The following is a 56678-nucleotide window of genomic DNA, read 5'->3' on the forward strand; positions in this document are numbered from 1 at the left end:
TCGTGCTCACCCTCGGCACCAGCCTCTTCGCCGCCGGTGCCTGGATGGTCCGCCGAATCGACGACAGGATCGACGCGGTCGACGAGAAGCTCAGCGCACGCATCGATGCCGTCGACGAGAAGCTGACTGCTCGCATCGACGCCGTGTCCGAGAAGCTGAGCGCCCGTATCGACGCGGTCGCCACTGACGTCACCGACCTCAAGATCTCCGTCGCACGCCTCGAAGGGCCACCGCGACATCTGCTCGCGGCGCGCGGCTGATCAGCGCGTGCGGGCGGACCTACCTACCTACCGCAGCACGAGGGCAGCGGCGCCGATGAGCGGCCCCTCGTCACCGAGCCCCGAGCGCACGACCCGGGTGCGACGCGAGTACTCGTGCGCCGCGCTCGCGGTCAGAGCCTGCTGCACGAGGTCGATGTAGTCCGCCGACACCCGCGAGAATCCGCCGCCGATGGCGACCACGTCGAGGTCGACGAGGGTGGCGGCATCTGCGAGAGCCTCTCCCACCTCGCGCGCCGAGCGTTCGATCGCCGCCCGCGCGACGGGGTCACCGGCAGCCGCGTCCCGGGCGAGGTCCTCGCCGGTGGCGCCAGTCCACCCCTGCTGCTGCGCCCAGGCCGCGCTCGCCGGCCCCGACGCGATCTCCTCGAGCGTCAGACCGCCTTCGCGGCGCACCTGACCGAGATGACCGGCGTTGCCGGTGGCACCGGGGATATAGGCGCCGCTCGCGACGAACCCGCCGCCGACACCGGTCGAGACGACGATCGACAGCGAAGCGCCGGCCCCCTGCGTGGCACCGAGCCACGACTCGGCGAGCGCGAGCGCGCCCCCGTCGTGACCGAGCACCGTCGGCACGTCGCTGCCGACGACGGTGGATGCTGCGGCGCGGACGGACTCTTCGAGACCGAAGCCGCGCGCCAGGGGCATGTTCACCGGCATGATCGCACCAGCCATGCGGTCGATGGGCCCGGCGCTGCCGACACCCGCTCCGACGAGCTCAGCGTCGGCGGGCAGCGCCGCGAGCGCATGCTTGACGATCGCGACGACCGAGGCGTCGAGCGACTCGAGAGTGGCCTCGCGCCCGGTCGCCTGTCGACTCCGGCTGCCCTCGACGAGCACGCCGTCCTCGGCGACGAGCGCGGCCTCCATCTTCGTGCCGCCCACATCGACGGCGAGCGCGTAACGGGTCACTGGGGGTCGAGTCCGAGGTCGTCGAGGTCGAACGCCGCGCGCCATTCGAGTCCCTCGGCTTCGATCGCGGCCTGCGCGCCGGTCTTGCGGTCGACGATCACGGCGACGGCGACGATCTCGGCGCCTTCCTTGCGCAGAGCTTCGACGGCCTTGAGCGCCGACTGTCCGGTGGTCGAGGTGTCTTCGAGCACGACGACGCGCTTGCCCTTGACGTCGGCGCCTTCGATCTGGCGGCCGCGGCCGTGGTCCTTCGGCTCCTTGCGCACGACGAACGCGTCGAGCGGCGTACCGGCGGCGACCGAAGCATGCAGCACCGAGTTGGCGATCGGGTCGGCGCCGAGTGTCAACCCGCCGACCGCCACGACGTCGAGGTCGCCGATCAGGTCGAGCATGATGCGGCCGATCGCGGGAGCGGCGCGGTGGTCCAGCGTGAGCTTGCGCATGTCGACGTAGTACGTCGCCTGCTTGCCGCTGGAGAGGGTGAAGTCGCCGTGGAACACCGCCTCATCCTTGATGAGGTCGAGGAGCGTCTGGCGGTCTGCGTCGAGTGCGGTCACGGCATCCAGTGTAGGAGGTGGGCCCTAGGCTGGACGCATGCGCTTGGCCACCTGGAACGTCAACTCCATCCGCACCCGCGTCACCCGCACCGTCGAGTTCGCTGTTCGTGAAGACATCGACGTGCTGGCGATGCAGGAGATCAAGTGCAAGCCCGAGCAGTTCCCCTACGGCCCGTTCGAAGAGGCCGGGTATCACGTCGAGGTGCACGGGCTGAATCAGTGGAACGGCGTCGCGATCGCGAGCCGCCTGCCGGTCACCGACGTGCGCACGTCGTTCGACGGGATGCCGGGCTTCGCGAAGGGGCATGAGGGGCCGGATGCGCCGCTCGAGGCACGTGCGCTCGGCGTCATGGTCGACGGGGTCCGGGTGTGGAGCCTGTACGTGCCGAACGGCCGCTCCCTCGAAGACCCGCACTACCTCTACAAGCTGCATTGGCTGGAGCAGCTGAAGAAGTCGACGGCGGCCGAGCTGTCGGCGAACCCCGACCTGCCGCTCGCCCTGGTCGGCGACTTCAACATCATCCCGTTCGATGTCGACAACGGCGACCCCGACATCGTGATCGGGCGGTCGACCCATGTCTCTCCGCAGGAGCGCGACGCGTTCTTCGCGTTCCAGGATGCCGGGGTCACCGACGTCGTGCGCCCGCTGATCCCCGAGGGCTTCACCTACTGGGACTACCAGCGCCTGAAATTCCCCCGCAACGAGGGTGTCCGCATCGACTTCGTCCTGGGATCGCGCACGTTGGCCGATGCCGTGACCGGCGCGTCCATTCACCGCGACGAGCGCAAGGGCGAGCAGCCCAGCGACCACGTCCCGGTGGTCGTCGACCTCGATGGGCGCCGTCTAGGAACCGGCGGCGCCGATGACGACGACGACATGCCGATGATCTTCTCCTGAATGTCGATCCCGTGAGTGTGCGGCTGATCGCCACCGATCTCGACGGCACCCTTCTCGACTCGACCTCGGCGGTCACCCCGCGCACGCGAGCCGCCCTCGACGCAGCCCGCGCGCGGGGCATCCATGTCATACCGGTCACTGCCCGCCAGCCGATCGGCCTGCGGGCCATCGCGGCGGATGCGGGTTTCGACGGCTGGGCCCTGTGCAGCAACGGCGCCTACGCGGTGCGCCTCGATGACGGGCGGATGCTGTTCGCCGAAGAGCTTCCCTCTGACACGATCCGCTCGCTCGCCGAGGCTCTGCGCCCGAGCATCCCCGGTTTGCTGTTCGCGAGCGTGCGGGAGGCCGGCGAGACGTTCGTTGCGCAAGACGGCTACGCGGCGATCGCCGCTCTCGCCGACCACAAGCGCGACCCTGCGACGATGGGCGGCGTACCGCTGGAGCAGGTGCTCGCCGCTCCCAGCCTGAAGTTCGTGATCCGACACCCCGAGCTCGCGCCCGACGCGCTTTTCGACGCGGTGCGCGCCCTCGGACTCACCGGCTTCGAGGCGACACTCTCCGGCGCACCCTTCGTCGAGGTCATGGCGGAGGGTGTCACCAAGGCCACGGGTCTCGCCCGACTCTGCGAGCACTTCGGCATCGACCGCGCCGACGTGGTGGCCTTCGGTGACGCGCTCAACGACGTCGAGATGCTCCGCTGGGCAGGGCTCGGCGTCGCGATGGCCGACGCCGAACGGCTCGTGCAGGATGCCGCCGACGAGACGACGGCATCCAACGACGAGGACGGTGTGGCGCAGGTGATCGAGCGGCTGCTGGGCTGAGACTCAGCTCTCGACGCGACGACGCCTCACGAGCAGCCCACCCATCACGGTCAGGAAGACTCCGATCGCGACGATCGCCACGGGGGCCTCGAGACCGGTACTGGCCAGTGCACGGGGCCTGTGGGCTACTCCTTCACGAAATATATGAACTGATCGTCAGTCGCTTCGTCGATGTTCTGCGGCGCAAGGTTGATTCGTAGATTGGTCGAGCCGTCAGCGACTATCCAGGCATCCGCCCTCCAGTTTGAAGGACACTCGGGTGCAGAAGATTCGAACCTGACGCCTTTGAAACTCAGATCCCACTCTCCGGAATAGTCAACAGCCTCCCGCCATAGCGATTCGCTGTCTCGAGTCTGTTCCGTCGTCTGGTTACTGCATTTGAGAGTCGCCGGCCAGCCCGTCGCGTCATACTCTCCATCGTCGGTCAGCGTAAGGGTAACTACGGAAGGGGTGTCCCGTGACACCCACACTCCGACCGCATCCTCACTATTGAAGCTGTCGTCATAGTAGCCACCACCGGCACAGCTCGTCAGGCACAACAACATCCCCACGACCAGAGCAGAGGCGCAAGCCGGATATCGCACTTTGTCTACCATTTCCGGCGGCTTCTCCATCATTCGGCTCTGCGGAACACAATGGTCGGATCAGGCACGGAATCCAAGTCTGTTCCTGGCGCGAAGTACCATAGTTCTAGTCGATCTTGAGTGTTCTCATAGGCGAAGAGAGCTGGCATCGCGTTGCACGGTGCGGCGAGGCTGAAACTTATCGCGCTGTCCCCGTAACCGGCGGACCACGCGCCAGCAACTGTAGGAAGCGCACGGACTTCGGGTTGCGCGGGTTCGCACCAGACAGACATCGGCCAATCCTCCGCAACTACAATTCCACCCTCCCGCAGCTCAAACGCCACGGGCTCGCCCTGGTCCACAGCGATCCATCTGCCTAGAAGGTCTTCGGCAGATACGCCAACAGCCGGAGATGCAGACTCGGCACACGCCGTGCACGACATCAGGACGCACGCCAACACTCCGGCGCTGATCCAGCCTGCTCCTCTTACCACCGAATCGTCTCCGTCCAAGTAAACGTCTCAGTGACGGGCCCCAACCCTATCGATGGCGCAAGCTCGTTGTACTCCACGTACATCTGATCACTGAAGCGCAGCTTAGAACCCAGCGACGTCGTGTTGGTGGCGGTTATCGAGACGACGGCTTGGTGAGGCTCCGTACGCTCAACAACATACGCGTGCAAGTCGAACGACCCAAGAGTCAGCATCGTGAGGTCAGCACTGGATGCCCGGTCGAGGTCAGCCAGTGTGATGCCGTCGCGTATTAGGTTCGGATTAGCCAGAGTCGGCGCCCCCGCAGTGTACGCGCCATTCGGGAGCACGTTACCGCGCGCCAGCGCCTCAGCGATCCGGGCGGGGTAGGCCCTGACTGCATCGGAACCACTAATGTCGGAGGTCATTTGTGATGATGCGTCATACGAAAGGTAGCGGGGGCTCGTTCCGCTCAACCAGCCAAGGAGCAACTGGCCCTGTTCCGAAGAGTAGAACCGTGAGAGCCGAAGATCGCGCTCCTGCTTTGCAGTGTCAACCTACTTGAGGACTGGATTTGAGCGCTGCTCTTTGACGGCCTTTGATAAGCGCGCTCCCTCGTTAGCAAACCGTTGGTGCCCTGGCGGCAGCGAGACGCCCATGTTCCAGCCGCCACCCGGAGTCATGTGTTCGAAGGCGAACTTCAGTCCGCTCGGGTCCATGTACGTGGTCGGGTTGTTGCCCGAGTACGTGTAGCCCGTGTTCTGCTGCGGAAGGTTCGTGTCGATCACCGGGTCCACGGACAGGAACTTCCCGAGCACGGGATCGTAGGTGCGCGCACCGACTGTTGTCAGCCCGGTCGACGCGGTCACGGGCTTGTTCATATACCCGGTCCCGCCGCCCCACACGCCGGACGATCCAATCACAGGCGAATCCTAATTCGTATCGTTAGTGGGCTTATCATCCCCAACCGCTGGGCGCCCCGAACAATGACGAACTCAAGCGATCGACCGGACCATGCCTCCTGATCCTCAGCTATCGACGCGCCGACGGCGCAAGAGCAGCCCGCCCATCACGGCCGCCACGACCGCGAAGGCGATGGCCGCAACCGGGGCGTCCGCACCGGTTGCGGCCAACCCGCCTCCCGACGCCACCGCACTGCCTCCGGCCTGACCCCCGGTACCCGCGCCCGCCGCCGCGGTCACCGTCAACGCAGTGCTCGCGATCACCGTGGTGCCGGACAACGCCACCAGGGTGTGCGCGCCCGCCGGCGCACTCGCGGGGATGCGCAGCGTGCCCTGGAGCGCACCATCCGCATCAGCCGTCAGCGTGCCGAGCGTGATCGGGTCGGAGTGCAGCTCGAACGCGATCGTCGCTCCCGGCGTGAACCCGGTACCCGAGATCGTGATGTCGTTGCCGGCCCGGACCGACCCCGCGCCGAGGCTCACGACCGGCTGCGGCTCCGGCTCCGCGTCGACCGTGAGCGCGAAGTCGATACCGCTCCTCACCTGCGCGGGCGCCAGCGAGACAGGCGTGGCCTCCGCAGCGGTCGCGACTCCATCGAAGAACTGCGGCTTGGCGGTCGTCGTCCCATTCGCGAACTCGACCCTGGCCTTGACCACATAGGTTCCTCGCGGGATATTCAGTGTGTAGGCGCCGGTCGCCGCGTCGGCACGAATGCTCCGGACGGCATGCCCATCGCTCCACGCTTCCACCCAGATCTTCGACGTTTCGGTGGAATCGATCGTCACGGTCCCACTGATGGTGGCGATGGGCTCGAGCGCCGCGTCGATGCCAGTGACCTCCTGACGCGCCCCCACAGTGATGGTCTTCGCGGTCTCCCAGATCGCCGCATCCTCCCAGTACTCTTCGGCGAGGCCGGGCGCCAGGAACCGCACCTTGTAGGTCCCGGGAGCAACGGCCACGCGGTACGTGCCATCGATGTTCGTGTTGTTGTTCGGCAGGTCGTTGACCTCGTTGACGTCGTAGAGCATCACACTTGCCTGCAGCGGCTGACCGTCGGCGCCACGCGTCACGGTTCCACTGATGTACCCCGCGACGACGAGAGAGGCGTCGATCCCTGTGACCGTCTCCTTCTCGCCGACCGGCACATACTTCGCGTAGTCCCATTCATAGACGCCATCCCAGTACTCGGCCAGCAGTTCAGCATCCGTCGACGCGAACCGCACGCGGTACGAGCCGGCGGGGAGACCGCCGAGGGTGTATTCGCCCGATGCTCCTGCCGTCGCCGCCGCCACGATCTCGTTGTTGCTGTCGAGAGCCTGCACCTCGGCGCCGGCGATCGCGGAGCCGTCGTCTTCGCGGGTCACGATGCCCTGGATGGACCCGCCCTGCACGAGCGAGGCATCGATCGCGGAGACCGTCTCCCCCTCACCGACGACGACCGGGGTCGCCTGCGAATAGTCGGAGGCGTCCTTCCAGTACTCGCGCTTCAGGTCTGTTCCCCCAGGGAAGAAGCTCACGACGTACGAGCCCGCGGCGAGATTCGGCAGCGTGTACGCCCCCGCCGAATCCGTCGTGACCGAAGCCTCCGTCGGGCCATCCGCGGAGACGGTGACTCCGCGGAGGGGGGTCCCGTCGTCCTCCCGCGTGACCTTCCCGCTGATCGATGCGGTGTGCGTGGGCGCGAGTGCGGCGTCGACTCCGGTGTGCGCGGACCCGTTCGTCACGGTGATGCGCTGCGCACTCAGAAGGTCTCTGGCGTCGTTCCAGTACTCGGTGACGAAGTTGCCCGCCAGGTCGGAGAAGCGCACGGTGTAGTCGCCGTCGCCCAGCCCCTCGACGACGTAGCTGCCGCTCGCATTGGTGGCGATGGCGAACCATGTGGTGCCGCCATCGCGCTGCGCTTGCACCACGATGCCACGGAGCGCAGATCCGTCGACCGTCGACGTCACCGTCCCGGCGATCGAACCGGTGATGACCGGATCCTCCGCCGCTGCGGCCGCCGTCACACCGCCGAGAGCGAGCGCGAGTGCCGCCACTCCCCCGAGCACCGCACGAATGAATGCGCGCCGTCGCGCCATGTTCCCACCCTCCGATGAAGGACGACGCAGCGAAGCATGTCGCGGTCGGCCTCGAGCCAGTGCCGATCGCACGGCAACGTTCCCCTCGAACCTAGAGGTTCAGCACATAGGAAGGGAATAGTCGATACGTAGGAGTTACCTGGTCGTGATCAGTCGAACGTCCCGACCTCCGGCACCCGATCCGTGCGACCGTAACGGAGCAGTGTCACGCCGGCCTCGTCGGTGATCGGCGGCTCCAGCAGACGCAGCACACTCGGCATCGCGTCGTCGTCGAACACCTTCTTGCCCGCGCCGAGCAGCAGCGGATACACCCAGAGGTTCAGCTCGTCGAAGAGTCCCTCCGCGAGCAAAGTGTGCACGAAGTCGATGCTGCCGATCACGTGCACCTCGCGGTGGGCTGCCCGCATCTCCGCGATGTCGGCAGCCAGGTCACCGCCGACGCGCGTGCTGCCCTCCCAGTCGAGCGTGAGGTCGGCATCCCGCGTCGCCACGTACTTCGGCACCCGGTTGAAGAGCGTGCCGATGTCGCCCGACTCGCCCTCGGTGTGATGCGGCCAGTACGACGCGAAGATGTCGTAGGTGCGTCGCCCGAGCAGCAGCGCATCCAGCCCGCGCATGCCCTTCTCGATCTCGGGGCCGACGCCGGTTGAGGGGTATCCGGCCTGCCAGCCGCTGAAGCGGAACCCGCCGGAGGTGTCTTCATCGGTGCCGCCCGGGCCCTGGGCGACACCGTCGAGAGAGGTGAAGAGGTCGATCAGGATGCGACCGGATGCCTGTTCTTCATCGGAATATTGGTCATTCATGTCGTGCTCCCTACGGTCAGTCGTGCGATGCGGAAGGTGTCGGCGAACGACTCCAGCAGCGATTCGTCGCCGCGGACGACAGCGACGATGTCCTGCGCGAGGGCCTCTGCCGGGGTGACCTCGCCGCCGATGAGACGACGGATGCCGGGGCCGGCGACGATCACCGCGTCCGGAGCCCCCTCGGGAAGACGCCCGCCGACCGGCGGCGCGGGGGGTGCGATCTGCGCGACCTGGAGTTCCCCGTCGCGCACCGACGCACGGAGGGCGACGTCGCCGACATGCAGCTCGTACTCGGCATCCATCGCGGTTTCGGCCACGAACGCCGTGCGCAGCGCCATGGTGAGCGAGTCAGCGGTGACGACGTCGCCCTCGTCAGGGTCGCCCATCGCCTGGAAGCCCCACCGGCCGAGGGCGAGCATGATCGGCTCGAACGAGCGGCCGTAGGGGGTGAGCTCGTACACGAGGCCGCAGTTCAGAAGCGGCACCCGCCGCACGACCCCACCCTCCTGCAGCTCCTTCAACCGGGTGGACAGGATGTTGGTCGGAATGCGCGGCAGGCCCTGCTTGAGGTCGGTGTACCGACGCGGCCCGACGAGCAGATCGCGGACGATGAGCAGCGCCCACCGTTCCCCGATGAGCTCGACGGCCGTGGTCACCCCGCAGTACTGGCCGTAGCTGCGCGCCGCCATGTCAGGCCGAGGCGGCGGTGTCGGCCACGTGGTCGGGGCCGTTCTCGACGGCCTCGGGGGTCATGTACAGGAAGCCGAGGGAGTTGCCGTCCGGGTCGTCGAGGTCACGGGAGTACATGAAGCCGTAGTCCTGGGCAGGCTTCGGCTCGGCGCCGCCGGCCGCCAGACCCTTCGCAAGGATCGCATCGACCTCGTCGCGCGAGTCCTGGCTGAAGGCCACGGAGACCTGCACGACCTCGTTCGGGTCGGCGATCGGCTTGTCGGTGAAGGTCGCGAAGAACTCGCGCTTGAGCACCATGAAGTAGATGTCCTCGCTCCACACGATGCACGCGGCGTTCTCGTCGGTGAACTGGGGGCTGATCTCGCAGCCGAGCGCGGTGTAGAACGCCTTCGCGCGCTCGAGGTCGCTGGTGGGCAGGTTGACGAACACCTTGGTCATGATGACTCCTCCGGAGATGCGAGCCCATCGATCGGTGAGCCCTTTCGAGACCAGCTTGCAAAAAACAACTACGCTTGTCAATAGCAAGTAATCCGACAGTCCCCCACGCGGGGGATGCGCCCCGGACGAGCCCCGCCCTACGGTGGAGGGATGCCCGCAGCCCCGTTCCTCCGCACACCGACCGAGCGCGAACGGCGCAGCGACATCGTGCTCGCGGCCGTCATGTTCGTCGGAGCCGTGCTGAGCGCCGGGCTCTCCTCGATCGCCGAGATGTACGGCGACGAGCAGGCGCCGCTGTGGACCGCACTCGTGTACGCGGTCGCCGTCACCGCGCCCCTGGCGGTCCGACGCCGCTGGCCGGGCACGGTCGCCGTCATCGTGGTCGCCGCGTACTTCACGGCGGTGACGATCCGCATCCCCGAGATCTACGTCGGCAACATCGCGATGTTCATCGCCATCTACACGGCCGGCGCCTGGATGAACAACCGCCGACGCGCAGTCATCGTGCGCGTCGGGATCATCGTGAGCATGTTCGTGTGGCTGCTGATCACGATGTACCGCGACGCGATCCGCGAGGCCGACAAGGCGGATGTCATCGCCGGGGCGATGTCGCCCTACGTCGCCTTCATGCTGATCCAGCTGCTGCTGAACGTGCTCTACTTCGGCGGTGCCTACTACTTCGGCGAGCGCTCATGGGCGGCCGCAACCCAGCTGGCGGTGCTCGAGCAGCGCACGGCCGAGCTCGAGCGCGAGCGCGAGGTCACCGCGGCTCAGGCCGTCGCGCTCGACCGGGTGCGCATCGCCCGGGAGCTGCACGACGTCGTCGCCCACCACGTGTCGGTCATGGGCGTGCAGGCGGGCGCCGCGCGCCTGGTGCTGGAGCGAGACGCGGCGGAGTCCGCACGCATCCTCACGGGGATCGAGGGGTCGGCGCGTGACGCCATCCACGAGCTGCGCCAACTGCTGGAGACCCTGCGGACCCCGGGCGGGGAGACGACGGATGCCGCCTCCACCCTGAGCCTCGACGACATCGTCGAGCTCATCGACGCCTCGACCGACGCAGGACTCCCGACCGCGTACACGGTGATCGGCGACCCGACGCCCGTGCCGTCGCTGGTCGCCGTGAACCTGTACCGCATCGCCCAGGAGTCGCTCACGAACGCCCGCCGTCATGCCGGACCTCACGCGACCGCCGACGTCCGCGTGCGCTACGACGACGACGGCGTGGAGATCGAGATCGTGAACACGGGTCGCCCGGTCGCTCAGGTGCGTCCCGGACTCGGACAGCTGGGGATGCGGGAGCGCGCCGCAGCCTCCGGAGGCACGCTCGAGGTGACCCCCCGACCGTTCGGCGGACTGCGCGTGCGCGCCCGCGTGCCTCTTCCCGTCGCGAGCGAATCGAGCGTGCACCGATGAATGATCCGATCCGTGTGCTGCTCGTCGACGACCACGCATTGCTGCGCGCCGGCTTCCGCACGATCCTCGACACCCAGCCCGACATCGCCGTGGTCGGAGAGGCGTCCTCGGGCGCGGAGGCCGTGGTGCAGGCATCCGCCCTCCGTCCCGACGTCATCATGATGGACGTGCAGATGCCCGACATGGACGGCATCGAGGCGACCAGACGCATCGTCGCCGACCCTGACGTCGACGCGGCCATCGCGATCGTGACGACCTTCGACCGCGACGACTACCTGTACCGGGCTCTGGATGCCGGGGCCGGCGGCTTCCTGCTCAAGAACGCGGGTGCGGAGGATCTGATCGCCGCCGTCCGGGCGCTCGCCGCGGGCGACGGCATGCTCGCCCCCGAGGTGACCCGCCGCGTGCTGGCGCGTTTCGCCGCGACGCCTGCTCCGGCGACGGTGTCGACCGCGAGCGTCGCCGCGCCGAAGGTCGCCCTCGCCGAGCCGCTCACCGAGAGGGAGGCCGAGGTGCTGACGCTTCTCGCGGATGCCCGGAGCAACTCCGAGATCGCGCGGGCGCTGTTCATCGGCGAAGCCACGGTGAAGACGCACGTCTCACGCATCCTGCAGAAGCTGGGTGCGCGGGATCGCGTGCAGGCGGTCGTGCTCGCGCATCGCATGGGACTCGCGTAACGCGACACCCTCCGGCTCCGCGACACCCTCCGGCTCCGCGCTACCCTCGGAGCCATGCCCGAAGCCGCCCCGCTGTCCCGACCGATCCTGGCGGGGGTGGTGACGGCACTGGTCGGATTCACCAGCTCGTTCGCGGTCGTGCTGACCGGGCTCGACGCGGTCGGCGCGAACACGGCGCAGGCGGCGAGCGGACTCCTCGCGGTCAGCGTCACGATGGGCCTCGCCTGCGTAGTGCTCGCCTGGCGGTATCGGATGCCGATCACGGTCGCCTGGTCCACGCCCGGGGCGGCCCTCCTCGTCGCGACCGGCACCGTGGAAGGCGGCTGGTCGGCGGCGGTCGGCGCGTTCCTGGTAACCGCCGCACTGATCCTGCTCACCGCGCTCTGGCCGGCCCTCGGCGCGCTGATCGCCCGCATCCCGCCGTCGATCGCGCAGGCGATGCTCGCCGGAGTCCTGCTGCCGCTGTGTCTCGCACCGATCACCGGCATCGTCGCAAACCCCTGGGGCGTGGTGCCGGTCGTGCTCACGTGGCTGGTGTTCGCGCGCCTCGCTCCGCGCTGGGCGGTGCCGCTCGCGTTCGTCGCCGCCGCGGTCGTGGTCGCGGTCTCGCTCGTCGGCGAAGGCGCGGCGTTCGACCCCGCGCTGCTCCTGCCGCGCCTCGAGTTCACCGCACCGACGTTCACGGTCGGCGCACTCGTCGGTCTCGCACTGCCGCTGTTCATCGTGACCATGGCCTCGCAGAACGTGCCGGGCATCGCGATCATGCGCAGCTTCGGATACGAGGTGCCGTGGCGTCCGGCCATGCTGGTCACCGGCGTCGGCACGGCACTCGGAGCGACGGCAGGCGGGCACGCCATCAACCTCGCCGCGATCAGCGCCGCACTCGCCGCGTCCCCGGATGCCGACCCCGACCCGAAGCGGCGTTGGGTCGCCGGGGTCTCGACCGGAGCGTCGTACCTCGTGCTCGCCGTGTTCTCCGCCGCCTTCGCCGCACTGGTGGTGCTCGCGCCCGCCGCCGTGATCCCCGCCGTCGCCGGCCTCGCGCTGTTCGCCGCGTTCGGCTCGTCCGTGCAGCAGGCGATCGACGATCCGGGCGAGCGGATCCCCGCCGTGGTGACCTTTCTCGTCGCCGCATCCGGGATCGCCGTGCTCGGCGTCAGCGCCGCGTTCTGGGCCCTCGTCGCGGGCCTCGTGGTGCGAACCGTGCTGCACACCGGACGCCGCTGATCCGCCTCTCCCCCTCACGGGTGATCCTGCGGGGTCCGCCGTGCGGGGGATGTCCTGGCATACCGGCGCTCCGTAGCGTGAAGGCATGACCACAGGAATGCTCGAACTCTCCGGCATCACCAAGAGCTATGGCTCTCGGCGCGTGCTCGATGACGTGTCCTTCACGGTCGCCCCCGGGCGGCTGACGGGCTTCGTCGGCGGCAACGGCGCCGGCAAGACCACCACCATGCGGATCGTCCTGGGGCTGCTGTCCTCGGACGGCGGACGCGTCGACCTTGACGGTGCGCCTCTTACCGCGGAGGACCGCCGCCGCTTCGGCTACATGCCCGAGGAGCGCGGTCTCTACCCGAAGATGAAGGTGCTCGAGCAGATCGTCTACCTCGCCCGTCTGCACGGCTTCGGCAAGCAGGATGCCGCGGAACGGGCGACAGCGCTGCTCACGGAGCTCGGACTCGGTGAGCGGCTGAACGACACCATCGAGTCACTCTCGCTCGGCAATCAGCAGCGCGCACAGATCGCCGCCTCGCTCGTGCACGACCCCGAGGTGCTCATCCTCGACGAGCCGTTCTCCGGTCTCGACCCGCTCGCCGTCGACGTGGTCGCCGGAGTTCTGCAGTCGAGTGCCGCGAGGGGCGCATCGATCCTGTTCTCCTCCCACCAGCTCGATGTGGTCGAGCGCCTGTGCGACGACCTCGTCATCCTCGCCGGCGGCACGATCCGCGCGGCGGGTTCCCGCGAGAGCCTGCGCGCCCAGCACGCCCGCGACCGCTACGAGCTCGTCTCCGCCGGCGACGCCGGATGGCTGCGTACCGAGCCCGGAGTGACCGTGGTCGACTTCGAGGGCGGCTATGCGCTGTTCGACGCGGACGGCCCCGAGACGGCGCAGCGTGTGCTGCAGTCCGCCGTGCAGCGCGGCGATGTCGCCAGCTTCGCCCCCAAGCATCCCTCCCTCGCCCAGATCTTCAAGGAGGTCATCCAGTGAGCGCTCCCACCCCCGCCCGTGGCTCCAACGGCATCTGGCTCGTCGCCGAACGCGAGATCGGCTCGAAGCTGCGCAGCAAGGCCTTCCTGATCTCCACCGGAATCCTGCTGGTCCTCGCCCTCGCCGGCATCATCCTCGGCGGTTTCGCCAGCAAGAACACCGACACGACGCCGGTCGCTGCGACGGCCGAGACCGCAGCCGCCGTGTCGGCCATCCCCCGGGTCGAGGTCACCGAGGTGGCCGACCAGGCCGCCGCCGAGAAGCTCGTGCGCGATGACGAGGTCGACGCCGCGGTGCTCGAGGGCGACGGGCCGTCGGGCTACACGATCATCGCGCTGCAGGATGCCCCGAGCTCGATCGTCTCGGCGCTGTCGATCTCTCCCGAGGTCGTCATCCTGGAGCCGGTGACCACCAACCCGGCACTGCGGTACTTCATCGCAATCGCGTTCGGACTGGTCTTCATGATGGCCGCGGCGACTTTCGGCGGCACGATCGCGCAGAGCGTCGTGGAAGAGAAGCAGACCCGTGTGGTCGAGGTGCTGCTCTCGGCGATCCCGGCGCGCACACTGCTCGCCGGGAAGGTCATCGGCAACACGGTGCTGGCGATGGGGCAGATCCTCGCCCTGGCGGCGGTGGCCACGATCGGACTGATCGTCACGGGTCAACGCGAGGTGCTCACGACCCTGGGCGCGCCGATCATCTGGTTCGCGGTGTTCTTCCTGTTCGGTTTCATCCTGCTGGCGGCGATGTTCGCGGCCGCCGCGTCGATGGTGTCGCGCCAGGAGGACATCGGCTCCACGACCACCCCGATCACGATGCTGATCATGGCGCCGTACATCCTGGTCATCGTCTTCAACGACAACCCGCTGGTGCTGACGATCATGTCGTACGTGCCGTTCTCGGCCCCTGTCGGCATGCCGATGCGCCTGTTCGTCGGCGAGGCGCAGTGGTGGGAGCCGCTGCTGAGCCTGGTGATCCTGCTCCTCAGCTGCGTCGCGGCGATCGTCATCGGCGCGAAGATCTACGAGAACTCGCTGCTGCGCATGGGCTCCCGGGTCAAGCTCTCCGAGGCGCTGCGCGGCTGACACCGCGCACCGAGAAAGCCCCCTGCTCCGCATCGCGCGGGGCAGGGGGCTTCTCTCTTCTCAGCGAACCGTCTCGGCGAAGACCCTCGGGTCAGATCACGCCGTCGGCGAGGGTGGTCGGGTTGCCGAAGCGGTGGTTCGTGATCGACACGGCCTGCTCGTGCAGGAACGGCAGCATCTCGACGCGGCCGGCACCGGTCACGGCGTGCGACCAGACCGCGACATCGGGGCTTCCGTCGAGCGCCTCGTGCAGAGCCGCGGCGTCGCCGCCGACCAGACGCACGCGGTGCCAGGAGTTCGCCGCCTTGGCGTAGCGCTTGGTCCACGCCGCATCCGACTCGTGCTTCACGGTCACGCCGTGCGCCCGCAGCGCCTTCTCGACGCGCGAGGGCAGGGCCGGAGCCGACACCGTGAACGGGCTGCCGCTGCGCAGGGCGGCGGCGAGCACACGGATGCCGTCCACCAGCGGGGCTTCGTCTGCGATGCGCACGTCGACCGCGACCGGGCGGTAGCGGAAGAGGTTGCGCTCGACCCCGAGTCCGGACTTGTCGCTCACCGCGCCGAACTCGTCGACCCAGGCGCGCTCGTCGGATGCGGCGGCGCGGTGCACCCAGTCAGACTCGGCCGCGTCGACTTCGGCTGCGGCAGCATCCAGCAGTGCACCGACCGCGGGTACGACGGCCGCGTCGGGAGCGGCGACCGGAAGGTCCGACGGCGTCCACTCACCGAGACCGAAGAGGTAGTTCGGGCCGCCGGCCTTGGCGCCCGCTCCGACGGCCGAACGCTTCCAGCCGCCGAACGGCTGACGCTGCACGATCGCGCCCGTGATGCCGCGGTTCACGTACAGGTTGCCGGCCTCGACGCGGTCGAGCCAGGTGGCGACCTCGTCGGAGTCGAGCGAGTGGATGCCGGCGGTGAGGCCGTAGTCGACCGCGTTCTGCAGGCGCAGGGCCTCATCGAGGTCCTTGGCGTGCATGATGCCGAGCACCGGGCCGAAGAACTCGGTCAGGTGGAAGTACGAGCCCTCGCGCACACCGGTCTTCACGCCCGGCGTCCACTGCTTCCCGTCCTCGTCGAGCTTGCGCGGCTTCACCAGCCAGCGCTCGCCCTTCTCGAGCTTCGTGAGCGCGGTGAGCAGCTTGCCGTTCGCGGGCTCGATGATCGGCCCCATCTGGGTGGCCGGGTCGTCGGGCAGGCCGACGCGCATCGACGTCACGGCATCCACCAGCTGACGCTCGAACCGCTTCGAGTCGGCGACCGACCCGACGAGGATCGCGAGCGACGCCGCGGAGCACTTCTGCCCCGCGTGCCCGAACGCGCTGCGGGCCACATCGGCGGCGGCGAGATCGAGGTCGGCGGAGGGGGTCACGATGATCGCGTTCTTGCCGCTGGTCTCGGCGAGCAGCGGCAGGTCGGAGCGGAACGAGCGGAACAGCTGTGCCGTCTCGTACGCACCCGTGAGGATCACGCGGTCCACCGCGGGACCGGCGACCAGGCGCGTGCCGAGGTCGCGCGACGCCAGGTCGACGAGCGCGAGCAGGTCGCGCGGCACCCCGGCGGCCCACAGCGCCTCGACCATCACGGCACCGCAACGCTGCGTGAGCTTGGCGGGCTTGATGATCACCGCGGAGCCCGAGGCCAGACCCGCGAGCACACCGCCGGCGGGGATGGCGACCGGGAAGTTCCACGGCGGGGTGACCACGGTGACCTTCGACGGCACGAACTCGGCACCCGAGACGGTCTCGAGGTCCTTCGCGCGCTCGGCGTAGTAGTGCGCGAAGTCGATGGCCTCGCTGATCTCGGGGTCGGCCTCGGCGATGGTCTTGCCGGCCTCGTGAGCCATGATCTCGATGAGCTGACCGCGGCGTGCGGCGAGCTCGTCTCCGGCACGGTGCAACACGGCGGCGCGGTCGGCGGCCGGCAGCGCCGCCCACTTCTCGGCCGCGGCGGTCGCTGCGGTGAAGATGCCGTCGAGTTCGGCATCCGTCTCGACCTTGGCCAGCGCGATGCTGTCGAGGCCGAGCGTCGATCCGACCGAGCGGCTCAGGATCTCGCGGCCCCACGCCCGGTTCGCGGCGATGGCCGGATCGGTGTCGGCCTGGTTCTCGAAACCGGTCGTCGTGCCGGCCGGCACTGCAGCGGTGCGGTCCTGCACGCGGTGGGCCGCCGGGACGTACTGCGGCTCATCGTTCGCGAGGGCGGCCAGCGAGCGCTCGAAGCGCTCCCGCTCCCGGGTGAGGAGCGTCGGGTTCGAGGCGAGCTCGAACACCGCTGACATGAAGTTCTCCGGGCTGGCGTTCTCTTCGAGACGGCGCACCAGGTACGCGATCGCGACGTCGAACTCGGCCGGGTTCACGACCGGGGTGTAGAGCAGCAGACGGCCGACGTCCTTGCGGACGGCCTCGGCCTGGCCGGTCGCCATGCCCAGCAGCATCTCGTACTCGACGAGGGGGTCGGCGCCCGTGGGGTCGGCCACCCCGCGCGCCTGGGCGAGCAGCCAGGTGTAGGCGATGTCGAACAGGTTGTGGCCCGCGATGCCGATGCGGACGGCATCCAGGCGCTCCGGCGTCATGGCCCAGTCGAGCACCCGCTTGTAGTTGGTGTCGGAGTCCTGCTTGGTGCCGTAGGTGGCGAGCGGCCAGCCGTGGATCGCTGCATCCACCTCTTCCATCGCCAGGTTCGCGCCCTTGACGACGCGCACCTTGATGGGCGCCCCGCCCTTGGCACGGCGGGCGGCCGCCCACTCCTGCAGGTGCTGCATGGCGCCGAGGGCGTCGGGCAGGTAGGCCTGCAGCACGATGCCGGCTTCGAGGCTCTCCAGCCCCGGCTGGTCGAGGATGCTCGTGAAGGCCGCGATCGTCAGGTCGAGGTCGCGGTACTCCTCCATGTCGAGGTTGATGAACTTGGCCTTGCCCTGTGCCCCCTTCGCCGCTCTGCTGGAGGCTTCGGCCTTGGCGGCGAGCTCGTAGAGCGGGGTGAGCTTCTCGACGACATCGGCCACGGCCTCGTCGAACGACCACATCGACAGCTGGCTCACGACGCTGGAGACCTTGATCGACACGTAGTCGACGTCGTCGCGGGCGAGGAAGTCGCGGGTGCCCTGCAGACGGTGCCCTGCTTCGCGCTCGCCGAGCACCGCCTCGCCGAGGAGGTTGAGGTTCAGGCGGTTGCCGCTCTTGCGCAGCTTCGCGATCGCGGGGCCGAGCTTGGAGGGCGTGGCGTCGAGCACGAGGTGTCCGACCATCGCGCGCAGCACGCGGCGCGAGATCGGCACGACGACGCCGGGGAGCTTCGGCGCCCAGAAGCCGCCCGTCTTGATCGCGGCGCGCAGGTAGCCGGGCAGCAGTGCCGGGGTGATGTCGCTCAGCTCGGCGAGCTTGCGCCCGGCGACGCGCAGGTCCTCCGGACGCATCACGCCGTCGACGAAGCCGACCGTGAACGCGAGTCCGTTCGGGTCCTTGAGCACTTCGGACAGGCGCTGAGCGGCCGGCTCGACGGGGTGGGTCTCACTCTCGACGAGCCAGCGCTGCACCAGGGCGGCGACGTCTTCGGTGCGGGGGGTGGTGTCATCGATGACAGTCATGGACGGGAACCTTCCAGGGCAGGCGCACACCGGGGTTTCGTGTGCGGCTGGATCATTGTCCTGCCGCTCGGTAGGCTCCGTCTATCAACCGATTTGCGTGGATTCTGTTCACTCAAGCTGAACGAAGGATGCGGCCATGCTCGACGTCAACCGATTGCGGATGCTGGTGGAGCTCTCCCGCCGTGGAACGCTCTCGGCCGTGGCCGACGCCCTCTCCTACAGCAAGGCCTCGGTATCGCAGCAGTTGAGCGCCCTGGAGCGCGATGTCGGCGTGCCGCTGCTGCGTCGAGTGGGGCGCGGGGTGCAGTTCACACCGCAGGGAAACGTGCTGGTCGCCGAGGCCATCGGCATCCTCGATCAGCTCGAGCACGCCGAGGTCGCGGTCGCCGAATCGCTCACCGAAGTGACGGGCACCGTGCGCATCGCGGTGTTCCAGTCCACGGCGCACTCGCTCCTCCCCCGGGCGCTCGATGCCCTCAAGGACCGGCATCCGGCCCTGCGCGTCGAGGTCACCGAATGCGACCCGGAGACCGGACTGGTCGGGGTGTCGAGCCGCGACTTCGACCTGATCCTCGCCGAGCAGTATCCGGGGCGCACACGCCCGATCCACGCCGACCTCGACCGGGTGGTGCTTGCGCACGACGCGATCGCTCTCGCGCGGCACCCTGGAGCCGCCAGGCACGCGGATGCTCTCGCCGAGCTGTGGTCCACACGCGAGGAGCCCTGGGTGCTCGAACCCGCCGGCACCGCCTCGCGCGCCTGGGCGGAGCAGCTGTGCCGCACCGCGGGGTTCGAACCCGACGTGCGCTTCGAGATCGCCGACCTCACCGCGCACGTGCGACTGATCCACGCCGGGCTCGCCGTGGGGCTGCTGCCGGAGCTCGTCTGGGCGGGCGACACCCCGACCGTCGATCTGGCGTCGCTCCCCCACGAGCCGCGGCGCGAGATCTTCTCGTCCGCACGGCGCGTGTCGGCCGACGCCCCCTCGATCCGGGCGGTGCGCAGCGCGCTCGCCGACGCCGCCTCGCACAACCTCCCGGTCTGAGCAGCGTCCGACCCGGAGCCGGCCTCCTCTCCGCCGAGTAACATGTAAGCGGTTACCATCTCCGCCACGCCCACACCATGCTCCCTCGCCCTGTCTCCGCCACCCGCATCCCGCTGAACACGTTCGCGATGGCGCTGGGTCTCACGGGGGTCGCCGCGACCTGGTCGGCGGCGTCGACGGTCGCCCACGTCCCCGGCCCGATCGCACAGGCGTTCTGGGGGCTGTCGGCACTGGTGACGATCTGGCTGCTCACCGCCCACACCGTCCGCGGTGCACGCAGCGGGGCGTCCCTGCGCGCGCAGCTCCGCGATCCGGTCCAGGGCCCGCTGGCCGTGATCGTGCCGCTCGTGGGAATGCTCATCGGCGTCGATGCCCTCCCATGGCTCCCCGTCGTCGGATCGACCGTGGTGATCGTGTCGATGATCGTCGCCGCCCTGTACGCGGGGTGGCTGATGAGCACCTGGATGACGGGTCGGATCGAACTCGGTGCGATCCACGGCGGCTACATCCTCCCCCCGGTCGCCGGCGGGTTCATCACGGCGAGTGCCGCGGACGCGCTCGGCCTCCAGGGCCTCGGATGGGCGGCATTCGGCGTCGGATGCCTGTTCTGGGTGATCATGACGACGCTGCTGCTCGTGCGCATCGCGAGCCGCCCTCCACTGCCGGAACCTCTCGTCCCGACCCTCGCCGTGCTGATGGCTCCACCGGCTGTCGGCGGACTCGCCCTGTTCGCCCTGACCGACCGCGTGTCGTCGCCGCTGTCACTCGCCTTCGCCGGTCTCGCCGCGATCCTCGTCATCGCGCAGCTCGCCGCGCTCCCGCACTATCGCCGTCTCCCGTTCACGCTGGGGTTCTGGTCGTTCACGTTCCCGGTCGCGGCCGTCGCGACCTACGCGATCACCTGGCTCGACGTGGTGGACGCACCGCTCGCGGGCTCCCTCGCGGTCATCCTCGCCGCGGCCGTGACGATCTTCGTCCTGGTGATCGGCGTGCGCTCGCTCCGGGCCGTCACTTCGGCGTGAGCGCGTCGGAGATCGATCGCGCACCCGGGAATATGCATGCACATGCATCTGTTTGGCCCTCTGTACCCGGACGAAGGAGTCCGATCCACTCCTTTCGAAAGGCACTTCTGTGAGCACTCCCGTCATCGACCGCACCGCACCGACCGAGCACCCCGTCCTCGACGTCCTCGCCGGCCGCTGGAGCCCCCGCGCCTTCGACGCGCAGAACTCGATCGACGAGGCCAAGCTCGCCACCGCTCTCGAGGCCGCCCGCTGGAGCCCGTCGGCCAACAACACGCAGCCTTGGCGCTTCATCGTCGCCCGCCGCGGCACCGCCCTGCACGCCCAGGTCGTCGACGCCCTGATGGGCTTCAACCAGGCATGGGCGGGCAACGCCGCCGTGCTCGTGGTCGCGATCGCCGAGACGGCCACGGCCGACGGCACCCCGATCACCCACGCGCTCTACGACCTCGGCCAGGCGGTCGCGCACTTCTCGGTCCAGGCCCACCACGACGGTCTGGTCGTGCACCAGATGAGCGGTTTCGACCCCGAGGTGGTCCGCGAGTTCGCCGACCTCGAGGCGCGCTTCGTGCCCTTCACGGTCTTCGCCGTCGGCGAGTTCGGTGACATCGAGGCGCTTCCCGAGGTGCTGCAGCAGCGCGAGGTCGCCCCGCGCGTGCGTCGTCCGATCGCCGAGACGGTCGTCCTCAGCGCCTGACCTTCGTCGCGCACAGCCTCACACCCGCTGTCGACGGGGCCTCCGGATTGTCCGGGGGCCCCGTTAGCGTGTGCGGATGGACCTTCTCCGCATCACGGGTGCGCGGACGAACAACCTCCGCGACGTCTCGGTCGACGTTCCCAAGAAGCTGCTGACCGTCTTCACCGGGGTCTCGGGTTCAGGCAAGTCATCCCTCGTGCTCGACACGATCGCCGCCGAGGCGCAGCGGCTCGTCAACGACTCCTACTCGACCTTCATCCGCGCGCGACTGCCGCAGATGCCCGCGCCCGACGTGCAGGCGATGGACGGCCTGACGTTCACGGTGCTGATCGACCAGCGGCGGTTCACGGGCAACGCGCGCTCCACCGTGGCGACCGCGACCGACCTGGCCTCCCTCGTGCGCCTCGTGTTCTCGCGCGTCGGCGAGCCCTCGGCCGGATACTCCCCCGCCTACTCGTTCAACGATCCATCCGGCATGTGCCCGACCTGCGAGGGACTCGGCACGGTGTACGACATCGACATCGATGCGCTGATCGACCCCGAGAAGAACATCGACGAGGGGCCCGTGCGGTTCAGCCTGTTCCGTCCGGGCGTGTACCGCTGGAAGCGCTTCGCCTACTGCGGGCTGTTCGACCGCGAGAAGCCCCTCAAGGACTACACGGCCGAGGAGATGGACCAGTTCCTCTACGCCGACAAGCTCAAACTCGACGACCCCGATCCGCGGTTCCCGCAGAGCGCCCGGTTCGACGGAGTCATCACCCGCATGCGCGACGTCTTCCTCAAGCAGCGCCCGGTGAAGATGTCAGCCGCGGTGCGCGAAGAGCTCGACCGACTCGTGACCCACCACACGTGCCCGGACTGCCAGGGCGCGCGGGTGAACGCGGCCGCGCGGGCGAGCCTGATCGACGGACGCTCGATCGTGGACTGGATGCGCATGCCCGTGTCCGACCTGCACGCTCTGCTCGACGCGTTCGACGACCCCCGCGTGACACCGGCGGTCGACGGTGTCCGCCACGTGCTCGATGCCCTGCTCTCGGTGGGCCTCGGCTACCTCACGCTCGACCGCGAATCGGCGACGCTGTCCGGCGGCGAGGCCCAGCGCGTCAAGATCGTGCGCCACCTCGGCAGTGCCCTGACCGACGTCACCTATGTGTTCGACGAGCCCAGCACCGGGCTGCACCCCGCCGACATCCAGCGCCTCGTGGCTCTGCTGCAGCGACTGCGCGATGCGGGCAACACGATCCTCGTCGTCGAGCACCACCCGCAGGTGATCGCGGTCGCCGATCACGTCGTCGACCTCGGTCCGGGGGCAGGCTCCGCCGGCGGGATCGTGCAGTTCGAGGGAACGCCGGCAGCGCTCCGCGGCAGCGACACCCTCACGGGACGCGTACTCGCCGAACCGCTGACGATCCGCCCGGCGGCGCGGAAGCCCTCGGGTCGCATCACCGTGAAGGATGCGCGCTCGCACAACCTCCGCGGGTTCGACGTCGACATCCCGCTCGGTGTGCTCACGGCCGTCACGGGGGTCGCGGGTTCGGGAAAGAGCTCGTTCGCGACCGTCGAGCTGCCGCGACAGCACCCGGAGTTCACCGTCGTCGGGCAGGATCCCCTGCGCGGCGGAGCCCGGTCGACGACGCTGAGCATCCTCCGCATCGCCGACACCGTGCGCGAGGTGTTCGCGGCCGCCTCGGGGCTCGATGCGTCGTGGTTCAGCTTCAACTCCCGCGGGGCCTGCCCCACCTGTCGCGGACGCGGCCACATCACGACCGAGCTCGCGTTCCTCGACGATGTCTCCCTCCCGTGCGACGCCTGCGGCGGACTGCGCTTCAACCCGACCGCGCTCGGGGTACAGGTCGACGGCTCCTCGATCGCCGACGTGCTGGCGTCGACTCCCGCCGGGGTCAGCGCACTCTTCTCCACGCATCGCGACGTGGTCGAGGCGCTGGACTGGGTGCAGCGCACGGGACTGAGCTACATCCCGGTCGGCCGCTCGCTCGACACCTTCTCCGGCGGCGAGAAGCAGCGGCTGCTCCTGGCACGACACCTCAGCGACCCGCAGCGCGACCGGGCCGATCGCATCATCCTCGACGAACCGACCTCCGGACTGCACCCCACCGACGTCGACACCATCAACGTGCTCTTCGACGACCTGCTCGACGAGGGGGCGACGCTGGTGGTGGTCGAGCACAACCTGCGCGTGGTCGCCCGCGCCGACCACATCGTCGACATCGGCCCGGGCGCGGGTTCCGACGGCGGCCGCCTGATCTTCACCGGCACTCCGACGCAGATCGTGGGCGACGAGGGCTCACTCACCGGCCGGGCCCTGGCCGCAGCTTCCCACGCGCACCCCTGAGCCCGGGGCATGGGACGTGAAGAGGGGCCCGCGGATCATCCACGGGCCCCTCTGATGCGTGTGGCTCAACGCAGTCGTCAAGCCAACTCAGTCGTCAAGCCAGCTCAGTCGTCAGGCCAACTCAGTCGTCGAGCAGTTCAGCCTCGATCACATCGTCTTCTTCCGCCTCGGGTTCGGGCGTCGTCGAGGTGAGCACGAGGCCCGCCCCATCGGCGGCCACATCCACCCGCACCGTGTCGCCGTCATGCACGTTGCCCGAGAGCAGCGCGGTGGCCAGCTTGTTCTGCACCTCGCTCTGGATGAGGCGGCGCAGCGGACGCGCGCCGAACATGGGGTCGTACCCGCGCTCGGCGAGCCAGGCTCGCGCATCAGGGGTGACCGCGAGGCTGAGGCGGCGGCCGCGCAGCCGGTCATGCAGCTGGTCGACCGAGAGCTCCACGATCTGGGCGAGGTCGTCTTCGCTCAGGGCCGAGAACATCACGATGTCGTCGAGGCGGTTCAGGAACTCCGGACGGAACGCCTGTCGCACGAGGGCCATCACCTGGTCGCGCTTCTCATCGGGCGCGAGCACCGGGTCGATGAGGATCGGCGAGCCCAGGTTCGACGTGAGGATCAGGATCACGTTCGAGAAGTCGACCGTACGGCCTTGCCCATCGGTCAGGCGACCGTCGTCGAGCACCTGCAGCAGCACGTCGAACACCTCGGGGTGCGCCTTCTCGACCTCGTCGAGCAGGATCACGCTGTACGGGCGACGCCGCACGGCTTCGGTCAGCTGACCGCCCTGCTCGTAGCCGACATACCCGGGAGGGGCGCCGACGAGCCGCGACACCGAGTGCTTCTCGCCGTACTCCGACATGTCGATGCGCACCATGGCGTGCTCGTCGTCGAACAGGAACTCCGCGAGCGCCTTGGCGAGCTCGGTCTTGCCGACACCGGTCGGGCCGAGGAACAGGAACGAACCGGTCGGACGACCGGGGTCGCTGATGCCGGCACGCGAGCGGCGGACGGCATCCGACACCGCCTTGACGGCATCCTTCTGCCCGATCAGACGCTTGCCGAGCTCGTTCTCGAGGTGCAGCAGCTTCTCGCTCTCCCCCTGCAGCAGACGCCCGACGGGGATGCCGGTCCACGCGGCGATCACGGCGGCGATGTCTTCCTCGGTGACCTGCTCGTTGACCATGCGGGGTTCGGCGGGAGTCGCGGCCTCGGCCTGCTCGGCCTCGGCGATGTCGCGTTCGAGGCGCTTGATGGTCTCGTACTCCAGCTTCGAGGCCTTCGTGTAGTCGGCGTTGCGCATGGCGAGGTCGCGCTGGGTGATCGCATCGTCGAGCTGCTTCTTCAGCTCACCGACCCGGTTCAGGCCCTGACGCTCGCGCGCCCAGCGGGCTTCGAGCTCGGCGAGCTGCTTCTCCATGCCCACGAGCTGCTCCCGCAGGGCACTGAGACGCTCCTTGGATGCGGCGTCCTTCTCCCGCTTGAGGGCGAGCTCCTCGAGCTTCATCCGGTCGACCTGGCGCTTGAGCTGGTCGATCTCCACCGGCGACGAGTCGATCTCCATCTTGAGCCGCGACATCGACTCGTCGATCAGGTCGATCGCCTTGTCGGGAAGCTGGCGTGCGGGAAGGTACCGGCTCGACAGCGCAGCAGCGGCGACCAGGGCACTGTCGGAGATGGTGACTCCGTGGTGCGCCTCGTAACGTCCTTTGAGTCCGCGGAGGATCGCGATCGTGTCCTCGACCGTGGGCTCGCCGACGTAGACCTGCTGGAAGCGGCGCTCGAGCGCGGCATCCTTCTCGATGAACTCGCGGTACTCGTTGAGTGTGGTCGCACCGATCAGTCGCAGCTCGCCGCGGGCCAGCATCGGCTTCAGCATGTTGGAGGCCGCGACGGACCCCTCGCCCCCACCGGCACCCATGAGCACATGCAGCTCGTCGATGAACGTGATGACCTGCCCGTCGGACTCGGTGATCTCCTTGAGAACCTGCTTCAGCCGCTCTTCGAACTGCCCGCGGTACATGGCGCCGGCCACGAGGGCGGAGATGTCGAGGGTGACCAGCTCCTTGTCCTTGAGGGATTCGGCGACGTCGCCCGCGACGATGCGCTGGGCGAGGCCTTCCACGACGGCGGTCTTGCCGACGCCGGGCTCACCGATCAGCACGGGATTGTTCTTCGTGCGGCGGGTGAGCACCTGGCTGACGCGACGGATCTCGCTGTCGCGTCCGATCACGGGGTCGAGCTTGCCCTCGCGGGCGCGGTCGGTCAGGTTGATGCCGAACTGCTCGAGGGCGGACTGCTGTTCTTGATTCTGGTTACCGGTCTGCGGGGTGGTCATGCGCTCCTCCTGGAGATGCTCCTTCTGGTCGTCTCCCGCCTGCCAAGTCGGAAGACGGGATAAAAGTTGAGTGATGTTGACTCAAGTTTAGCACGCGCACCTGTTCGATGGCATCCCAGATCGCGCCCGCGACCGCACGTTTGGAGCCCGAGGCCGCACCGGCATCGACACCGTCCGGCCCGAGGACGCGCACCGCGTTCTCGACGGATTCGAAGCCGCGCTCCCAGCCGACCTCGTTGACGACGAGCAGGTCGACACCCTTGCGCTGCTGCTTGCCGCGCGCACGGGCGAGCAGTTCGGCCTCATCCTCCGGGGTCTCCGCGGCGAAGCCGACGACGAGCTGTCCCGGCCGCCGGGTCGCGGCCAGTGCCGCCACGATGTCCTCGTTCTCGATCAGCTCGATGGCCGGCACCCCGCCACCCTCCTTGGTGAGCTTGCGATCCGACACCTGCACCGGCCGGTAGTCGGCGACCGCGGCCGCCATCACGACGACATCGGCCTCGGCGGACTCCCGCTTCATCGTCTCGGCGAGCTCCGCTGCAGAGCCGGCGGGAATGATCCGGATCGACGGATGCCGCGCCTCGGCCAGCACATCACCCGAGATGTGGGCGGCCACCAGGATCACATCGGCGCCGCGGGCGGCGGCTTCGGCAGCGAGCGCCGTGCCCTGTCTGCCACTGGAGCGATTGCCGAGGAAGCGGACCGGATCGATCGGCTCACGCGTACCTCCGGCAGACACCACGACGCGCACCCCGGCGAGGTCGCCGGGGACCAGCAGGGCCTGTGCGGCGGCGAAGATCTCTTCGGGCTCCGACATCCGACCGGGGCCGCTGTCACCGCCGGCGAGCTCTCCGTCGGCCGGACCCACGAGATGCACCCCGCGCTCCCGCAGCGTGGCGATGTTCGCCTGCGTCGCGCGGTTCCGCCACATCTCCGCGTGCATCGCGGGGGCGATCAGCACCGGCGCCTCGGTGGCGAGCAGGGTCGTGCCCAGCAGGTCGTCGGCCAGACCCGCGGTGATCTTCGCGATCGAGTTGGCGGTGGCCGGTGCCACGATCACGAGGTCTGCGGCCTGGCCGAGGGCCACGTGCCGCACCTTCGCCACATCGTCGTGCACGCTCGTGGTGACCGGGCGCCGACTGATCGCCTCCCAGGTGGGCAGACCCACGAAGCGCAGCGCATCCTCGGTGGGCACCACGGTCACGTCGTGCCCACCCTTCGTGAGCAGGCGCACGAGGTGCACCGTCTTGTACGCGGCGATGCCGCCTGTGACTCCGACGACGATGTTCACGTCTCGATTCTGCCCCAGCATCGGCCGCCATGGGCCGACACCTCATCCTCGACCTAGACTTGGAGCCGTGTGCACGGTCGTGATCGATGTCGAGAATGAGGGATCCGCACGACTCCTCGCGGTCCGCGACGAAGACCCGCTTCGGGCCTGGGATTCTCTCGGAGGCTGGTGGCCGGAGGACTACCCCGGCGTGGTGGGCATCCGCGACCGTCGGGCCGGTGGCGCCTGGCTCGCCGCGAACCCCGCCGAACGTCGACTCGCGGTGCTGTTGAACCGCGCAGACGTGCGCGACCTCCCCGATGCGCACGCCGTGTCCCGCGGCTCCCTCGCGCTGGAGTCGGTCCTGGGCCGCTCTCCCGTCGCTCCGCTGTCGATGCACGGCTTCAACCTGCTCGAGGTGCGGCCCGAAGGCGCCAGGGTGCTGTCCTGGGACGGCGTCGACCTGCGCGAGACCCCCATCGCTCCCGGCACGCACATGATCGCGCACGACGACCTCGACGACGCGACCACACCGCGGATCGAGGCCTGGCTGCCGGAGTTCCGCGCTCTGGGCCCGACCGCCGACAGCGAGGACTGGACGGCGGAGTGGACCGCGCTGCTCGCATCCTCGGCCGAGCTCCCGCCGGAGGACGACAGGGCGATCATCCGCGACAACCGCCCGCACGGCTACCCCACGCAGTCGCTGCTGTACTGCGTGGCCTCGGTGACGCCCGCCGGCGTCGAGGTGCGCGACGTCACGCTCCCGTCCCCGGCGCACTGGACCGAATAGCGAGGTCGCCCCCCGGGCTCAGGCCGCCGGCACCGCCGACTCCTCGGCGCAGGAGAACCGCGCGCGGTAGGCCGTGGGGGTGAGCCCGAGCACCCTGGCGAAGTTCTGCCGGAGCACAGCCGCCGAGCCGAAGCCGCACTCGTCGGCGATGTGCTCGAGCGGAAGGTCGGTGCGCTCCAGCATCCGCTGCGCGTGTATGATGCGCTGACGTGCGAGCCAGGCAGCGGGGGTGGCGCCGTACTCGGCCTTGAAGCGGCGGGCGAAGGTGCGTGGCGACATGAGGGCCCTGGCCGCGAGCTGGTCGACGCCGAGGTCATCGCGCAGGTGCTCGACCGCCCAGTCGGCGACGGCGGCGAGCGAGTCGGTGGGAACGACGGGGATCGGGCGGTCGATGAACTGCGCCTGTCCGCCGTCGCGCTGCGGCGGCACCACCATCCGACGGGCGATGCGGTTGGTGAGCTCGGCCCCCACCTCCTGTCGGAGCAAGTGCAGGCAGGCATCGATCCCTGCCGCCGTTCCCGCACTCGTGATGATCTTGCCGTCCTGCACGAACAGCACGTCGGGGTCGATGTCGATCTGCGGATACATGTCGGCCATGACGTGCGCGTACATCCAGTGCGTGGTCGCACGACGACCGTCGAGCACTCCGGCCGCGGCGAGGATGAACGAACCGCTGCAGACGCTCATCACCCAGGCGCCGCGCTCGACCGCATGCCGGGCGACGTCGAGCAGGAGCGGATCGATGTCGCCCCAGCTCTCCCGAGGGAGCGGGCAGAACACCACGAGGTCGGCTTCGTAGGCGAAGGCCAGGTCGTGCTCGACGTTGACCGAGAAACCGATCTTCGACCTCACGACGCCGGCGCGGGGAGCGACGATGCGGAAGTCGAAGTTCGGCACCCCGTCGTCGGCGCGGTCGAGCCCGAAAGCCTCGCACGCGACGCCGAACTCGAAGGGCGCGAACCCGTCTTGGATGACACAGGCCACCGTTTTCATGCGCATACTCCCGATTGGCAGTTTTCGTACGTTCATAGTCTATTCTGCCACTCGTGGCGGTTCAACATCGAACGTAGCGTTTCTGCCATGATACTCGTCATCGCACTCCTCGCCCTCGCCGCGTGGGCGGTCGTCGCCACCATCGTCGAACTCCGCCGAGACGGCTATCGCCGCATCCCGACCGACCGGAACCGCTCCGACGGGCGTGATGCCCTTCAGCAGGCCGAGTCCGGCCACATGTACCGCTGATCGCAGAGAGACCCACTCGATCACCCCGATCGCGCTGAGGTGTATCGTCTGCTCATGATCCCGCTCGACAACCTCGTCGCGTTCGCCGTCGCCTCGGTCGTGATCATCGTGATCCCCGGGCCGAGCGTGCTGTTCGTGATCGGACGATCACTGTCGCTCGGACGCCGCGCCGGTGTGCTCAGCGTCGTCGGCAACGCCCTCGGCACCGTGCCGGCCGTGCTCGCCGTGGCGTTCGGAGTCGGCGCGATCGTCGCCTCGTCGGTCGTCGCGTTCACGGCGATCAAGATCATCGGCGCCGCATACCTCGTGTGGCTCGGCGTGCAGGCGATCCGACACCGCCACGACCACGCCCCCGACACCGTCCGCTCACCGACGTCCGCGGGAAAGCTGCTGCGGCAGGGGTTCATCGTCGGAGTCACCAACCCCAAGACGATCGCCTTCTTCGTCGCCGTGCTCCCGCAGTTCGTCTCTCCGACGGCCGGCCCGGTGTGGGCGCAGCTGCTCCTGCTCGGACTCACCTTCCAGACACTCGCGCTCGTCTGCGACAGCGTGTGGGCCCTCGCCGCCGGAACAGCGCGCACCTGGTTCGCCCGTTCTCCGCGGCGCATGTCCACACTGTCCGGCACCGGCGGCGTGATGATGATCGGACTCGGCGGCACCCTCGCCCTCACCGGCGCCAAGAGCTGAGGAACGCGGGTCATCGACCCCGTGCACGACACACTCTCCGGGGCTACGCTCATCCTCATGAGCGAGCCTCAGCAACCTCCCGTTCCCCCCGCCGCGCATCTGCCCGCCGCACCGCAGTACCCGGCAGCCCCGCAGCAGTACCCCACCGCACCGCCGCAGTTCCCGGCAGGGGTCGGATCCCAGATCCCTCCCACGGCGCACCCGACCGCGTATCCCGCGCCCGGTTCCGGCCCGCAGGCGTACGCACCGGCCGGCTCCGTGTTCCCCGCCCACGTCGCACCCTCGTCTCCGGCCCGCACCGGCAACCCGCTCGGAGCCGCGGCGTTCGTGATCGCCGTGGCCATTCTCGCGGCGAACCTGCTCACCTCCGTCGCCCGCCCCTTCGTCTACAGCGGCGATGGCGGATTCGAGTTCATGCTCGCCCTCGACAACGGCATCGGGATCCTCAGCTTCTTCGCCTACGTCGTGGCGCTCGTGCTGGGACTGATCGCCGTGCGCCGCTCCCCGTCCCGACTGCTCACGGGTATCGCCATCGGCGTCGCCGGAGCCGGTGCCATCGGCCTCGCATTCACCGGCCTCACGATCGGCCTGTTCCAGTACCTCTGAGACGACGGCGTTTCTGAGACAGTCCTGCTCTGAGACAGTCCCCGCTCAGCTCGCGGCGAGCACCCGCTCGTAGACCTCGACCATGGCCGCCGTGCGCGACGACTGCCGGAACGCCTCGGCCACCTCGGGAAGCGGGGTCGGGGTCGTGCCGTCTGCGATGTCGGATGCAGCCTGCCGCAGGGTCTCGGCGAGCGCGGCGGTCCGTCGAGCTTCGAGCTCGCGTCCGGTTGCCGCAGAACTTCCATCCGCCGCGGCCGCATCGTGAACAGGCCAGAGACCGCCACACAGTTCCGCGGCGATGTCGGGGTCGCAGATCACCGACGGCGTTCCGAGCGTGGCCGCTTCGAACGGGGTCATCCCCTGGGTCTCGAAGCCGATCGACGTCTGCACGAGCGCATCGGCGGCCGCGATCCGCGCCAGGGTCTGCGGGTAGGTGAGCCGTCCGGCGAAGTGCACGCCATCGAGCCCGCGGACGATCTTCTCGGCGGCCGCACGCTGGGCCCCGCCGCCGATGATCTCCAGGTCGGCGTCGACACCGGAGGCGACGAAGGCCTCGAGGAACGGCAGCAGGCGCTTCTCCGGGCTCATGCGGCCGAGCCACACGAATCGCGGGCGTCCTGGCGCCCGCTCGGCGGGACCCTCAGCCAGCGTCTGCGCGCGCAGATCGTCGTCGATGCCGTTCCAGATCACGTCGACGTGCGGGAAGACGTCGTGCTGCTCGAGGCGCTGGGCGAAGTGCGTCGACGGGGCCGTGACGGCCGATGCCCCGGCGGCGAGGCCGCGCAGAAACGCCCACCCGTCGCTGCCACGCACCCGATCGCCGGCACCGCGCACTTCGGCACCGCGCACATCGGCACCGCGCACATCGACACCGCGCATGGCTATGCCGCGCCATGCGTTCAGCGCTGCCAGCACCGGACGATGCAGCGGAGTGACGGCCGCGATCCCGACATCGACCCGGTTGTGCATCGTATGCACGACCGGGATGCCGTGGCGCTGCGCGTAGCGGTGGCCGATGAACGCGCCCCAGAAGTCGGCCTGCACGTGCACCAGGTCCACGGACGGCCTGCGGGTCATGGCCCGGTCGAGGGCGCGGTCGGTCGCGCGCCCGGGCCAGCTCATCGAGTACTCGCGGTCGGTCGTGATCGGCATCGACGGCAGGTCGACGTACGCCCCGCCGTGAGAGCCGGACGCGGTGCGCGACCCGTGCATCTTCGGAGCCACGACCGTGACGGTGTGACCGGCACGCTCGAGGAACTCACGCTGAAGCCGCATCGACACCTGCGCTCCACCGAGGGAGTCGAGGTGCTGATCGCCGAAGAAGACGATGTGCATGTCGGGCTACTCCGCCGCTGACGCGTCGCGGCGCTGTGATCCGATGGGGATACCGTGCATGGCGGGCTACTCCGGCAGCGGCTCGTCGCGGTACAGCGCCTCGAAGGTGTCGAGGGTGCGGTTGATGTCGTGGATCGCGACGCCGTCGAGCGAGGCCCGCTGCATCCGCTCGTACTCCGCAGGTTCCGCGGTGAGCACATCGGTCAGGCGCGCCGCGAGCTCATCGACGTTCCCCGGCTCGAACAGGTAGCCGTTCTCGCCGTCGTGCACGAGGTGCGGGAGGGCGACGGCATCCGCGGCGACGATCGGCAGAGCCGAGGCCATCGCCTCCATGGTCGCGATGGACTGCAGCTCGGCGATCGAGGCGATCACGAACAGGCTCGCTCGTGAGAGCAGTGCACGCAGCTCCTCATCGCTCGTACGGCCGTGGAAGGTCACGCGATCGGCGAGTCCGAGCTGCGCGGCGAGGTGCTCCAGCTGCTTGCGCTGGTCGCCGCCGCCGACGATGTCGAACGTCGTGTCGAGTGCGGGGTCGAGCTTCGTCATCGCTTTGAGGATGACCTCGACCTGCTTCTCGGCGGTGAGCCGGCCGACGAAGATGATCCGGTTCTTCTCGCGCGGGGCGATCACCGGCGTGTACTGGGTGCGGTCGATGCCACAGCTGACCGGGATGACACCCCGCACCTCGACGGTCTTCTCGAGGAAGTCGGCGGCGCGGCGGGTGGGCGTGGTGATCGCGCGCGTCAGGTCGAAGGTGCGCTTCGCGTCGGCCCAGGCGAACTTGAGCACCAGGTCGTCGATGAACTTCGGCATGGTCGTGTGGTCGAGGATGTTCTCGGCCATGACATGGTTGGTCGCGATGACGGGGATTCCGCGCTCGTGCGCGACGTAGGCGAGTCCGCGGCCGATCACGATGTGCGACTGGATGTGCACGACATCCGGCTGCACCTGGTCGATGACCTTGCGGGCGTAGTGCTTCGCGCGCCACGGCCACACGAACCGCAGCCAGTCGTGCGGCGCCCAGCGCACCGACGGCAGCCGGTGCAGGGTCATCGGCTCGCCCTCGATCACCTCGGTGTGCGGTTGCGCGCGACGGTAGGCCTGGTTGGGGGCTACGACGTGCACGTCGTGGCCCCGCTGCACGAGGCCGGCGGCGAGGCGCTCGGCGAAGCGGGCGGCGCCGTTGATGTCGGGCGCGAACGTGTCGCAGCCGATCACGATCTTCAACGGTCGGAGCGCGGATTCGGCGGCGGGGCCGCTCGACGGATCGATCGGATCGTCGGAGGAGGTCACAGACATGCTGCCTTACGATGTGGCGGCCAAGGAAGAGCCCTGGTCGGGCGCTGGCCACTCTACCCGAGGGCCCTGGTCACGCGGCCGAGGCGTACCGGGCATCCCCCAGGCGCAGCCGATACCGTGGAGCCATGCGACTGACTGCCGACGCCGATCCCCAGCTGTGGATTCCCGTGACGGACTCGCTCGGCTGGAAGGGCCGTCGGCACCGCAAGGCGGCCATCCGGATGCTGCTCGGCCAGGTCAACGCGGCCGTGGGCGCGACAGAGCGACCCGGCTCTAAGTTCGGCGCGTGGGCGATGAGCCAGGCGGCGCCGATGCTCATGAAGCGGGCGGACGGACGCGTGCTCGTCTGGACCTGGAAAGCCGAGCCCGAGCTGGTCGTGGCGATGGCGACCGCGCAGGTGCTGACGCCGGATGTGCGCATCGCCCGGGCCTCGATGCCGATGGACTACGACGACACCGAGTCTTTCCCCACCCGTCTCGGCGTGGGCGAGAAGCTGCTCGTCCCGATGCCACCCGCGCCGGCGTCGCCCCCGTTCGCGACATACACGTGGGACACGGGGACGCACCTGGTGACGCTCACCGCCGTGTGCAGCGACAAGGAACGGTTCGGCACGCTGGTCGGCGCGCTCGACGACCTGGCGCGCAGCCTTCGCATCGCGGACGACCTCTCCGGCGGCGAGTCTCCCGACGTGCTGCGGCTCGATCCCGCCTGAGCAGATGAACACAGTCGCTCGATCGCCCCGCATCATCGACGGCTCACGATCGGTCCATCCAACCGGCCGCTTCCCGTCCGCGGCGCTTGTGCTCGTCGGCATCCTTCCTCTGCTGCCCCTGCTGCTGGCCGTCGTGGACGCACGCCCAGGGTTCCGGCTCGTCATGATCTCGCTCACCGTGTACGCCGCGATGCTCGCGGTCGCGCTCTGGTTCTGGGTCCGGTCGCTGCGCGAACGCCTCATCCGTATCGCGGCAACCGGCCCGCTGCGGTTCACGCCGCCCGGGGGTGTGCGCCTCTCCCCGTGGCTCGTCCCCGTGACGGGCCTGCTCCCGGCAGCGGTGACCTTCCTCGTCCAGACCCTGGGCCTCCCGACGCTGGGCGGTCGCCTGCTCGAATGGGGTCCGTGCATTCTCGCGATCGTCTCGCTCTTCGGCCTCGGCAGGGAGATCCTGGCGTTTCGCCGGACGCTCGGTCTCGTGGTCGACGAGCGCGGCCTGCATGGAGTGCGCCGAGCCGCGCCGCTTGAGGCGTCCTGGAACGAGATCGGCGCTGTCACCCCGGTCGGTCCGCACGGCCCGAAGCTGGCGGTCTCGGTCGCCGGCCGAGTACCCGTGATCGTCGATGCACATCACCTGGGCTCCGACCCGGCCGCGGTGGCTGCCGTCGTCTCCTTCTTCCGCGATCGTCCCGAGCAGCGGCACATGCTGGCTAACGGCACCGACGCGATGCGCACGGTCGAGGGCGCGTTGCGGAGCTGAGTGCGCCGACCTTCACGCGAGTCGTCCCCTCACGCAGATCCCGCCGGCGGCTGCCACAGCTCGATTGCGAGGCCCTCTGGGTCGTGGATGCGGGCGAATGTGCCGTACTCGTCGGTGTTCCACTCGTCGCGACGCTCCACCGTGATGCCTTCGGATTCCAACCGCGCGGCGAGCTGCTCGATGTCGGAGACGCGCAGGTTCAGCATGAACTGCTGGTCGGCGGCGAAGTAGTCGCTGTCGGCCGGGAACGGTGCGAACACGGTCATGCCCGCCTCCTGCTGCCAGATGCCGGCGTGCCCGGCGCTGATCCCGAGATGCTCCTGGTACCAGGCGGCCCTCGCCTCCGGATCCCTGCTGCGGAAGAAGAGGCCGCCGATGCCCGTCACGTCTGAAGTCATGTTCCCGCTCTAGCGCATCACTCGAGCCCGCGCTCCCCCAGCCATTCCTTCGCCACCCGGGCGGGCGCCCTCACCAGCCAGGCGTCCGTGATGATCTCGGCCAGCCGGCCGCGGTCGACGATGTCGAGACGCACGAGCAGCCCGGGGTAGCCCTCGAAGTGCGGGATCGTGAACACGACGTCGGGCTCGGCGGCGAGCAGCGCCTCCTTCTCCTCGAGGTCGGTGACGCGCACCGCGAGCACCGCACCCGACGGCCACTCCCGACCGAGCTCCGAAAGCTGCCGCAGATCAGTCGCGCTCGGTCCGCGCAGCCAGGCGAACTGCCCGCTCTTGACCCGCCACGCAGCCTCACCCGTGTGACCGCTCACCGACTCCTCGGCGCCGGGAAGGGCGAGGGCGATCGCGCGCACATCCTCGATGCTCACCATCTCGCCATCGTCCTCCCGGTCACCCGGTCGCCACAACAGATCCGCGTGATCCTCAGCGCGTGATGCGCAGGGTCCGCACCTCGAACGGCCGCAGTCGCAGCTCACCACCGATCCGCGCGTCGTCGATGTCATCTTCGATCAGGCTCACCTCACGCACCTCGCGGTGTGCGAACCCGACCGACAGCTCGCCGGCCGCACGCCGACCGAGCGCCTCGTACACGCGCACGATCACGTCGCCGGAGCCGTCGTCGGCGAGCTTCACCGCCGACACGACGATCCCCTCACCCTGCACCGACACCAGCGGCTCGACCTCGCGCGCACCGCGCACGATCGACGGGAGGGTGTTGATCCGGATGCCCTCGGCCGTGGCGATCGCGGCATCCGCTCCGATCACGAAACCCACCTCGATCTCGTGGTGGCCGTGGTCGGTGTCGGGGTCAGGGAAGCGCGGCGCCCGCAGCAGCGAGAGGCGCACGGTCGTCGTCACCGCGTCGTCCGACACCTCGCGCGAGGTGTCGTAGCCGTAGATCGAGTCGTTCACGAGCGCGACGCCGAAGTCCTGCTCCCGCACCAGCACGAACCGGTGCATCGAGGTCTCGAACTTCGCCGCCTCCCAGCTGGTGTTCGTGTGCGTGACGCGTGACTGGTAGCCGAACTGGGTCTCGGCCTCGGTGTGCGCGGCCTGGATGTCGAGCGGGAAGGCGAGCTTGAGCAGCTTCTCGGTCTCGTGCCAGTCGATCTCGTTGCGCAGCAGCACGGTCCGTGAATCCGGCGCGAGGAGCATCGTCTGCGTGATGGTCGACTCCGCGAACGGACGCACCACCACGATCTGCGCGACGCCGTTCACGACCGTCGCCTCGATCGACGAGACGGCGGTGAGGTCGTCGACGCTGTTGCGGTAGTACCGGTCGATGTCCCACGCGTCCCACATGTTCGGGAAGTCCTGGTGCAGCTGGAACAGGTTCGCGGCCTTGCCCTCGGCCACCGCCTCGCGACCGCTGGCCTTGTCGATGGCGGACACGATCAGGCCCTCGGCCGACACCAGCACGGAGACGAGCTCGTTCTCGAGCCGCCACCCGCCGTTCTCCTCGGTGAGCGAGACCGGCGCCGCTGTGGGCTCGGCGACGAACGCCGCCCCGAGCGCACGTCCGCGCCCGACCGATGTCGGCTCGAACCGCAGCTCGCGGTCGCCTTCGCCGGCGAGCGAACGGCGAGCGGCGAGGGAGATGTCCTCGGCATCCGACAGCACGTCGCTCAGCACGGCGACGGCCTCGCGGTGCACCCACGCGATCGAGGTGCCGGGAAGGATGTCGTGGAACTCGTGCAGCAGTACGGCCTGCCACAGCCGGTCGAACTCGGCCTGCGGGTACGCGGCGCCGGTGCGCACGGCATCGGTTGCCGCCCACAGCTCGGCCTCGATGAGGGCATGCTCGGCCCACCGGTGCAGCGCCTTGGTGGCGTGCTGACTGGTGAGCGTTCCGCGGTGCAGCTCGAGGTACAGCTCGCCGACCCAGACCGCTGGATGCGGCAGCTCGGCCTTGGCGGCGTCGAAGAAGACGTCCGGATGCTCCCACACCACCTGCGCGCTGCCCTCGAGGTCGCGCAGACGCTCGGCCTTGCCCGTCATCTCGCGGGTCGTACCACCGCCGCCGTCGCCCCAGCCGACCGGGGCGATCGACCGCGAGCTGAGGCGGTTCTCCTTGAACTGGCGGGAGGCCTTCGCGACCTCCATGCCGCTCAGCTGCGAGTTGTAGGTGTCCATCGACGGGAAGTGCGTGAACACCTGCGAGCCGTCGATGCCCTCCCAGAGGAACGAGTGGTGGGGGAAGACGTTCTGCTGGTTCCACGAGATCTTCTGCGTGAAGAACCACTCGAACCCGGCACGGCGCATCAGCTGCGGCAAGGCGGGCGAGTACCCGAAGCTGTCCGGCAGCCATACGCCCTTCGACCGGATGCCGAACTCGCGCTCGAAGAACCGCTGCCCGTGGGAGAACTGCCGCACGAGCGACTCACCCGTCGGCATCACGGTGTCGGACTCGACCCACATGCCGCCCAGCGGCAGGAAGCGACCGGCGGCGACCGCGGCCTTGACCCGCTCCCACACCTCGGGGCGGTGCTCCTTGATCCAGGCGTACTGCTGCGCGCTGGACATGCCGTATTGGAACTCGGGCTGCTCCTCGATGAGCGTCGTCATCGACGAGGTGGTGCGCGCGACCTTGCGGATCGTCTCGCGAACGGGCCACAGCCAGGCCGAGTCGATGTGCGCGTGTCCGACGGCCGAGATGCGGTGCGCGCTGGCCTCGGCGGGAGCGGCCAGCACGTCTGCGAGGCGAGCACGGGCGTCCGGAGCCGTCGCCACGATGTGCTGCAGATCGAGCACGTCGAGGGCGTCGTCCATCGCCTGCAGGATGCGCATGCGCCGCGGCGAGGTGGCCGGCAGCTCCGCCTGCAGCTCGAACAGCACCTCGAGGTCGAGCGACAGGTCGAAGACCTCCTGCTCGAACACGGCCAGGTCCATCCGGCGCGCGCGGTAGAGCGGCTCCTTCGAGGAGGTGAGGATGTCGCCCTCCTGCGTCGGCAGGAAGGGGTGGTAGTCGAGCAGCACCGGGTTCGACGCGGCCTCGAGGTACAGCTCGACCGGCTCGTCACCCGCGGCCGTATCGGCGATCGGCACCCACTGGTTGCGCGGGTTGATGCTCTTCACCGGGATCGGGTCGGCATCCGCAGCGCCCGGGCGATAGGCCAGGGCCTCGCACTGGAAGCCGGTCATGTTCACGTCGAAGCCGAGGTCGATGAGCGCCTCGACCCGGCGCCCCGCCCACTCGGCCGGCACGCGTCCGGTGAGCTTGAACCAGGTGGTGCCCCAGGCGGGCCCCCAGGGGGCGCCGACGACGCCCGGTTCGTAGTCGAGGGCGAGCCCCTGGGCCGGAGCGATCGGCTCGCCGGGAAGCTCGTGGATCTCGACGGCCAGGGGCACGGAGGCCGAGTGGACGGCCGGGCGGATGCGCTCTTCGAGCACGCGCTTGACGCGGCCGACGGTGAGCGAGGTGTCGTCATGCATGAGTGGGTCTCCGGGCTCGACGGTGAGGGCTGATTCGGGTCTGCAGGTGATGCGCTGTGACTGATGCTATCTGTTGTACTAAAGCGATCTAGTGGAAGAGTCTAGGGCACGTCGTCATGTCTTTCCCGAGGCTAAACCGATCAAGTAGGGTGAGGGACTATGAGCCCGGCGAAACGCGTGACGATCGCCGATATCGCACGCATGGCAGGGGTCTCCCCCGGTGCTGTGTCGTTCGCGCTGAACGGCCGCCCCGGGGTGAGCGACGAGACCAGACAGCGCATCCTCTCGATCGTCGAGGAGAACGGCTGGCAGCCGAGCTCTGCGGCGCGCGCGCTGGTCGGCGCCCGCGCCAACACGGTCGGCTTCGCGCTCGCCCGCCCCGCCCGTTCCCTCGGCGCCGAGGCCTTCTTCACCGATCTCATCGCGGGCATCGAGTCCCGGCTGTCGGAGAGCAAGGTGAGCCTGCAGCTGCGGCTGGTCGCCGATGTGGCGGAGGAGATGGAGGTGCACCGGCAGTGGCGCTCCTCCAACCAGGTCGACGGCTTCATCTTCATCGACCCCCGCGACGACGATCCCCGCGTCGCGCGCATCGAAGCCCTCGATGCGCGGGCCGTGATGATCGGGTCGGAGCCCTCCCCCGAAGGCTCGGTGCCGAGCGTCTGGATCGGCGACGACACGGTCGCGGACACTCTCTTCTCCTACCTCGCAGCGCTCGGCCACGCCCGCATCGCCTATGTCGCCGGCCCCGCCGAGCTCGAGCACACCCGGCTGCGCGCCGAGGTGCTCGAGCGCATGACCGCCGACGGCCTCGAGGGCGAGGTCATCACGACGGACTTCTCGCCCGCGCGCGCCTCCGCCGTCACACGGGCTCTGCTCTCGGGCCGACAGCATCCGACGGCGATCGTCTACGACAACGACGTGATGGCCGTCGCGGGTCTCCGCGTCGCCCAGGAGATGGGCCGCGGCGTCCCCCGCGACGTCTCCCTCGCCTCCTTCGACGACTCGGTCATCGCCGGTCTCATCAATCCGTCGATCACGGCGATGACGCGCGACACGTTCGAGCTCGGGGAACGTGCCGCCACTCTCCTCCTGCAGCAGATCGAGGCCGGGGCGAACCTGCCGAGCGTCGAGGGCCCGACGCCCGTGCTCACCGCACGCGAGAGCACGGCTCCGCCGGCGCGCACGGCCTGAACAGGCGTGCCGTCGCCGCCGCGCCGTCGGTCAGCTCGAGACGACGGTGTTGACCGATCCGTAGGGGTCGACCACATCGGCCGACACGTCAGGACGGATGAGACGACGGATGCCTCGCGCGTCGAGCGCGACAGGGTCGAGCGCGTCGCGCGACGTGAGGAGGGTGGGGTCGAGTCCGGCGGCACACGCGTCCACCCACGCCTGGAACACCGCACCGCCCGGGCTCAGTGCCGCACGGCTCACGGGAACCTCTCGTTCGTCGACGTCCACCACGATGGCGGTGTCCCTCGCCGGCGGCGCGACCCGCTGCCGAAGCTCCGGGATGAGCTCGGCGAGACGCCGTCCGATGGGCTTGGCCGCACCGTCCTGACCGATCAGGCCGAGGGTGTACTCCAGCTCGGGAAAGTCGCCGAGGTCGCGGCTCACGTCGTGCGAGCACCACCAGGTGATGCCCCAGAGGTTCTCGGTACGCGCGACGGATCGCACGGTCGCCTCCAGGAAACCGGGCATCTCCTCCGCGGTGAGGCAGTTCGAGGGTGCGCCCACCTCCTGCAGCCACACCACCCGGTCGGGGTCTGTGGCGAAGGCGCGGGAGAGCTCGATCAGGTACTCGGCATGACGGTCGGAGGCGACGGAGCGTCCCCCGTAGCGCTGCGCGGTGCCGTTGAAGATCCAGGAGTGGATCGTGGTCATGGCCCCCAGCCTCGAGGCATGGGCCGGCGTGAAGCCGTGCCCGTCCATGTACCAGACCGCGTCGTACTCGCTGTGGACGTGCGGGAGCCCAGGGGCCGCCGCCTCCGCCGCAGCCAGCAGCGTCGAGATCCATCCACCGGCCTCGTCCTGCGTGACGGGCCACGGCGAGGGATGCGTGTGCGCGGAGAACTGGTTCGTCTCGTTGCCGAGCGTCAGGCCGAGGAAGTTCGGCGCCTCGCTCAACGCCCGACCGAGCCGGTCGACGAGTGCGACCTGACCCGCGAGAGCCCGGGGGTCGGTGAACATGTTCTTGTCGTGCCAGGTGTACAGCCACGAGGGCACGAAGTCGAAGCTCGAGAGGTGGCCCTGGACCACGTCGATGCCCGCGTCCATGCCGAACTCACCGGCGATGTCGACGACGGCGCGGACATCGTCGATCGCCTTCTCGCGGATGAGCGTGCGGTTCGGCTGCAGCACGGTCCACAGCGGGAAGACCCTGACGTGATCGAGTCCGAGCTCCGCGAGAGCCGCGAAGTCTCGGCGCACGTCGTCGGGGGTGAAGTCGAGCCAGGAATGCATCCAGTTCTTCGACGGCGTGTAGTTCGCCCCGAACCTCAGAGGAGCATCGAGGGCGCCGCGCTGCGTCATGTGTCAGACCTTTCGGACGTGCCCTCCGACGAGGGCGGATTTCGCACCACTATAACGCTTGAGCAACAGACGATGCACCCGTCTGTGCTTTCGCGCAGTGCTTCCGTGCTCGGGCACCTTGACAGGGAGGGAATCGGATGGTTTCATCTGCTAAAGCGTTGTAGTCCTCTGATCCGGACACCGCGCGGATTCGCCCGCCTCGAGGAAGAAGCACGATGAAAGTTCCCACACGCATTGTCGCTCTGGCAGCATTCACCATCGGCGTTCTGGCGCTGACGAGTTGCACGGGAGGCGGCGGATCCTCCGGAGCCTCGGGCCCCATCGACACCTCGGGCGAGCTGAGCGGCACGATCCAGTTCCAGACGTGGTCCCTCAAGAACGAGAAGTTCACCCCGTACTTCGAAGACCTCATCGACGCGTTCGAGAAGGAGCACCCCGACGTCACGGTCGAGTGGCTCGACCAGCCGGGAGACGGCTACCAGGAGAAGATCCTGAGCCAGGCGAACGCCGACACCCTCCCCGACGTGCTGAACCTGCCGCCCGACATCGCGTACCCGCTGGTCGCCGCGGGCAAGCTGGTCGACCTGGAGACCGCCGACCCCGACCTGAAGTCCGCCTACAACACGGGCGCCTGGGAGGCGTACAGCCAGTACCCGGGCATGGAAGGCACCTACGGCCTGCCCTGGTACCTCTCCAGCGACGCGTCCTGGTGGAACCTCGCCCAGCTCGCGCCCTTCGGCGTCACCCAGGAGAACCTCCCGACCACGGTCGATGAGCTTCTGACGCTCGCGAAGGACGTGGCGACGGAGTCCGGCGGCAAGGTGCAGCTCCTCTCCTCCATCCCGGCCCTCGACACGTTCACGGCTGCCGGCATGGAGGTCATCAACGACAAGGGCGAGTTCGACTTCAACACCGACGAGGCCGCCGCGATCATCGAGAAGTACGCCGACGCGTACGCCGCAGGTGCGATGCCCGCAGAAGCCCTGACCGGCGACTACGGCGGGAACGCGGAGGCGTACATCCAGGAGAAGGTCGCCTTCACCACCGGCGGCACCGGTTTCACGACCGACCTGCAGAAGGACGCACCCGCACTGCTCGAGAACACGGTGGCGACGTCGCGCCTCGGTATCGCGCCGCTGTATGTGCAGGGCCTCAACGTCTCGGCCGACTCCGACAACAAGGAGGCCGCGCTCGCGTTCGCGGAGTTCGCGACGAACCAGGAGAACCAGGTGGCCTTCTCGTCCCTCGCCGTCGGCACCGCGCCGGGCACAGCCGAGGGCGGCGACGAGGTCGTCGACAACATCGCCTCCACGGTCACCGACGAGAAGCAGCTGTCGGCGATCGATACGGTCTTCGGAGCGATGAAGGACGCCAAGGCGCTGCCCTTCCAGTGGACCTCCGACATGGCGACCTACATGACCCAGCAGATCGCCCTCGCGGTCAACGGCGAGGCGGATGCGAAGGCCCAGCTCGACAAGATCGTCGAGTACGCCAACGCCAACCGCGTGGACCAGTAAGCCATGCGCGCGAACACCGGCATCACGGCCGGCAGGAAGACGATGAGATCCCACAGGTGGTTCACGCCCTGGCTGCTCCTCGGGCCCGCCGTCGCCTGGGTGCTGGTGTTCGCGCTCTGGCCGTTCCTGAACACGGTCTTCCTCAGCTTCACCGACGCCAAGCCGCTGCGGACGCCCGAGTTCGTGGGCGGCGCGAACTACGAGCGGATGTTCGGCGACGAGATGTTCTGGAACGCCCTGACGACGTGCCTCATCTACGTCGTCGTGTGCGTGCCGCTGCTCACGATCCTCCCGCTCCTGCTGGCGCTGCTCGTGCAGAAGAAGCTCCCGGGCATCTCGTTCTTCCGCACCACGTTCTACTTCCCCGTGATCGCCTCAGTCGTCGTGGTCGCCCTCATCTGGACCTGGCTGTTCGACAGCCGCGGCATCATCAACCAGACGCTCGAGTTCCTGGGGCTGATCGACAAGCCGATGGCGTTCCTCGTCGACCGCTGGCTGCTGCTCGGCTGTGCCATCCTGCTCACGGTCTGGAAGGGCCTGGGCTACTACATGGTCGTGTATCTCGCGGCGCTCGGGAACGTCGGCAAGGAGCTGCACGAGGCCGCGATGCTCGACGGCGCCGGCTCCTTCCGCCGCTTCCTGTCCGTGACGATCCCCTCGGTGCGCGGTGCGATGCTCCTCATCTCGGTGCTCATCGCCGTATCCGCCATGAGGGTGTTCGCCGAGCTCGACGTGCTCTCCAAGAGCACGGGTGGCCCCGGCGGGTACGACATGTCGCTCGTGATGCTCATCCGCCAGGTGGGGTCGGGCCTCAACGGGAACATCGGATACGCCTCCGCCATCAGCGTGGCGCTGTTCCTGCTCACCCTCATCCCGCTCGTCGCGATCGCCGTCATGAATCGCGAGAAGAAGGCGAAGGTCTCCGCATGAGCACGCTCACGCCGCCCCGCGCGACGGAAGACGTCCGCCCCTCCGAGGAGCTTTCCTCTCCGCCCCGGGAGCGCATGTTCCGGCGCCGCGGTTCCGGCGACTTCAGCAAGCCGACCCTCGGCGGGCTGATCGGCCGATACGCCCTCCTCCTCTTCGTCCTCGTGATCGTCATCGGCCCCTTCATCTGGCAGCTGTCGACGTCGTTCAAGGGAGCTCAGGAGAACATCTACTCCTTCCCGCCCGAGCTCATCCCGCGCGAGCCGACGCTGCAGAACTACAGCAGGGTCGCCGACATCGTCCCGGTGTACCTCTACGCGTGGCACTCCCTGCTCGTCTCGGTCGGCACGGTCGTCAGCAACGTGGTCCTGGCCACGTTCGCGGGCTACGCCCTGGGGTGCATGAGGTTCCGCGGCAAGTGGATCGTGATGGCGATCCTGCTCTCCACGCTTCTCTTCCCCGGCGAGGTGACGGTGACGAGCAACTTCCTGACGATCCGCGCCCTGGGGCTGGCCGATACCCTCTGGGGCGTCTTCCTCCCCGGCGCGATCAGCGCCATGAACGTACTCCTGATCGCCACCGCGTGCCGCATGATCCCGAAGGACGTGCTGGATGCCGCGACCGTCGACGGCGCGACGACCTGGCAGCGCATCCGCCACATCGTGTGGCCGAACATCCGCGGCATGGTCTCGGTGGTCGCGATCTTCGCGTTCATCGGCGCCTGGGACGACTACCTGTGGCCGCTGATCGTGCTGTCCGACCCGTCGAAGTACACCCTGACGGTCGGAATGGCGTACCTGAACAGCAGCTTCTCGGTCGACCCGCGCCTGATCGCGGCCGGCACCATGATCGCTCTCGTGCCGATCGTCATCATGTTCTCGTTCACGCAGCGTTTCTTCTTCAAGGGCGTGCAGGAGGGCGCGATCAAGGGGTGAGCGCCGTGCATCTCACGCCGGCGGACGGACCGGCAGATCCTCCGTCGTCCCGTCCGCGATCGGGCGTGCTGCCCGGCCCGGTGTACGCCTTCGCGTTCGATCCCTCCGTCGGCGAGCAGCGGGTGGACGTGCCGGGGCTCTCCGACCTCGAGATCTCCCCTGACACCGTGCTGCACTGGGCGTTCTATGCCGACGGTCCCGGCGCGACCCTTCCTCCGCATGCGGCCCTCGCCGTGGCGGTCGATGTGCGCTTCGCCGACGGTACGCGACTGAGCGAGACGTCGGCCGTGCGCGACCGCTACGACTTCCCGCTCACCGCGCAGGAGCAGTTCGAGGCCCGCTGGAGCATGCCCGAGCAATGGAACGCCGACACCGTCTCCCTCGCCCCCGTCGCGCACCGCAGCGGGGTGGTGGAGCTCGTGCTCGGCTCCGCGCCCCTTCCCGACGCCGTATCCCTTCCCGAGCGGTGCACCGGATTCGTGCAGGTCGTGGTCGAAGAGCACACCCCCGCCCGCGGTCTCCCTCCCGTCGAACGGGTCGACACCCGACGCGGCTCGCATTCGGGGCCGCGGTTCTCTCGCGGAAACACCATCCCCGCGGTGGCCGTGCCGCACGGATTCACCTTCGTCACGCCGGCGACCGATGCGGAGGACGCCCGCTGGCCGTACCGACCGTTCGTGCACGACGACCCCCAGGGGCGACGGCTCGAAGCGCTGCAGTTCTCCCACCAGCCGAGCCCGTGGATCGGCGATCGCTCCGTGTTGCAGCTGATTCCGTTCGCGGGCACGCCCACCTCACGCCGCGCAGGACGGCGACGCTGGATCACGCCCGGCTCCGAACGGGCACGTCCGCACGAGTACGCGGCCGCGCTCGGCGACGGCCTGCAGGTCGAGATGACCGCGACGTCGCACGCTGCGGTGTTCCGTGTGCACAGCCGCGACCCCGACGCCGTGGTCGGCTTCGTCATCGACCAGCTCACCGACGAGGGGAGTCTCGTCTGGACCGACGCCGGGGCATTCGAGGGATGGATTCCGGAAGGGCCCGAGGAGTGGGGCAATGCGCCGCGCTGCTTCTTCGCCGGCACCGCGCAGCACCCCTCCGGCACCGCGCAGCACCCCTCCGGCACCACGCAGCACCCCACCGGCACCGCGCAGCACCCCACCGACCGGGGGCTCGAGCAGGGACCGCTCGATGACGACGGACGCGGCGACGTCGCCGGCTACGTCGCCGGACGCGGATCGCTCGAGGTGCGGGTCGGCATCTCCTTCCTGTCGGTGGAGCAGGCCCGACACGCACTGCAGACAGAAGCACCCCCGTCGATCGCCTACGAGGAGCTGCGCGACGGCGCCGCCGCCGCCTGGAACCGACTGCTGTCACGGGTGACGATCCCTCCGCTTCCCGACCTGGACCTCCCCTATCGCGCGCTCGCCGACGAGGAGCATCGATCCCGGATCGCGGCCGCACTGCACCGCATGCACCTGTACCCCAACACCGCCGCCGAGAACATCGGGACGGCGGACGCGCCCACCTGGCGATTCGCGGACGTGTTCGCCGCGCGGAAGTCGTACGACGAGAGCGGGGCGGCGCCGGTCGTCGACGGGGAGCTCGTGGTGAACAACGGCTACTGGGACACGTATCGCACCGAGTGGCCGGCCCTTGCACTGCTCGACCCCGCACTCACCGGAAGACTGCTCGACGGCCAGCTCGAGCAGTATCGGCGCGGAGGCTGGATGGCGAGATGGAGCGCCCCGGGCTACGTCGACAGCATGGTCGGCACCTCGAGCGACCAGATCTTCGCCGATGCCGCGCGGTGGGGCGTGGAGTTCGACCGCGTCGCCGCATTCGAGAGCGGATGGCGCAACGCCTGCGAGCCGGGGCCGGATGCACGCCGCGGTCGCAAGGGCATCGTGCGCGGCCGGTTCACCGGGTACATCTCCTCGGACGTGCCGGAGGGCATGAGCTGGAGCATCGAGAACGCGGTGAGCGATGCCGCCCTCGCTCGCTTCGCCGCGCAGCTGGCCGCCGATTCGGAATCAGAATCCGCGCGCTATCGAGCCTTCGCCCGGTACTTCGCGAATCGCGCGCGGTCGTATCGCATGCTGTTCGACGACGGCACGGGGTTCTTCCGAGGAAGAGACGACAGCGGGTCGCTCGCTCCCGGATTCGACCCGCGGTCCTGGGGCGGAGACAACGTCGAGACGAACGCCTGGGGCATGTCGGTCGGCGCGGTACACGACGGTGCGGGGCTCGCCGACCTCTTCGGGGGCCCCGTCGGCCTCGGACGACACCTCGACGCCCTGTTCGCGGAACCGGAGACCGCCGACGAGCGGTTCGGCGGCGCGTACGGCACCGTCATCCATGAACAGCGCGAGGCGAGGGCGCTCCGTTCCGGGATGTGCGCGATCTCGAACCAGCCCGCGCACCACATCCCCTTCATGTACGCATTCAGCGATCACCCGTGGCAGACGGCGGGGATCGTGCACGACCTCGCCGGACGGCTGTTCGTCGGAGCCCACATCGGCCAGGGATTCCCCGGCGACGAGGACAACGGCGAGATGAGCGCATGGTGGCTGTGGGCGGCGCTCGGACTGTACCCGCTGGAACTCGCCTCGGGACGACTGCGGATCGGTTCGCCGCTCTTCGACGACGTCCGCGTGGACCGCGGCGACGGCTCGACGCTGTGCATCCGTTCCCGGCGAACAGTGCCATCGGCTCATGTGCTGCAAGAGGCACGACTCGACGGGGTGCTCCTACCCTCGGCTGACCTGCCGATCGATGCCCTGGCCGGCGACGCCGTGCTCGAGCTGGTGTTCGGTGTCGATCCGGCTTCCTCGCTCGAGACGGGTGCGCCCCTCACGAGCGAGACCCACGACACCTCAGCGCGCGATGCGACCGAGCCCTGGCGCGCAGACCTGACCTCGACCGGGGGTGAGGTGATCTGCGCGGTCGGCGTCGCGCACCCCGAGCGGGCCTTCGACGACGGCGCGCCGGCGGGCCACCTCGGCGTCGCCCTCCGCCCAGGGGAATGGGTGGGGTGGCGGTTCCCCGAGCCGCGCGGCATCAGCGACCTGAGCGCGACCACGACAGGTGCGTCGACCTCGTCGGCCCTGCGCTGGGAGGTTCTGCACCTGGACGAGAACTGGGTGCCCGTGGCGACGACGCATCAGGAAGAGCTGTTTCCCGACCGCACGACACCCTTCACCCTGACCACGCGGATCGTGACCCCGGCGATCCGCGTGCGTGCGGAGGTCGAGGTCACGATCCGTCAGGTCGAGGTGTTCGATCTGGACTGATCAGCCCCGGAAGACTGATCAGGTGGTTCGCCAGATCACGGCGCGGGCCGGTACTCCGTCGCCTCGCCCTTGAGCTCCTGCGTGATGCCGGAGAGCAGGTCGGACTGATCCGTGCCGGTGAGGTTGTACGCCACGTACACGCCGTAGCCGTCAGCCACTGTGCGCTGGGCGAAGTCGGTAGCCGTCGCCGCGCTCACGTTCGCGAGGTCGATCGCCGCGGCTCCGAGTCGGCTCTTGTCGCCGAAGCCCGGAATCGTCGGTGCGTTGTACGTCGGGTAGTACGGGTTCCAGGCGTAGTCGATCACACCGGCGACGTCGAACTTGCTGAAGTCGGTCACGGTGTACGTCTCGCCGATCGCGTACAGGCTGATGATCTTGTCGGGCCCGAGGCGGTCGCGGAGTGCCGTCGCCAGCCATCCGAACGACTGCGCGTTGGGCTGCGGCGTGCCGTTGGCGCCGTACTGCACGTACTCGTCATCGAAGTCGATGCCGTCGAGCCCGTAGGTCGTCACGGCGTCGGCGAGCTGTGCGGCGAAGGCATCCGCGTCTTCGTAGGAGGAGAAGTTCGCGAATCCCGCCCCCTGGTGGTTGCCGAGCACCGAGAGAAGCACCTTGGTGCCACGTTCCTGCACGGGACGGATCTGATTCTCCGCGTCGTCGAGGGTGGCGGTGACGCGATCGTTGAAGTGCAGGTACGCCTTCTCGCCGTCGTAGTTGATGTTGGCGGCGAAGATGATTGCCAGGTCGACGGCCGGTTTCCCTGAATCAGCCAGAGTGTAGTCGGCGACATTCGCTAAATCGTTCGAGTTCACCTCGACGTATGCCACCACCTGTGGGTCGACCGCCGAACTCTCGGCGACGGCGGGCGAGGCCGCAGCGGCACCGACCGCTGCGACCGCGAATCCCGCAAGCGCCGCGAGGCCCTTTCGGAACCGGTGAATCCTGACGTGTGACTGAGCCATTGCAGATCGTCTCCTTCATCATCGATATCGAGATCCGGCCGCGTCGATGCGACCTGCGGCCGACTATATCGCTTAAGTGGATGCAGGTGAAGAAGTCGATGAAGCGGATGGTTCTCTTCTCCTGCACCGGGGCCGCGGCTGGCGACCTGCCCCCGAATGAGTGGGCGCCGGCGCAACGAGACCGGAATACCGTGACAACCTGACCGCTCCGACTCACACTGGAGGCATGCGATTGAACGACCCGCAGGTATGGACGCTGATCGGCGTGTTCGCCGCCGTCATGCTCGGCGGCATGATGCTCATGACGACGCAACTGAGCCGCATCATCCGCGTCGAGGTCGATCGCGTCGAGGGCTCGCTATCCGCTCGCATCGACCGCGTCGAAGGCATCCTCTCGGCTCGCATCGACGGCATCGACGGGCGACTCGGGCGCATCGAATCGAAGGTCGACGACCTCGACACTGAGCTGACCAATCTCGCGACGCGTTTCTGGCGATCGCAGTAGCTCCTGCCGAAGTCACCCGGTGCCGACGCCCAACGCCTCCGCTCAGACCGTGACGTCTCCCACCAGGTTGACCGTGATGCCCATTCCGGCGAACATCGCGGCCTTCGCGATCAGGGCCTTGTCGGCCGTCTCGGCGTCCGGGGCGTAGACCAGCTGCGCGTGGTTGGCCTTGTGACGGGCCATGAACTGGTCGCGCGAGATGCCGTGCAGCACCACGTGGGCGATCGGCCACTCCGGGTTGGTGGCGTCCTTGCGGCGTTGCGTCTCCTCGGCGGGCAGCTCGACCACCGAGGCACGGAAGATGTCGGCCTGCAGGATGCCCTCGGCGATGAAGACGCGCGAGAGCACGATCTCGCCGGGTTTCGAGACGCCGTTGATCGTCGCGCCACCCGCGGGGAAGAACACGTGACCCTGCCGCCATCCCTCGGCGTGCTCCCATCCGCCCAGGTGCGAGGCGGGCACCGAGCCGGAGATCTCATAGACCCAGACGAACCGCCCCTCGTAGTCCTCGCCCCAGCGCACGTCGTGCAGGGTGTTGTCGGGCACGAGACCCATCGCGCGCCACACCCGGTCGGTGACGAGCGCGTCGACCGCGACGCCCTCGTCGGCTTCGTTGAAGTGCGGGAAGGCCCGGCCCTCGTGCAGGACGCGAGAGCCGTCGCGCGAGGTGACCGGCGGGCGTTCGGTGGAGTTCAGGATGCCCTCGGCCAGGTCGGATGCCGGCACCAGGTCCTTCAGCCCCTGCTGGTACTGGATTCCGACGGCGTCGAGCCCGAAGTCGTCGGCGATGCGGAGAGCGGCGATGTACATCTTCAGCTGCCACTGCACCTGCTCACGCGTGAGCTCGGTGACGGCATCCTCGCCGTACCGGAAGGTCATGCCCGCGTCGATCAGCCAGTCGTAGGCCGCATCCGCTTCGCCGTCGGTGACTTCGAGCATCTCGGCGTACAGGGCCGACTGCGACAGGCGCTCCTTGTAGATGCCCGTCTGGTTGAGCAGCTCGTCGTCGAAGATCGCGTTGTACATGCCCATGCAGCCCTCGTCGAAGACGCCGATGATGGCTTTCTCGGCGAGCAGCTCTGCGGCGAGCGCCTCGCCCAGTTGCTTCTCGGGGCTGTCCGGCAGCTCTGGCAGCGCCCGCACGTGCGAGGCGTCGTGGGTGATGGCGCCGGTCTCGGTCCACTCCTTGATGCCGTCGGTGAACCACTCGTCGGTGAAGTCGACCGACCAGGTGGTGGCGTAGGGCTTGTCCATCTTGGTGAGCCCCGCGTTCAGGCCGAGGAGCCCGACGAGCCCGGGCCAGTCGCCCGCGAAGTTCGCGACGGTGAGGATCGGCCCCTCGTGCGAACGGAGGCCGGCGAGCACGTGGTGGGAGTACTGCCAGTTGGCGATCGCGACGACCAGCGGCGCATCGACGGGGATGCTCTTGAACACCTCGAGGCCCATGCGCTGACTGGAGATGAAGCCGTGCCCGGTCTCGGGGTCCACGCCGAAGGGACGGATGACCTCCCACCCGAGCGCGTTCAGCACTCCGGTGACACCGCTCTCCAGCTCGACCTGCGTCGGCCAGCCGGCGACGTTCGCCGACTCGCGCAGGTCACCCGATGTGATGATGTACGCGGTCTTCGGTGCGGTCGCCGGGCGGGATGCCGTCGTCGGCAGGGTGTAGGTGGTCATGATGCCTCCGGGGTTGGGGTGGTCATGGTGGCGCCGCGCTGCACGGCGGCGAGTTCGTGGACGACCGATCTCGTCTCCTCGTACAGCCGCACGTAGCGGTCGAAGAGTGCGTCGTAGAGCGGTCGCACCCCCTCATCCGGGCTGATGCGCTCCGAGATGGGGTTCCAGTCGGTGATCGCAGGCACCTCGTCGGGGGCGGCGGTCGCGGTCGCGGCGAGGAAGGCCGCACCGTAACTTGCGCCGATCGTGGTGGCGGGCACCTCCTGCACGAGGCCGGTCACGTCGGAGACGATCTGCAGCCATAGCCGCCCCTGCGTTCCGCCGCCGACCGCGACGATGCGGCGGATGTCGGCACCCGCTGCACGCATGGTCTCGACGTTGTGCCGCACACCGAGCGCGGTCGCCTCCAGTGCCGCCCGATAGAGGTCACCTCGCGTGTGCTCGAGGGTGAGTCCCGCGATGACTCCTCGAGCGTCCGGGTCCTGGATCGGCGTGCGCTCGCCCGCGAAGTACGGCAGGACGAGGAGGCCGTGGGCTCCGGCACCCGAGGCCGCGGCATCGGCGAGCAGTTCGGGATAGTCGGCGCCGGTGAGACCCTTGAGCCAGGCGGTCAGCGCTCCCGAGGTCGACAGGCCGCCGGCAAGGTTCCGGGTGCCCGCGAAGGCACCGGCCGTCGTCCACATCGACGGCGTCCGCAGCGTCTCCGAGCCGTTGGTGAAGACCATGAACATCGTGGTCCCGTACATCAGCATGAGGTCGCCGACCTCGTGCGCACCGACACTGACGGCTTCGGTCCAGGCATCGATCGTGCCCGTGATCACGGGGGTGCCGGCGGGGATGCCGGTGAGCGCTGCGGCCTCGACGGTGACCTCTCCGGCGATCTCGCCCGCCCACTGGAGCGCGGGCTGATCGATCGCGTCCGCATACCGCGCCCACCACGGGTCGTGCCAGCACTCGCCGTCGATGTCGTAGAGCGGAGACACCTGGCTGGCGGACTGGTGGTCGAGAACGTACGCACCCGTGAGCCGGCGCACGAGCCACGACGCCGGCATGTACAGCCGTCGTGCCCGCTCTCGCGCCCCGGGCTCCTCGTCGGCGATCCAGACGATCTTCGGCCCGCCAGCCTGCGAGGTGAGGGTCGATCCGCCGACGCGTGTGATCTCGTCGACGCCGAGTTCCCGGGTGAGGCGCTCGATCTGTGCAGTCGAGCGGGTGTCGACGCCGTACAGGATCGCGGGGCGCACCGGTTCGTCGCGTTCGTCGGCGAGAAGGATGCAGGGGCCCATGCCGCTGACGCCGACGCCGACGACCTCGGCGTCCGGCACTCCGGCGAGCACCTCGCAAGCGATCGCCACGAACTCGTCCCACCAGATCGTGGCGTCCATCTCGACCCAGCCCGTGTGGGGACGATCGACGTCGTGCGCCCTGGTCGCCGATGCCAGGATGCCGCCGTCGGCACCGACCAGCACGCCCTTGCTGCTGGACGTGCCGATGTCCACCCCGAGGGTGCAGCGCATGGAGTCCTCCTCATGCCCGAACGACGGAGTCCGCGGCTTGATCGCCACTGTACGCGAAATCGATTTCATGACGCAAGACGCGAGTCTTCCTGCACCACTTTCACCAGAGAAGATCTGCCCACGAAGCGCGGCACCCTGGGCGAACAGCACCGGAATACCGTGACATTCTGGGCACCCCGAATCAGACTGGAGGCATGCGCTTGGACGACCCGCAGGTATGGACGCTGATCGGCGTCTTCACGACCATGATGCTCGGCGGAATGACCCTCATGACGATGCAGTTCAGCCGGGTGATCCGCGCCGAGATCGGCGGTCTGCGCGGCGAGCTGCGCGGCGAGATCGGTGGCCTGCGCGGCGATCTGAGCGGGCGGCTGGAGAGTCTCGAGGGCCGGCTCACCGGCCGGATCGATGCCCTCGAGCACAAGGTCGACAGCCTCGACAAAGAGGTGGCGAATCTCGCGACGCGGTTCTGGCGCTCACAGTAACCCCGCCCGACACCCCCGCCCGAGACCCGCGCCCGACGCCCCGCGCCCGACGCCCCGTGCCCGAAGAGGCGCCGGGAACCGCCCGCCCGATCAGCCCTCCGATCAGCCCCGCATCGCCCTCGCGGGCTGGAGTTCGTTGCGCAGCACCACCGTGCGCGCCGGCTGCGTGTCGCCCGTGATCCGCTCGAGCAGCATCCGCGCCGCGGTCACGCCCATGTGTCGCGCCGGCAGTCGCACGACGGTCACGGCGGTCGGCGAGAGCGTCGTGAACGGCAGCGAGCCGATCACGGCGACACCGACATCCGGCGGAGTGAGGCCGTGCTCCGTCAGCACCTGGATGGCTCCGACCCCGATCAGGTTGTTGCCGGCCACCACCGCATCCGGCGGTTCCGGGAGAGCGAGCAGTTCCTCCATCGCGGCGCGCCCGCCGTCGACACGGAACGTCGCGAAGCGCTCGAGCCCGTCGAGGGCGAGGTCGGGGTATGCCGCGGCGAGCGCGGAACGCCAGCCCGCGGCGCGTTCTGCGGCGGTGTCGATGTGCTCGGGGCCGCCGATGTAGGCGATGCGACGGTGGCCGGCACCGATCAGGCTCCGGGTCGCCGAGTCGCCGGCCGCACGGTTGGCCATCACGACACCGTCGACGTCGTAGGTCGTGCTGCGGTCGACGGCCACCACGGGGCGTCCGGTGGCGAGGATGCCGTCGAGGTCGGAATGCTCGTCGGCGGTCGCGATGATCACGCCGGACATGTTCTCGGCGATCGCGATCCGGAGGTACGTCGCCTCCTTCTCCACCTGCGCATCGGAGTTGCAGAGCACGACGGAGTAGCCGGCTTCGGAGGCGACGTCTTCGACCCCGCGCGCCATCTCGGTGAAGTACGGGTTCTCGATGTCGGGGATCACGAGGGCGATGACCTCGGAGCTCTGCCGACGCAGCGAGCGGGCGGCACGGTTCGGGGTGAAGTCCAGCGTCGCCGCAGCCGCACGGACGGCCGCCACCTTCTCGTCCGACACACTCGTGCCGTTGAAGACGCGCGAGACCGTCGCGGGCGAGACCCCCGCGAGCTCGGCGACGTCGTAGATCGTTGCCATGCCCTCCCCTCCTCCCGACCCAGTCCTGCTCCCCGCCGACCTCGGCCGGGTGGTGCAACAGTATCGCGCGGAGACGAAGGATCCGCGCCTCGCTGAAATCGATGCCAGCTTCGTGGAGAGCTCTCGAGGGAGCAACCGCCGACCGCTCCGGCGCCCCGAGTACGCTGAGGGGATGCCAGAGTGGTCGCAGACGGTCCCCGCAACGGTGCGGCGCGAGCAGATCGTGTCGATCATCGAACGCCAGGGCTTCGCCCGCGTGCAGGAGCTGAGCCGCACGCTCAGCGTCTCCGAGGTCACCGTGCGCAGCGATCTCGACCTCCTCGCCGAGGAGAACGTGATCCAGCGGGTGCACGGCGGGGCGATCTCGGGCATCAAGTCCACCGCCCACTCCCCCGACTACGAGCGTGCGCTCACCCGCGCCGTGACCGAGAAGCGACGCATCGGGAATGCCGCGGCCGCGCTGGTCGAGAGCGAGATGGCGATCCTGCTCGACGCGGGGACGACGACTCTCGCGATCGCGCGCGCCCTGCGCGCCCGCGAGGATCTGCGCGGCGTCGTGGTGTTCACGAACTCCCTCACGATCGCGCTCGAACTCGGGGTCGCGGAGCCGCACCACATCACGGTCGTCGTCACCGGCGGCACCGTGAACTACAAGCAGCGCTCGCTCATCGACCCGATGGGCGACATGTTCATCGGCTCCGTGCACAGCGACATCTGCTTCATCGGCTGCAATGGGGTCTCCGAGCGTGGATTCACGAACTCCAGCCTCCCCGAGGTGACCATGAAGCGCCGATACCTCGACTCAGCAGCTCGAGCCATCGTGGTCGCCGACAGCTCGAAGATCGGCAAGAGTCAGGTGATCCAGGTGGCTCCGCTCGCACGCGTCGACATGCTGATCACCGGCATCGAAGCGCCCCCGGCCGAGCTGGAGGCGCTTCGAGAGGCCGGGCTGACGATCGAGCTCGCCTGACCGGCAGCGCTGGATCGGCAGCGTTGGATCGGCAGCGTTGGATCGGCGGGGCGTGACCTGCGGGGCGTGACCTACGAGGCCGGAAACCTCAGGCGCGACCCGAGGACCCGAACTCGCGCATGCGCTGCGTGACCATCGCGCGGAACCCGGCCATCGCGGGCCGCAGCTGTTCGCTGGGCTCGACCACCGCGGGGTTGTCTTGCAGGAATGTGCGTAGCGCCGCGCTCCACGCGAGATGCGAGTCGGTCCCCTGATTGATCTTGCGGATGCCGGCGGCGATGCCCTCAGACTTCTGTGCGGGAGAGATCCCGTAGGAGGGGCGCACCTCTCCTCCGTGCGCGTTGATCGCGGCCACCGCTTCGGCCGGCACCGATGACGAGCCGTGCAGCACGAGGAACGTTTCCGGCAGCCGTCCCTTGATCTCCGCGATGAGGCCGAGCCGCAGCCGCTGGCCTCCGGCCTCGTCGGTGAACTTCACAGAACCGTGGCTCGTGCCCACCGCCACCGCGAGCGCATCCACTCCGGTCTGCTCCACGAACTCGACGGCCTGATCGGGGTCGGCGAACACGATCTCCTCGAGCACCCCGGCGATCCCGGCCTCCGCCCCGCCGATGGTGCCGAGCTCGCCCTCGACGCTCACGCCGGAGGGTGCGGCCGCCTCGACGACCCGACGCGTGAGAGCCACGTTGTCGGCGAAGGAGGCGGGCTCATCTGTGCCGCTCGCCCTGCTCGCGTCGATCATCACGCTCGTGAAGCCGTGCTCGATCGCCCGCACGCAGTCGTCATAGGTGCGCCCGTGATCCAGATGCAGCACCGCGGGGACGCCTTCGTACTCGGCGACCAGGCCGCGCAGACGGTGCCACCAGCGCGATTCGTCGTCGTAGGCCGACATCCCGGCTATCGCCTGCACGATCACGGGCGAACGCTCCGCCTCGGCGGCATCGAGCACCGCGATCGCCTGGTCGATGCTCGACACGTTGAAGGCGCCGACGGCGTAGCCACCCTCTTCGGCGGCGGCGAGCGCGGTGCGCAGCGTCTGCAGTGTCATCCCCGATCCTCAGAGCGACTCGGTGATGCCGAGAGTGTCGTAGTCGAGCACGATCGGGGTGTCGGTGAGCGCGCCCGCGTAGGCCTGCACCTTGGCCGCGGATTCCACCGCCACACTCGTCTTGAACGCGTCGCGCAGGTTGGGTCCGACCGTGAGCAGGCCGTGGTTCGCCCACACGACCGCGTTGAGGTCGCCCATCGCATCGCACATGTGCTCGCCGAACTCGGTGTTGTTGCTGAGCTCGAACGGCATGATCGGCACGTCGCCCTTGGTGTAGATCACCATGTTCACCAGCGTTCCCAGGATCGGGGAGCCCACGACACCCCAGACGTTCGAGAACACCGGCTCGGAGTGCACGATCGCATTCACGTCGGGGCGACGCCGGTACACGGCCATGTGCACGGTGACCTCGCTGGAGGGTCCGAGGCGTCCGTCGATCACCTCGCTGTCGCCGTTGACGAGCACGATGTCGTCGGCGCTCATCTTGTCGTACTCGAGGTCGGTCGGCGTGATGAGGAAGCGGTCCTCGACGCCGGGCACGCGGATGCTGATGTTGCCCTGCGTGTTGAAGTTGAGGCCGTACTCCATCGAGCGCAGGCAGTAGTCGAGGATCTCCTGGCGCGCGGCATCGATGTCGAAGTCGAGCTGGAGCGTCGTCTCGGTCATATCGTGTTCTCCTTCTGATGTGGCTGGTTCTGATGTGGCTGGTTCTGATGTGGCTGGTTCCGGGGTGTGTTCAGGT

General features: G+C 68.8%; 51 protein-coding genes (1 of these 51 running past the window's edge). 26 read left to right on the top strand and 25 right to left on the bottom strand.

What is annotated here, in order from left to right; translation table 11 throughout:
• Nucleotides 1-2: 2 nt before the first annotated feature.
• Nucleotides 3-260, top strand: a complete 258-nt coding sequence (locus ACFVWL_RS04885) for a hypothetical protein (protein WP_387179242.1) — start codon at nt 3-5, stop codon at nt 258-260.
• Nucleotides 261-287: 27 nt separating this feature from the next.
• On the opposite strand, the gene ACFVWL_RS04890 is transcribed toward ACFVWL_RS04885, so the two are convergent.
• Both ACFVWL_RS04890 and pyrE read right to left on the bottom strand, forming a co-directional pair.
• A complete protein-coding gene (locus ACFVWL_RS04890) occupies nt 288-1190 on the bottom strand; it encodes an ROK family protein (protein WP_387179245.1) in 903 nt (300 codons plus the stop codon).
• Entirely contained in the window at nt 1187-1747 is a 561-nt protein-coding gene (pyrE, locus tag ACFVWL_RS04895) for an orotate phosphoribosyltransferase (RefSeq protein ID WP_045263963.1), read from the bottom strand. Before pyrE ends, ACFVWL_RS04890 begins: the two co-directional genes overlap by 4 nt.
• A gap of 37 nt (nt 1748-1784) precedes the next feature.
• On the opposite strand from pyrE, the gene ACFVWL_RS04900 reads away from it, so the two are divergent.
• Together ACFVWL_RS04900 and ACFVWL_RS04905 are read left to right on the top strand one after the other, a co-directional pair.
• A complete protein-coding gene (locus ACFVWL_RS04900) occupies nt 1785-2645 on the top strand; it encodes an exodeoxyribonuclease III (protein WP_387179248.1) in 861 nt (286 codons plus the stop codon).
• A gap of 11 nt (nt 2646-2656) precedes the next feature.
• The gene (locus tag ACFVWL_RS04905) at nt 2657-3466 is read left to right on the top strand and encodes a Cof-type HAD-IIB family hydrolase (protein WP_387179250.1); all 810 of its coding nucleotides are present in this window, start codon (nt 2657-2659) and stop codon (nt 3464-3466) included.
• Nucleotides 3467-3591: 125 nt separating this feature from the next.
• Here ACFVWL_RS04905 and ACFVWL_RS04910 read toward each other — a convergent pair whose 3' ends face one another.
• The 6 genes from ACFVWL_RS04910 to ACFVWL_RS04935 form a co-directional block, all read right to left on the bottom strand.
• Nucleotides 3592-4080: a hypothetical protein gene (locus tag ACFVWL_RS04910; protein ID WP_387179253.1), complete on the bottom strand. Its 489-nt coding sequence runs from the start codon at nt 4078-4080 to the stop codon at nt 3592-3594.
• 976 nt (nt 4081-5056) lie between these two features.
• Nucleotides 5057-5422, bottom strand: a complete 366-nt coding sequence (locus tag ACFVWL_RS04915) for an RHS repeat-associated core domain-containing protein (RefSeq protein WP_387179256.1) — start codon at nt 5420-5422, stop codon at nt 5057-5059.
• 105 nt (nt 5423-5527) lie between these two features.
• Complete coding sequence (locus tag ACFVWL_RS04920) at nt 5528-7540, bottom strand: collagen binding domain-containing protein (RefSeq protein ID WP_387179258.1); 2013 nt, start codon at nt 7538-7540, stop codon at nt 5528-5530.
• A gap of 149 nt (nt 7541-7689) precedes the next feature.
• Nucleotides 7690-8343 (bottom strand): dihydrofolate reductase family protein, encoded by a 654-nt coding sequence (locus tag ACFVWL_RS04925; protein WP_387179260.1) that lies wholly within the window; start codon nt 8341-8343, stop codon nt 7690-7692.
• Nucleotides 8340-9032, bottom strand: a complete 693-nt coding sequence (locus ACFVWL_RS04930; RefSeq protein ID WP_387179262.1) for a winged helix-turn-helix transcriptional regulator — start codon at nt 9030-9032, stop codon at nt 8340-8342. The genes ACFVWL_RS04925 and ACFVWL_RS04930 overlap by 4 nt, the downstream gene beginning before the upstream one ends.
• A gap of 1 nt (nt 9033) precedes the next feature.
• Complete coding sequence (locus tag ACFVWL_RS04935; RefSeq protein WP_387179265.1) at nt 9034-9471, bottom strand: VOC family protein; 438 nt, start codon at nt 9469-9471, stop codon at nt 9034-9036.
• 150 nt (nt 9472-9621) lie between these two features.
• Between ACFVWL_RS04935 and ACFVWL_RS04940 the strand changes: the two genes are divergently transcribed.
• From ACFVWL_RS04940 to ACFVWL_RS04960, 5 genes are all read left to right on the top strand, one after another.
• Entirely contained in the window at nt 9622-10887 is a 1266-nt protein-coding gene (locus tag ACFVWL_RS04940) for a sensor histidine kinase (RefSeq protein WP_387179268.1), read from the top strand.
• Complete coding sequence (locus ACFVWL_RS04945; RefSeq protein WP_387179271.1) at nt 10884-11564, top strand: response regulator; 681 nt, start codon at nt 10884-10886, stop codon at nt 11562-11564. The genes ACFVWL_RS04940 and ACFVWL_RS04945 overlap by 4 nt, the downstream gene beginning before the upstream one ends.
• A 54-nt stretch (nt 11565-11618) precedes the next feature.
• On the top strand, nt 11619-12791 hold the full coding sequence (locus ACFVWL_RS04950; RefSeq protein WP_387179274.1) for a benzoate/H(+) symporter BenE family transporter: 1173 nt from the start codon (nt 11619-11621) through the stop codon (nt 12789-12791).
• Nucleotides 12792-12888: 97 nt separating this feature from the next.
• Nucleotides 12889-13773, top strand: coding sequence for an ABC transporter ATP-binding protein (locus ACFVWL_RS04955; RefSeq protein WP_387180922.1), 885 nt, complete (start codon nt 12889-12891; stop codon nt 13771-13773).
• The gene (locus tag ACFVWL_RS04960; RefSeq protein ID WP_387179276.1) at nt 13770-14858 is read left to right on the top strand and encodes an ABC transporter permease; all 1089 of its coding nucleotides are present in this window, start codon (nt 13770-13772) and stop codon (nt 14856-14858) included. The genes ACFVWL_RS04955 and ACFVWL_RS04960 overlap by 4 nt, the downstream gene beginning before the upstream one ends.
• Nucleotides 14859-14949: 91 nt before the next feature.
• Here the strand turns inward: ACFVWL_RS04960 and ACFVWL_RS04965 are convergent, their stop codons facing one another.
• Entirely contained in the window at nt 14950-18441 is a 3492-nt protein-coding gene (locus ACFVWL_RS04965) for a proline dehydrogenase family protein (RefSeq protein ID WP_387179279.1), read from the bottom strand.
• 136 nt (nt 18442-18577) lie between these two features.
• Between ACFVWL_RS04965 and ACFVWL_RS04970 the strand changes: the two genes are divergently transcribed.
• The 4 genes from ACFVWL_RS04970 (at nt 18578) to ACFVWL_RS04985 (ending at nt 23558) form a co-directional block, all read left to right on the top strand.
• Nucleotides 18578-19486, top strand: a complete 909-nt coding sequence (locus ACFVWL_RS04970; protein ID WP_387179281.1) for a LysR substrate-binding domain-containing protein — start codon at nt 18578-18580, stop codon at nt 19484-19486.
• Between the two features lie 77 nt (nt 19487-19563).
• Nucleotides 19564-20508: a transporter gene (locus tag ACFVWL_RS04975; RefSeq protein ID WP_387179284.1), complete on the top strand. Its 945-nt coding sequence runs from the start codon at nt 19564-19566 to the stop codon at nt 20506-20508.
• 109 nt (nt 20509-20617) lie between these two features.
• Entirely contained in the window at nt 20618-21205 is a 588-nt protein-coding gene (locus ACFVWL_RS04980; RefSeq protein ID WP_387179287.1) for a nitroreductase family protein, read from the top strand.
• Between the two features lie 76 nt (nt 21206-21281).
• Nucleotides 21282-23558, top strand: a complete 2277-nt coding sequence (locus ACFVWL_RS04985) for an ATP-binding cassette domain-containing protein (protein ID WP_387179290.1) — start codon at nt 21282-21284, stop codon at nt 23556-23558.
• A 121-nt stretch (nt 23559-23679) separates the two neighbouring features.
• Here the strand turns inward: ACFVWL_RS04985 and ACFVWL_RS04990 are convergent, their stop codons facing one another.
• Complete coding sequence (locus ACFVWL_RS04990) at nt 23680-25890, bottom strand: ATP-dependent Clp protease ATP-binding subunit (RefSeq protein WP_387179293.1); 2211 nt, start codon at nt 25888-25890, stop codon at nt 23680-23682.
• Nucleotides 25868-27181, bottom strand: coding sequence for a bifunctional phosphopantothenoylcysteine decarboxylase/phosphopantothenate--cysteine ligase CoaBC (gene coaBC, locus ACFVWL_RS04995; RefSeq protein ID WP_387179295.1), 1314 nt, complete (start codon nt 27179-27181; stop codon nt 25868-25870). Before coaBC ends, ACFVWL_RS04990 begins: the two co-directional genes overlap by 23 nt.
• 67 nt (nt 27182-27248) lie before the next feature.
• Here coaBC and ACFVWL_RS05000 point away from each other — a divergent pair, with 67 nt between their 5' ends.
• Complete coding sequence (locus ACFVWL_RS05000; protein ID WP_387179298.1) at nt 27249-27950, top strand: hypothetical protein; 702 nt, start codon at nt 27249-27251, stop codon at nt 27948-27950.
• 18 nt (nt 27951-27968) lie between these two features.
• On the opposite strand, the gene ACFVWL_RS05005 is transcribed toward ACFVWL_RS05000, so the two are convergent.
• Nucleotides 27969-28943, bottom strand: a complete 975-nt coding sequence (locus ACFVWL_RS05005; RefSeq protein ID WP_387179300.1) for a GlxA family transcriptional regulator — start codon at nt 28941-28943, stop codon at nt 27969-27971.
• 87 nt (nt 28944-29030) lie between these two features.
• Here ACFVWL_RS05005 and ACFVWL_RS05010 point away from each other — a divergent pair, with 87 nt between their 5' ends.
• Genes ACFVWL_RS05010 through ACFVWL_RS05020 form a run of 3 tightly spaced genes read left to right on the top strand, consistent with a single transcriptional unit; the run spans nt 29031 to nt 30485 of the window.
• Entirely contained in the window at nt 29031-29192 is a 162-nt protein-coding gene (locus ACFVWL_RS05010) for a hypothetical protein (RefSeq protein WP_387179302.1), read from the top strand.
• Nucleotides 29193-29246: 54 nt separating this feature from the next.
• The gene (locus ACFVWL_RS05015) at nt 29247-29879 is read left to right on the top strand and encodes a LysE family translocator (RefSeq protein ID WP_387179305.1); all 633 of its coding nucleotides are present in this window, start codon (nt 29247-29249) and stop codon (nt 29877-29879) included.
• Between the two features lie 57 nt (nt 29880-29936).
• On the top strand, nt 29937-30485 hold the full coding sequence (locus ACFVWL_RS05020; RefSeq protein ID WP_387179308.1) for a hypothetical protein: 549 nt from the start codon (nt 29937-29939) through the stop codon (nt 30483-30485).
• Between the two features lie 45 nt (nt 30486-30530).
• Here the strand turns inward: ACFVWL_RS05020 and ACFVWL_RS05025 are convergent, their stop codons facing one another.
• A complete protein-coding gene (locus tag ACFVWL_RS05025; protein ID WP_387179310.1) occupies nt 30531-31820 on the bottom strand; it encodes a glycosyltransferase in 1290 nt (429 codons plus the stop codon).
• Between the two features lie 66 nt (nt 31821-31886).
• Nucleotides 31887-33119: a glycosyltransferase gene (locus ACFVWL_RS05030; protein ID WP_387179312.1), complete on the bottom strand. Its 1233-nt coding sequence runs from the start codon at nt 33117-33119 to the stop codon at nt 31887-31889.
• Between the two features lie 125 nt (nt 33120-33244).
• Between ACFVWL_RS05030 and ACFVWL_RS05035 the strand changes: the two genes are divergently transcribed.
• Both ACFVWL_RS05035 and ACFVWL_RS05040 read left to right on the top strand, forming a co-directional pair.
• Nucleotides 33245-33832, top strand: a complete 588-nt coding sequence (locus tag ACFVWL_RS05035; protein ID WP_387179315.1) for a hypothetical protein — start codon at nt 33245-33247, stop codon at nt 33830-33832.
• 4 nt (nt 33833-33836) lie between these two features.
• Nucleotides 33837-34592, top strand: coding sequence for a hypothetical protein (locus ACFVWL_RS05040; RefSeq protein ID WP_387179318.1), 756 nt, complete (start codon nt 33837-33839; stop codon nt 34590-34592).
• Between the two features lie 29 nt (nt 34593-34621).
• On the opposite strand, the gene ACFVWL_RS05045 is transcribed toward ACFVWL_RS05040, so the two are convergent.
• The 3 genes from ACFVWL_RS05045 to ACFVWL_RS05055 are packed head-to-tail and all read right to left on the bottom strand — an operon-like array spanning nt 34622 to nt 38479.
• Nucleotides 34622-34990, bottom strand: coding sequence for a VOC family protein (locus tag ACFVWL_RS05045; protein ID WP_387179320.1), 369 nt, complete (start codon nt 34988-34990; stop codon nt 34622-34624).
• Nucleotides 34991-35007: 17 nt separating this feature from the next.
• Entirely contained in the window at nt 35008-35418 is a 411-nt protein-coding gene (locus tag ACFVWL_RS05050) for an MmcQ/YjbR family DNA-binding protein (RefSeq protein WP_387179323.1), read from the bottom strand.
• Between the two features lie 52 nt (nt 35419-35470).
• The gene (locus ACFVWL_RS05055; protein ID WP_387179326.1) at nt 35471-38479 is read right to left on the bottom strand and encodes an alpha-mannosidase; all 3009 of its coding nucleotides are present in this window, start codon (nt 38477-38479) and stop codon (nt 35471-35473) included.
• Nucleotides 38480-38638: 159 nt separating this feature from the next.
• Between ACFVWL_RS05055 and ACFVWL_RS05060 the strand changes: the two genes are divergently transcribed.
• Nucleotides 38639-39670 carry a LacI family DNA-binding transcriptional regulator gene (locus tag ACFVWL_RS05060; RefSeq protein WP_387179329.1) on the top strand — a complete coding sequence of 344 codons (1032 nt, stop codon included), beginning with the start codon at nt 38639-38641 and terminating at the stop codon, nt 39668-39670.
• 30 nt (nt 39671-39700) lie between these two features.
• Here ACFVWL_RS05060 and ACFVWL_RS05065 read toward each other — a convergent pair whose 3' ends face one another.
• Entirely contained in the window at nt 39701-41011 is a 1311-nt protein-coding gene (locus tag ACFVWL_RS05065; protein ID WP_387179331.1) for a glycosyl hydrolase, read from the bottom strand.
• A 215-nt stretch (nt 41012-41226) separates the two neighbouring features.
• On the opposite strand from ACFVWL_RS05065, the gene ACFVWL_RS05070 reads away from it, so the two are divergent.
• The 4 genes from ACFVWL_RS05070 to ACFVWL_RS05085 are packed head-to-tail and all read left to right on the top strand — an operon-like array spanning nt 41227 to nt 47683.
• Nucleotides 41227-42528 (top strand): ABC transporter substrate-binding protein, encoded by a 1302-nt coding sequence (locus ACFVWL_RS05070; RefSeq protein ID WP_387179334.1) that lies wholly within the window; start codon nt 41227-41229, stop codon nt 42526-42528.
• Nucleotides 42529-42570: 42 nt separating this feature from the next.
• Nucleotides 42571-43458, top strand: a complete 888-nt coding sequence (locus ACFVWL_RS05075) for a carbohydrate ABC transporter permease (protein ID WP_387179337.1) — start codon at nt 42571-42573, stop codon at nt 43456-43458.
• Nucleotides 43455-44390: a carbohydrate ABC transporter permease gene (locus ACFVWL_RS05080; protein WP_387179340.1), complete on the top strand. Its 936-nt coding sequence runs from the start codon at nt 43455-43457 to the stop codon at nt 44388-44390. The genes ACFVWL_RS05075 and ACFVWL_RS05080 overlap by 4 nt, the downstream gene beginning before the upstream one ends.
• Nucleotides 44387-47683 (top strand): GH92 family glycosyl hydrolase, encoded by a 3297-nt coding sequence (locus ACFVWL_RS05085; RefSeq protein ID WP_387179343.1) that lies wholly within the window; start codon nt 44387-44389, stop codon nt 47681-47683. Before ACFVWL_RS05080 ends, ACFVWL_RS05085 begins: the two co-directional genes overlap by 4 nt.
• Nucleotides 47684-47718: 35 nt before the next feature.
• On the opposite strand, the gene ACFVWL_RS05090 is transcribed toward ACFVWL_RS05085, so the two are convergent.
• The gene (locus tag ACFVWL_RS05090; protein WP_387179346.1) at nt 47719-48645 is read right to left on the bottom strand and encodes an endo-beta-N-acetylglucosaminidase H; all 927 of its coding nucleotides are present in this window, start codon (nt 48643-48645) and stop codon (nt 47719-47721) included.
• Between the two features lie 226 nt (nt 48646-48871).
• On the opposite strand from ACFVWL_RS05090, the gene ACFVWL_RS05095 reads away from it, so the two are divergent.
• Entirely contained in the window at nt 48872-49150 is a 279-nt protein-coding gene (locus tag ACFVWL_RS05095; protein ID WP_387179349.1) for a hypothetical protein, read from the top strand.
• Nucleotides 49151-49192: 42 nt separating this feature from the next.
• Here ACFVWL_RS05095 and ACFVWL_RS05100 read toward each other — a convergent pair whose 3' ends face one another.
• On the bottom strand, nt 49193-50827 hold the full coding sequence (locus tag ACFVWL_RS05100) for a fucose isomerase (protein WP_387179352.1): 1635 nt from the start codon (nt 50825-50827) through the stop codon (nt 49193-49195).
• Nucleotides 50824-52344, bottom strand: a complete 1521-nt coding sequence (locus ACFVWL_RS05105) for an FGGY-family carbohydrate kinase (RefSeq protein ID WP_387179354.1) — start codon at nt 52342-52344, stop codon at nt 50824-50826. The genes ACFVWL_RS05100 and ACFVWL_RS05105 overlap by 4 nt, the downstream gene beginning before the upstream one ends.
• Nucleotides 52345-52538: 194 nt before the next feature.
• Between ACFVWL_RS05105 and ACFVWL_RS05110 the strand changes: the two genes are divergently transcribed.
• Entirely contained in the window at nt 52539-52829 is a 291-nt protein-coding gene (locus ACFVWL_RS05110; protein WP_017829636.1) for a hypothetical protein, read from the top strand.
• A gap of 102 nt (nt 52830-52931) precedes the next feature.
• Here ACFVWL_RS05110 and ACFVWL_RS05115 read toward each other — a convergent pair whose 3' ends face one another.
• Complete coding sequence (locus ACFVWL_RS05115; protein WP_387179357.1) at nt 52932-53918, bottom strand: LacI family DNA-binding transcriptional regulator; 987 nt, start codon at nt 53916-53918, stop codon at nt 52932-52934.
• Nucleotides 53919-54090: 172 nt separating this feature from the next.
• Here ACFVWL_RS05115 and ACFVWL_RS05120 point away from each other — a divergent pair, with 172 nt between their 5' ends.
• A complete protein-coding gene (locus ACFVWL_RS05120; RefSeq protein ID WP_105525934.1) occupies nt 54091-54888 on the top strand; it encodes a DeoR/GlpR family DNA-binding transcription regulator in 798 nt (265 codons plus the stop codon).
• Between the two features lie 88 nt (nt 54889-54976).
• Here ACFVWL_RS05120 and ACFVWL_RS05125 read toward each other — a convergent pair whose 3' ends face one another.
• The 3 genes in view from ACFVWL_RS05125 to ACFVWL_RS05135 are tightly spaced (at most 9 nt apart) and all read right to left on the bottom strand, a layout consistent with a single transcriptional unit that may run on beyond the window.
• Entirely contained in the window at nt 54977-55936 is a 960-nt protein-coding gene (locus tag ACFVWL_RS05125) for a ketose-bisphosphate aldolase (protein WP_387179362.1), read from the bottom strand.
• A 9-nt stretch (nt 55937-55945) separates the two neighbouring features.
• Nucleotides 55946-56602 carry a class II aldolase/adducin family protein gene (locus ACFVWL_RS05130; RefSeq protein WP_387179365.1) on the bottom strand — a complete coding sequence of 219 codons (657 nt, stop codon included), beginning with the start codon at nt 56600-56602 and terminating at the stop codon, nt 55946-55948.
• On the bottom strand, nt 56599-56678 hold the end of the coding sequence (locus ACFVWL_RS05135) for an L-fuculokinase (RefSeq protein ID WP_387179368.1). The gene runs 1450 nt beyond the window's last position; the window shows 80 of its 1530 coding nt (coding positions 1451-1530); its start codon lies beyond the right edge, outside the window; the stop codon is at nt 56599-56601. The genes ACFVWL_RS05130 and ACFVWL_RS05135 overlap by 4 nt, the downstream gene beginning before the upstream one ends.

Source organism: Microbacterium sp. NPDC058269 (assembly GCF_042881445.1).
Taxonomy (GTDB): domain Bacteria; phylum Actinomycetota; class Actinomycetes; order Actinomycetales; family Microbacteriaceae; genus Microbacterium.

Coding starts and splice junctions, on each gene's coding strand:
- ACFVWL_RS04900 (WP_387179248.1), top strand. CDS start 1,785: ATGCGCTTGGCCACCTGGAACGTCAACTCCATCCGCACCCGCGTCACC.
- ACFVWL_RS04910 (WP_387179253.1), bottom strand. CDS start 4,080: ATGGAGAAGCCGCCGGAAATGGTAGACAAAGTGCGATATCCGGCTTGC.
- ACFVWL_RS04920 (WP_387179258.1), bottom strand. CDS start 7,540: ATGGCGCGACGGCGCGCATTCATTCGTGCGGTGCTCGGGGGAGTGGCG.
- ACFVWL_RS04925 (WP_387179260.1), bottom strand. CDS start 8,343: ATGAATGACCAATATTCCGATGAAGAACAGGCATCCGGTCGCATCCTG.
- ACFVWL_RS04930 (WP_387179262.1), bottom strand. CDS start 9,032: ATGGCGGCGCGCAGCTACGGCCAGTACTGCGGGGTGACCACGGCCGTC.
- ACFVWL_RS04935 (WP_387179265.1), bottom strand. CDS start 9,471: ATGACCAAGGTGTTCGTCAACCTGCCCACCAGCGACCTCGAGCGCGCG.
- ACFVWL_RS04940 (WP_387179268.1), top strand. CDS start 9,622: ATGCCCGCAGCCCCGTTCCTCCGCACACCGACCGAGCGCGAACGGCGC.
- ACFVWL_RS04945 (WP_387179271.1), top strand. CDS start 10,884: ATGAATGATCCGATCCGTGTGCTGCTCGTCGACGACCACGCATTGCTG.
- ACFVWL_RS04950 (WP_387179274.1), top strand. CDS start 11,619: ATGCCCGAAGCCGCCCCGCTGTCCCGACCGATCCTGGCGGGGGTGGTG.
- ACFVWL_RS04955 (WP_387180922.1), top strand. CDS start 12,889: ATGCTCGAACTCTCCGGCATCACCAAGAGCTATGGCTCTCGGCGCGTG.
- ACFVWL_RS04965 (WP_387179279.1), bottom strand. CDS start 18,441: ATGACTGTCATCGATGACACCACCCCCCGCACCGAAGACGTCGCCGCC.
- ACFVWL_RS04970 (WP_387179281.1), top strand. CDS start 18,578: ATGCTCGACGTCAACCGATTGCGGATGCTGGTGGAGCTCTCCCGCCGT.
- ACFVWL_RS04975 (WP_387179284.1), top strand. CDS start 19,564: ATGCTCCCTCGCCCTGTCTCCGCCACCCGCATCCCGCTGAACACGTTC.
- ACFVWL_RS04985 (WP_387179290.1), top strand. CDS start 21,282: ATGGACCTTCTCCGCATCACGGGTGCGCGGACGAACAACCTCCGCGAC.
- ACFVWL_RS04990 (WP_387179293.1), bottom strand. CDS start 25,890: ATGACCACCCCGCAGACCGGTAACCAGAATCAAGAACAGCAGTCCGCC.
- ACFVWL_RS05005 (WP_387179300.1), bottom strand. CDS start 28,943: ATGAAAACGGTGGCCTGTGTCATCCAAGACGGGTTCGCGCCCTTCGAG.
- ACFVWL_RS05010 (WP_387179302.1), top strand. CDS start 29,031: ATGATACTCGTCATCGCACTCCTCGCCCTCGCCGCGTGGGCGGTCGTC.
- ACFVWL_RS05015 (WP_387179305.1), top strand. CDS start 29,247: ATGATCCCGCTCGACAACCTCGTCGCGTTCGCCGTCGCCTCGGTCGTG.
- ACFVWL_RS05020 (WP_387179308.1), top strand. CDS start 29,937: ATGAGCGAGCCTCAGCAACCTCCCGTTCCCCCCGCCGCGCATCTGCCC.
- ACFVWL_RS05025 (WP_387179310.1), bottom strand. CDS start 31,820: ATGCACATCGTCTTCTTCGGCGATCAGCACCTCGACTCCCTCGGTGGA.
- ACFVWL_RS05030 (WP_387179312.1), bottom strand. CDS start 33,119: ATGTCTGTGACCTCCTCCGACGATCCGATCGATCCGTCGAGCGGCCCC.
- ACFVWL_RS05035 (WP_387179315.1), top strand. CDS start 33,245: ATGCGACTGACTGCCGACGCCGATCCCCAGCTGTGGATTCCCGTGACG.
- ACFVWL_RS05040 (WP_387179318.1), top strand. CDS start 33,837: ATGAACACAGTCGCTCGATCGCCCCGCATCATCGACGGCTCACGATCG.
- ACFVWL_RS05045 (WP_387179320.1), bottom strand. CDS start 34,990: ATGACTTCAGACGTGACGGGCATCGGCGGCCTCTTCTTCCGCAGCAGG.
- ACFVWL_RS05050 (WP_387179323.1), bottom strand. CDS start 35,418: ATGGTGAGCATCGAGGATGTGCGCGCGATCGCCCTCGCCCTTCCCGGC.
- ACFVWL_RS05055 (WP_387179326.1), bottom strand. CDS start 38,479: ATGCATGACGACACCTCGCTCACCGTCGGCCGCGTCAAGCGCGTGCTC.
- ACFVWL_RS05060 (WP_387179329.1), top strand. CDS start 38,639: ATGAGCCCGGCGAAACGCGTGACGATCGCCGATATCGCACGCATGGCA.
- ACFVWL_RS05065 (WP_387179331.1), bottom strand. CDS start 41,011: ATGACGCAGCGCGGCGCCCTCGATGCTCCTCTGAGGTTCGGGGCGAAC.
- ACFVWL_RS05070 (WP_387179334.1), top strand. CDS start 41,227: ATGAAAGTTCCCACACGCATTGTCGCTCTGGCAGCATTCACCATCGGC.
- ACFVWL_RS05075 (WP_387179337.1), top strand. CDS start 42,571: ATGAGATCCCACAGGTGGTTCACGCCCTGGCTGCTCCTCGGGCCCGCC.
- ACFVWL_RS05080 (WP_387179340.1), top strand. CDS start 43,455: ATGAGCACGCTCACGCCGCCCCGCGCGACGGAAGACGTCCGCCCCTCC.
- ACFVWL_RS05090 (WP_387179346.1), bottom strand. CDS start 48,645: ATGGCTCAGTCACACGTCAGGATTCACCGGTTCCGAAAGGGCCTCGCG.
- ACFVWL_RS05095 (WP_387179349.1), top strand. CDS start 48,872: ATGCGATTGAACGACCCGCAGGTATGGACGCTGATCGGCGTGTTCGCC.
- ACFVWL_RS05100 (WP_387179352.1), bottom strand. CDS start 50,827: ATGACCACCTACACCCTGCCGACGACGGCATCCCGCCCGGCGACCGCA.
- ACFVWL_RS05105 (WP_387179354.1), bottom strand. CDS start 52,344: ATGCGCTGCACCCTCGGGGTGGACATCGGCACGTCCAGCAGCAAGGGC.
- ACFVWL_RS05110 (WP_017829636.1), top strand. CDS start 52,539: ATGCGCTTGGACGACCCGCAGGTATGGACGCTGATCGGCGTCTTCACG.
- ACFVWL_RS05115 (WP_387179357.1), bottom strand. CDS start 53,918: ATGGCAACGATCTACGACGTCGCCGAGCTCGCGGGGGTCTCGCCCGCG.
- ACFVWL_RS05120 (WP_105525934.1), top strand. CDS start 54,091: ATGCCAGAGTGGTCGCAGACGGTCCCCGCAACGGTGCGGCGCGAGCAG.
- ACFVWL_RS05125 (WP_387179362.1), bottom strand. CDS start 55,936: ATGACACTGCAGACGCTGCGCACCGCGCTCGCCGCCGCCGAAGAGGGT.
- ACFVWL_RS05130 (WP_387179365.1), bottom strand. CDS start 56,602: ATGACCGAGACGACGCTCCAGCTCGACTTCGACATCGATGCCGCGCGC.